Here is a 43,933-nt window from a genome sequence, read left to right as displayed (position 1 = left end):
GCGGACCGGTCCGCGCACCGGACCTCACCCGATAGCGATCGGGTGCCTGTCAGACGGTGGTCATCTCGGCGGTCGCGGTGAGGGCGATGCTGCCCCTTTGGATGGCGTTGACACGGACGGACCTGCAGCCGCTGGTTTCCCTGGGCCCGGTCTCGGCCTCGATCCAGCACGGTTCGTCGAACTCCACGTAGCGCCTGAAGGAGACATCCATCGCGGTCGGCACCGTCGCCCTGGTGGAGGGTTCCAGCGCGTGGGCGGCCTGACGCACGGCCTCGAGCAGGAGCATGCCGGGCACATGGTCGACGGGGTGGTAGAAGAGGACGGGGTGTGTGGTGTCGACACGCAGTTGCCAGCGCCAGTCCTCGGAGGTGGGGGAGAGGACCACGTCCTGGGGTCTGGTGCGCCCCGTCATCTCCTCCGCGACAGGAGGCACGGGGGCCGGGGCGCCGGCGAACACTCGGGCCGCATCACACCGGCCGGACCGGAGACGTTCGTACACGGGAGGGGAGTGCAGCCCGAAGACTATGGTGGCCACTGACAGCAGAGAGCCGTCGCGGACGGCCTCGATACGCATCGTCATCGAGGCGGCCGGAGGGCGGTGGTAGTGGATGCCGGTGCATGTGACGTACAACCCGATCTCGGCCGGTGTGTTCTCCGCGCGCAGTGCCTGCGGGTTGACCGCGTACTGCAGGCGGGACCAACTGACCTGGTGGCCGGAGGGGATCTCGTACGCGGAGTGGGCGAGCAGCAGACCGCTCTGCCGGAACGTCTCGCAGAGCAGCAGCGGGTCGTGCACGCCGTGCCCGGTGTCGTAGAAGCTGTGGATGCGTGGCCACCGGGCGGTGACCGTGAAGGCATCCTGCCCGACCTTGTCCCACTCTGTGAGGGAAACCTCGGAGAAGGCGGCTCTGTGTACGTACTTCTCGGCCACTGCGGTGGTCGGGGCAGGTCTCGCGGAAACGGAGCGTTCTTCGGCGGTAGGCATGCCTCTCCCCTGGGACGTGCGTACGTGGCGCCCCCGCGCTACCGGTTGTAGGGGCCAATCCGTAAAATAAGGGCGCTCGTTTTTTTTGTCGAGGGAGAGACCGGGGTCACCGGATGACCGAACCGAGACAGAAACGGGCGACGAAGACAGGAGAGGTGATTCTCCGCGTTGCGGCGGAAATCTCCGACGAGCGCGGATACAACGGTGCCGACATCGGCGAAATCACGGATAACACCGGGGTGGCCAAGGACGGAATGTGCTTCCACCGCAAGTCGGAGAAGCCGCTCGCCCGCGCCGTCATCACCTGTTTATCGGCAGTTCGTCCGGTTCTCCACCGAGATTCCCGTGCTGATGCGGTTGGTGGACCTGAGGTCCATATGGTCCGCGCGCCGCGGACGGATGCCGGCCTTTGGGCCGGACGGAGCAGCGCCGGAAGCCGCCTCGTCGTTCACTCCGACGAGGCGGTGTGTGCCGGACGCTGCGCCCCCACCAGAGTCCGGAGGGAGGCATCGGGAGCGCAGACGCCTTTCAGTGCCAGGTGCCATACCCGCTCCAGCCGGCCGACGGCGCTCTGGTGGCCGGTGCCCGTGCCGCATCGTTCGCGTGTGTAGACCTCGGCTCCGCTCGTCAGGTGCTCCACCAGCGTCGCGACGTCCGCCGGCAGCGCGTCCTCACAGATCTGGCCGGACCGGTGCGCCTCGTCCAGCAGTTCCCGCACGACCGGCAGCCAGCGGTCCGACCACGCCGAGGCGGTGGGCCGTTCCCGCATGAGACGGACGGCCGAACGCACAGCCACGTTCTCCTCCATCAGACGCGCGAGTTCGAGCGTGATCTCGATGGTGGCGCGCAGGGCCGGCACCTGCCTGCCGGTGACACGGTCCAGGACGGCCTGTGTGGCCATCCAGCCTTCTTCCTGGACGGCATCGGCCAGGTCGGCCTTGGTGGAGAAATGAAAGGTCAGCGCACCAACCGACATGCCTGCGGCCTTGCTGACCTGGGACAGAGAGGTACCGTCGTAACCACCGCGGTCGAACGCGTCTGCGGCGGCTTTGAGTACGACGGCGCGTGTCCGTAGGGCTCTCTGCTGCTTCACCATGCCGACTCCGGGTGAGCGCTCGCCGACAGCCACACGGGGGTCTCCTAACTGCAAGGCACCGCTCCGTTCTCCTGGTGGTCCACTTCCTATTTTAAGCGAACACCTTGCTCGGCTTAGGGACACCGGGCAATACCGACTTGCCCAAGGTGCAACGGATCCGCGGACCGGTCTTCCCTGCGTTCACCACGGTCACGTTCCCGTTGAGGAAACGCGGGAAGAAGTCTTCGTCATGTAGGGACGGCACGTGAGTGCGACGGCATACAACGTGCCCCGGGGAAGCTCCTCCCTCGCACCGTGAGGCCTCCACCCGGCCGCGAGCCGGACTCCCGGTCCGGCCCGCGGCGTGAGGCGTGAGTTGGCAAAGTCGCAGAACGTCTTTCCGGGGTCACAAAAAAAGAGAACGTTCGCTATTCTTTTGGCGCGCGCCAGCTTGCGGCCTGCCACAGGGAGGGAAGCCACGCCATGACCACGCCCGCCTTGACAAACCCTCTGGACTCGGTGTCCGCGTTCGCCGACAACATCTTCGAGTACTTGCCGCGGACCGATCAGCGCAGGTGGGCGCGGACCTACCTGTGGGGTCTGCTCACCACCCCGGGCAAGAAGTCGGTGCGGCGCCTCGCCTCCGTCTCGGGTTCGCCCACCGCGTTCCAGTCGCTGCATCAGTTCGTCAACGCCAGTCCGTGGGACTGGGCACCCGTCCGGGAAGAGCTGGTGCGCTGGGTCGAGCGCCGGGCGCGGACGCAGGCGTGGGTCGTGGATCTGGCGGTGCTGCGCAAGCGCGGGGAGCACTCATGCGGCGTGCATCGACGCTTCGTCCCCTCCACCGGACGCTCGGTCACATGCCAGGTGGGCGTCGGTGCCTTCCTGGCCACACCGAAGGAGTCCGTCCCCGTCGACTGGCGTCTGATGCTGCCCGGTTCCTGGAGCAAGGATCCGCAGCGCCGTAAACGCGCCCGCATCCCGGACGACATCCACGGTGGGTCGGCCGAGCGCCACGTCCTGGATCTGCTCGATGCCCTGACCTCGGTCAGCCGCGCGGCTCCCGTACCGGTCGTGGCGGACCTGTCAGCCTCTCCCGGCGCAGCCGATCTGGTGCGCGGGCTCGCTCTGCGCGACTGTCGTTTCGCCGTCGCCGTGCCGGACAACTTCAAGATCGTGCTCGGCCGCCACCTGAAGGTCCAGCGGCGCAACGGCCCCGGTGATCACGGTCTGGCGCTCTCCGCACGCAGCATCTTCCAATTCGACACCGGCGGGTTGTTCCAGTTGGAGAAGGTGCCCTCCGACTCCGGGCACAAGCGCGGCACGACCGTCATGTCCAGCCTCGTGCACCTGCCTACGGCACTCATGGACGACTCCCAGCCGCCACGCACCTACCAGTTGTTCGCGGTACGCTCCGCAGGGGACCGCCGCCCCCCCAAACTGTGGCTCACCAGCCTCACACACTCCAGGGTCGAGGAGAGACTCGCGCTGGTGCGGACACTGCGGCGGACGTCCGAGTCGGTTCGGCGCATGGAGGACTTCGGCCTGCTCGACTTCGAGGGACGCTCCTACCCCGGCTGGCATCATCACATGACCCTTGTGTCGGCGGCATACGCCTACAGCCGGCTCCACGGACCGGAGACGCCGGGGCGGTCGCTGCCGACCGCCGCCTGACCGGGCCGCGCCTGTCGAAGGAGCCGGGCCGGCCCGGCGCACAGCGATCCTGGAAGCTCTCGTTCCTCGTGCTCGTCTCCGCAGGCACCCCTGGAACTGATCATTTAGGGTAAGCGAATGCTCAGAACCACGTACGAGGGGCAGAACTGCAATCTGGCTCGAACCCTGGAGGTGGTCGGCGAGCGCTGGACGCTTCTGATCGTCCGCTCGGCACTGCTGGGCGTCAAGCGCTTCGACACGTTTCTGGAGCACCTGGACATCGCCCGGAACGTCCTGGCCAAACGCCTCGCCCGGCTCGTCGAGTACGGGGTCATGGAGCGGGTCCCCTACCAGGACAGGCCCATCCGGTACGAGTACCGGCTGACCCCCGCGGGACGCGACCTGACCAGGGCGGTCGTCGCGCTGATGCAGTGGGGCGACCGGAACCTGCCCCCGGATTTCGGTTCGCAGCGCAGGGTTGATCATCTCGGCTGCGACGGCACCGTCCACGTCGAGCTGAGGTGCTCCGAGTGCGGCCGCCGGGTGTACGACGAGGAGGTGGAGGTGCGACGCCCGTGTCGGGGCTGAACATGCTCACCCGTTCCTGAACACCGGCCGATCCGGCTCGAACACGCCCTCCTGCGCACTCCCGAAGATGCCCGGCGCGCCCCCGGCGCACCACGATGGGCCCTCCGCCACAGGCGGAGCGATCCGTGACAGGAGGGCGATCGTGGCATCCGTGCTGGGAGCGATGCGCAGACTGGTGATGGCTCCGTCCTTGGGGGAGGTGAGCTTCGCGGGCCGGGGGTTCCCGGTGGAGGCCACCGAGAGGACCCGACAACTGGAGGCCGTTCCGCAGGCGGTCGTCTGCGGCTTCGAGTGGGGTATCGGGGACCGCGACCTGGCCGACACCGAACGCCGCCTGTCCATGGTCGAGCCCGGAGTGAGAGGGTTCGCCTACGAGGGCGCCACGATGGCCTGTGTCATCCGCGACGCGATGGGTCCGGGCGGCCACCGGACCCGGGATCTGATGAGGGGCGGCGGCAGGCCGCACGTCTTCCTCAACTACATCGGTATCGGCTTCGCCATGGCACGTCTGCCGCGGCCGCTGTGGCGGAAGGCCGTGCCCGCGCTGACCGGACCCGAGTACTACCCGGCGATGAGCTGGCTGGCTGTGGACGGATACGGCTTCGACCGAGCCTACTTCGACACCAGCCGCTGGGTCGACGCGCAGTGGACGCCCCGGGCCTATCCCTGGGAAGGCGACCGCGGCTACTTCCCGCGCGCGGTCGACCAGGGCATCGGCCGGGCCCTGTGGTTCATCCACGGCGGACACGCCGACCGTGTCCGCGCCGCCGTAAGCGCGTTCGCCGACCGCCGCCGGGCGGACCTGTGGAGCGGTGTCGCACTGGCCGCCACCTACGCGGGCGGGAGCACCTCCGCGAGCCTCGCCGCGCTGCGCGACGCGGCCGGGGAGGCCCGCGGGCACGTGGGCCAGGGGGCCGTGTTCGCCGCGAAGGCACGCCATCATGCCGGTCATGTGCCCGAGCACACCCATACCGCCACCCGGGTGTTCGCGGACCTCGACGTCGAGGCGGCCGCCCGGCTGGCCGACGACTGCGCGGCACCCCGGTCCGGGGCGGGCGGGATACCGGAGTACGAGCTCTGGCGCCGGCACGTGCGCGGACGACTGGCCTGCGCCATGGTTTGAGCAACTACGGAGTAGACGCCCGTCCACCCTCCCTGGATAGATTCGAAATAACCCGTCATTTAAGGGATATTCCACGAGGGGCGGTTTACTGAGTTGTCCACGATCTTCGGTGCGCTGAGGCGCCGCATTCTCACTCCTTCCGTTTCCGAGACGACGCTGGAAAAGCGCGGATTCCATCGGAAGAACCGTCAGGCGCAAGAGCAGCTGGAGAGGGTCGGCCGAACCTTCCTGGAGGGATACGGCTACGCGGTACAGGCGCGGTCCGTGGCCGAGGCGGAGGAGATGCTGGAATCCGTCCCCCGCGCCTACCGCGGGTTCGCCTACGAGGGCGCCGGCATGGGAGCCGCCGTGCACGACGCGCTGCCGGGGCACAGCGGGAGGCTGGAGGGTCTTCTCGCCGGCGGGGGAGGCCGCCACATCTACATGGTCTACGTCGGCGTCGGCTGGGCCATGGCCCGCCTGCCGAGGTTCCTGTGGCCCGCCGTGGAGCGCACCGATCCGCTGCTGCGATGGCTGATCCTGGACGGCTACGGATTCCACCAGGCGTACTTCCGTACCGATTCCTACGTCCGCACCCCGCATGTGCGGCACTCCTTCAGATGGGCGGGCGGTCCGGACGACTACTCGGCCAAGGTGATCGACCAGGGTATCGGCCGGGCCCTGTGGTTCGTCGGCGGCACCGACCCCGACATCGTCACCGACCTGATCGCCTCCTACCCCGAGGACCGCCGCGGTGACCTGTACGCCGGCGCGGGGCTGGCCGCCACCTACGCCGGCGCGGCCGACGAGGAGGAGCTGCTCCGGTTCGCCGAACGGGCCGGGGAGCACCGCCTCCAACTGGCCCAGGGCGCCGCCTTCGCCGCCGAGGCCCGCGACAGGGCGGGCACCACGATCGCGCACACCCACCTGGCCACCCGTGTGCTGTGCGGCACGACACCCGAGCGGGCGGCGCGGGTGTGTGTCGACCGCAGGCCCGCGCATAGCGGCCACGACGGTGTCCCCTCCTACGAGACATGGCGCCGGGACATCGCCGCCGAGATCGCTTCTACATCGATTCCCCGGAAAGGTGCCGACCTGTGAAAGAAGCAACCGGATGGCTGCGCAAGAATTTGGCGGGAGTCGCCGCCCTCGCGCTTATGGCAGGCACGTTCTACGCGGTGCGTATCCCCGAGACATCCGCTGCCGAAACCGCGGAAATCGCGGACAGATTCTCCTTCGAACCGATGACGGTCGCCATGCCGGCCGGGTTCGAGAAGAAGACGATACGCAAGGTCAATAAAGCGTACGAGCACATCGACGCCTGGATCTCCTCGGTCGGTGCGGGCATCGCCATGAACGACGTGGACGGTGACGGGCTGGCCAACGACCTGTGCATCACCGACCCGCGCACCGACCAGGTCGTCGTGACACCCTCGCCCAACCGGGAAGTCGCCTACCGGCCCTTCGCCCTCGACCCTGCCCCGCTACCGGTCGACAAGACGATGGCGCCGATGGGGTGCGTGCCCGGCGACTTCAACGAGGACGGCGCCACCGATCTGCTCGTGTACTACTGGGGCCGCACTCCCATCGTCTTCCTCGCCGAGGACGAGGACGAGGACGAGGGCGGGGACGGCAAGGGCAAGAGCCTCGCGCCCGGCTCCTTCCGCCCCACCGAGCTCCTGCCCGGCAAAGAAGGCCCCCGGTACACCGGCCCGCTGTGGAACTCCAACGCCGCCGCCGTCGCCGACTTCGACGGCGACGGCCACGACGACATCTTCATCGGCAACTACTTCCCCGACAGTCCCGTCCTGGACCCGTCCAAGGACGGCGACGTCGTGATGAACGACTCGCTCTCCCACGCCCAGAACGGCGGCGGCGGCCACTTCTTCCGGTGGACCGAGCACGGCTACGAGAAGACCGACGGCTCCCTGCCACAGAGCATCAGCCACGGGTGGACGCTCGGTGTGTCCGCCGCCGACCTCGACGGCGACCGGCTGCCGGAGCTGTACCTGGCCCACGACTTCGGCACCTCCGCCCTGCTGCACAACACCTCCCGCCCCGGCCGCATCGAGTTCGCCCAGGTCAAGTCCGTCCATTCGGGCACCGTGCCCAAGTCCAAGGAGATCGGCCGCAGTTCCTTCAAGGGCATGGGCGTCGACTTCGGCGACCTGGACAACGACGGCCTGTACGACATGTTCGTCAGCAACATCACCACCTCGTTCGGCATCCAGGAGTCCAACTTCGCCTTCATCGGCACGGCCGGCAGCAGAGCCGAGGTGCGAGCCCGTCTGGAGGACGGCGAGGCGCCCTTCGAGGACCGGAGCACCGACCTCGGTCTCGCATGGTCCGGCTGGGGCTGGGACGTGAAGACGGCCGACTTCGACAACGACGGTGTACTGGAGATCGCCCAAGCCCTTGGCTTCGTCAAGGGCAAGAACAACCGCTGGCCGCAACTGCAGGAGCTGGCCACCGCCAACGACGCGCTGATCTCCAACCCCACCTGGTGGCCGAACGTCCAAGAGGGCGACGACCTCGCCGGAAGCCAGACCATGCGCCTGTTCGCCAAGGGCGAGGACGGCAGGTACACCGACCTGTCTCCCGCGCTCGGCCTCGCCGTCCCCGTCCCCAGCCGGGGCATCGCCACCGGCGATGTCGACGGCGACGGGCGCCTCGACCTCGCGGTCGCCCACCAGTGGGGCGATCCCGGCTTCTACCACAACGTCGGCGAGGACGCCGGCGCCTACCTCGGGCTCCGGCTCACCCGCCCCTCCGGCTCGCCCGCGGTCGGCGCGGAGGTCCGCGTCACCCTGCCCGGCGGGACCGAACGCGTCAGTCGCGTCGACGGCGGCGGCGGCCACTCCGGCAAGCGCAGCTCCGAGGTGCACATCGGCCTCGGCCACGACGTCCGGGGCCCGGTCGATGTCCGGCTGACCTGGCGGGACCGCACGGGCGACGTACACGAGCAGCGGCTGCGTCTGTCCCCCGGCCGCCACAGCATCCAGCTCGGAACCCAGGCCAAGGAGCAGTGACCCCATGTCCGCACAGCAGAAGGCGCCGGCCGCTCCGCGCCACAATCCGAAGGTCGTCACGGCCCTGCGCCGGTTCGCGATCTCGATCTCCGTGCTCAACATATTCGGCTACACCGTCCTGGGCTTCGAGCAGCCGTGGACCTGGCCGTTCATCGCCCTGGCCGCCGCCTACACGGTGGAGATCGTCCTAGAGGCGATCGGTGCCCGCTCCGAGGGCCGGGCGCCCCGGTTCCGTGGCAACGGCCCCCGCGGGCTGATGGAGTTCCTCTACCCGGCCCACATCACCGCCCTGGCGGTGAACATGCTCACCTACGTCAACGACCAGGTATGGGTCATGGTGTTCGGCGTCATTGTCGCCGTGGGCACCAAGTGGGTGCTGCGCGCGCCGGTACGCGGCCGGATGCGGCACTTCATGAACCCGTCGAACTTCGGCATCGCCGTCATCCTGCTGCTCTTCCCCTGGGGAGGCATCGCCCCGCCCTACCACTTCACCGAGTACCTCGACGGCGGCTTCGACTGGCTCGTCCCGGCCGTCATCATCGTCCTGGGCACGATGCTCAACGCCAAGCTCACCGAGCGCATGTGGCTGATCCTCGCCTGGGTGGGCGGCTACGTCCTGCAGGCCGTCGTCCGAGGCCTGCTGTTCGACACCTCCATCCCCGCGGCCCTGGCGATGACGACCGGCGTGGCGTTCGTGCTCTTCACCAACTACATGATCACCGATCCGGGGACCACCCCGTCCTCCAAATGGGGCCAGATCGCTTTCGGCGGCGGCGTCGCGGCCGCGTACGGCGTGCTCACCGCGCTCAGCGTCGCCTACGGCATCTTCTTCGCCACCGCCCTGGTCTGCCTGGTCCGCGGCGCCCACCTGTGGACGGTCGACATCCTGGAGCGCGGGCGTGCCCAGGAGCGCGAGCACAAGGACCCCGCGGCACCGGACCAGATCGGCGCCGGAGAACTGTCCCCCGAACGATTCGCCGCCGGGGAGTGCGCCGGCGGCTGCGCAGGCGAGTGCGTCTGCCCGGCCGAGCCCGCCGCGAAGTCCGCTCCGCAGAAGGTCGGGGTGGCGGCATGACCAGGATCGCCATCGTCGGCATGGCCTGCCGCTATCCCGACGCCGCCGGCCCCCGCGAGCTGTGGGACAACGCCGTCGCCGGGCGCCGGGCCTTTCGTCGGCTGCCCGAGGTGCGCATGCGCCTGGAAGACTACTGGGACGCCGATCCCGCCGCCCCCGACCGCTTCTACGCGCGCAACGCGGCGGTCCTGGAGGGGTACGAGTTCGACCGGGTCGCCCACCGGATCGCGGGCAGCACCTACCGCTCGACCGACCTCACCCACTGGCTCGCCCTGGACACCGCAGGACGAGCCCTGGCCGACGCCGGGTTCACCGGCGGCCAGGGGCTGCCTCGCGAGCGTACCGGTGTCGTGGTCGGCAACACCCTCACCGGCGAGTTCGCCCGGGCCAACGTGATGCGGCTGCGCTGGCCGTACGTGCGCCGCGTCATGGCCGAGGCGCTCAGGGGCCAGCAGGACTGGGACGACGACCGGGTCTCGGAGTTCCTGGCCGGTGTGGAGACCGCCTACAAGGAACCCTTCCCGGCCGTCGACGAGGACACGCTGGCCGGGGGGCTGGCCAACACCATCGCCGGCCGGGTCTGCAACCACTTCGACCTGGGCGGCGGCGGTTACACCGTGGACGGCGCGTGCTCCTCCTCGCTGCTGTCGGTCACCACGGCCGGCACCTCGCTACTGAGCGGTGACATCGATGTCGCCGTCGCGGGCGGGGTGGACCTGTCGATCGACCCGTTCGAGATCATCGGTTTCGCCAAGACCGGAGCCCTGGCCAAGGGCGAGATGCGTCTGTACGACCGCGGCTCCAACGGATTCTGGCCCGGTGAGGGCTGCGGCATGGTCGTGCTGATGCGGGAGGAGGACGCCCTGGCGGGCAACCACCGCATCTACGCGACGATCGCCGGCTGGGGCGTGTCCTCCGACGGCCAGGGCGGCATCACCCGCCCCGAGGTGAGCGGCTACCGGCTCGCCCTGCGCAGGGCGTACGAGCGGGCCGGGTTCGGCATCGACACCGTGCCGCTGTTCGAGGGCCACGGCACCGGCACCGCGGTCGGCGACCGTACCGAGCTGTCCGCGCTGATGAGTGCCCGGGCCGCGGTCAACCCCGAGGTCCCGGTCGCGGCCATCACCTCCATCAAGGGCATGATCGGCCACACCAAGGCAGCGGCCGGCATCGCCGGTCTGATCAAGTCGGCGATGGCCGTCGACAACCAGGTCCTGCCCCCGGCCATCGGCTGTGTCGAGCCGCACGAGCTGCTCACCGGCGAGCAGGCCAACCTGCGGGCCCTGCGCACGGCCGAGGCCTGGCCGCAGGGCACGCCGCGGCGCGCGGCCATCACCGCCATGGGATTCGGCGGGATCAACACCCACGTCGTGCTGGACGAACCCGCCGCCCGTCGGCGTACGGCGCCCGACCGACGCTCCGTCACGCTGGCGCGCTCCGCGCAGGACTGCGAACTGCTGTTGCTGGAGGGCGACTCGCCCGCGGCCCTGAGCGCCCGGATCGCCGAGGTCGCCGACTTCGTGGCCGAGGTCTCCTACGCCCAGGTCGCCGACCTGGCCGCCACGCTCCAGAACCGGCTGCGGGGCCTGCCGTACCGCGCCGCGGTCGTGACCTCCTCCCCGGAGGACGCCGAGCGCCGGCTGCGGAGCCTGGCCGACATCCTGGACGGTGGCGAGCACACGCACTTCTCCCCGGACGGCCGCGGCTTCCTGGGGCACGCCACCGGCCGCGGCCGGATCGGTTTCCTCTTTCCCGGGCAGGGCTCGGGCAGGGGCACCGGCGGCGGCGCGCTGCGCCGCCGCTTCCCCGAGGCGGCGGAGGTCTACGACATGGCCGACCTGCCCGCCACCGGCGACATGGTCGCCACCGACGTGGCCCAGCCGCGTATCGCCACCGGCTCGGCGGCCGGGCTGCGTGTCCTGGACACCCTGCGGGTGGAGGCGACCGTCGCCCTGGGCCACAGCCTGGGCGAGCTGTCCGCCCTGCACTGGGCCGGCGCGCTGGACGAGGAGACCCTGCTGGAGGCGGCCCGGGTCCGCGGCCGCGCGATGGCCGAGCACAGCGCCTCGGGCACCATGGCCTCGCTGGTGGCCGGTCCGCAGGAGGCCGAGCGGCTCACCGAGGGGCTGCCCGTCGTCGTCGCCGGGTACAACGGCCCCGAGCAGACCGTCGTGGCCGGACCGGTGGAAGCGGTCGAGGAGGTGGCCGGCCGCGCCGCCGCGGCGGGGGTCGGCTGCACCCGGCTCGCGGTTTCCCACGCCTTCCACTCCCCGCTGGTGGCGCCGGCCGCGGGCTCCTTCGGCGACTGGCTCGCCGGCGCCCGCCTCGGCGAGGTGGGTGCCCGGGTGGTCTCCACCGTCACCGGCGGGGAGCTGGCACGCGACACGGACCTGGCTGGCCTGCTGCGGCGGCAGATCACCGACCCCGTGCTGTTCACCCAGGCTGTCACCGCGGCCGCCCAGGACGTCGACCTGTTCGTCGAGGTCGGTCCGGGACGGGTGCTGAGCTCACTGGCGACGGCGGCCACCGGCGTCCCGTCCGTCGCGCTGGACACCGACGACGAGTCGCTGCGCGGACTGCTGGGTGCGGTCGGCGCCGCCTACGTCGTCGGCGCGCCCGTCGCCGGTGAGCGGCTCTTCCAGGACCGGCTGGTCCGGCCGCTGGAGGTGGGACAGGAGTTCAGCTTCCTGGCCAACCCCTGCGAACAGGCGCCGCGAGTGGATCTGCCCGCCCGACAGCCGGTCCGGGCCGAGGACACAACCGCTGCGGCCACCGACGGGACTGCCGAGGCCGCCGCCGCGACCGTGACCGTGACCGTGACCGCGGAGCATGCGGACACGGGCGGCGCGCCGGCCCTCGAGGTGCTGCGCGGTCTCGTCGCCGAGCGGGCCGAGCTGCCCGCCGACCTCGTCGCCGACGACAGCAGGCTTCTGGACGACCTGCACATGAGTTCCATCACGGTCGGCCAGATCGTCAACCAGGCCGCCTCCCGCCTGGGCATCGAGGCGGCCCGGGTACCGACCAACTTCGCCACCGCGACACTCGCCGAACTCGCTGAGGCGCTGCAGACGCTGGCCGCCACCAGCGGCCAGGACGGCGGTGGTGAGGCGGCGGCCGTCGTCGGCGCCGCCTCGTGGGCGCGCCCGTTCGCCGTGGACCTGGACGAGGTGCCGCTGCCCCGGGCCGCCGGCCCCGGGTCCGACGGGGCCTGGAAGCTGTTCGCGCCGAAGGACCATCCGGTGGCCGGGGAGCTGCGCGAGGCCCTCCAGCGCGCCGGAGTCGGTCCGGGGGTGCTGGTGTGCCTGCCCGCGAAGTGCTCCCCGGAACAGATCGAGCGGGCGCTCGCCGGAGCGAAGGAATCCCTGGCCGGTGAGCGCGACCGGCGCTTCGTCCTGGTACAGGACGGCCGGGGTGCGGCCGGACTCGCGAAGACGCTCCACCAGGAGGCACCGCAGCTGCGCACGACAGTCGTCCACACCGCCATGGAGGACGGTGCGGTCGGGCGTGTCGTGGCCGAGGTGGCCGCGACCAACCGGTTCTCCGAGGTCCACTACGGCGTGGACGGGGTGCGCCGCGTACCGACGCTGCGGGCCCTGCCCGTCCAGGCGGAGCGCTCCGACACCCCGCTCGGTGCCTCGGACGTTCTTCTGGTGACCGGTGGAGGCAAGGGCATCTCCGCCGAGTGCGCTCTGTCGCTCGCGCTGGACAGCGGTGCGCGGCTGGCCGTGCTCGGCCGCTCCGACCCCGCCTCGGACCGGGAGCTGGCCGACAACCTGGGGCGGATGGCCGACAACGGCGTGACCGTGCGCTACGCGCGCGCCGATGTCACCGAACCGGACCAGGTCCGCGCCGCCGTCACCGAACTGGAGCGGGAGCTGGGCCCGGTCACAGGCCTGCTGCACGGTGCCGGGCGCAACGAGCCGGGGCCGCTGCACACACTGGAGCCGGCCGACTTCCGCCGTACCTTCGCGCCCAAGGTGGACGGTCTGCGGACCGTGCTGGAGGCAGTCGGTCCGGGCAACCTGAAGCTGCTGGTCACCTTCGGCAGCATCATCGGCCGCGCCGGCCTGCGGGGCGAGGCCCACTACGCCACCGCCAATGAGTGGCTGGCCGACCTCACCGAGGAAGTCGCCCGTGCCCACCCGCGGCTCCGCGCCCGCTGCGTGGAGTGGTCGGTGTGGTCCGGGGTCGGCATGGGCGAGAAGCTCTCGGTCGTCGAGTCGCTCGCCCGTGAGGGCATCACACCCGTCTCCCCGGACCAGGGCGTGGAGATCCTGCGGCGGCTGGTCTGCGACCCGGACGCGCCCGTGGTGACGGTCGTCAGCGGCCGTACCGAGGGCATCGAGACGGTCCGGCGCGACCTGCCGCCCCTGCCGCTGCTGCGGTTCACCGGCAACCCCCTGATCCGCTACCACGGGGTGGAACTGGTCACCGAGGTCGAGCTGAACGCGGGTACCGACCCCTACCTCGCCGATCACCTGCTGGACGGCAACCTCCTCATGCCCGCCGTCATGGGCATGGAGGCCATGGTCCAGGTCGCGGCCGCGGCCACCGGGTGGACCGGTACGCCGGTGATCGAGGACGCCCGCTTCCTGCGGCCCATCGTGGTTCCGCCGAACGGCAGCGCCACGATCCGCGTCGCCGCGGCCGTCACCGGCGCCGATACCGTCGATGTCGCCGTCCACGCCCAGGACACCGGTTTCGCGGCGGAGCACTTCCGCGCCCGGTTGGTCTACTCCGGCGCCGCCGTACCGGACGGCCCGCCCCTGCAGACCGCCCCGGGCACTTCGCAGGTCCCGCTGGACCCGGCGGCCGACCTGTACGGCAGCATCCTCTTCCAGGGGGAGCGCTTCCAGCGGCTGCGCCGCTTCCACCGGGCCGCGGCGCGCCATGTGGACGCGACCGTGGAGGTACGGGGGCCGCAGGGCTGGTTCGCCGGTTTCCTCCCGGGCGAGCTGCTGCTGGCCGATCCCGGCATGCGCGACGCGCTGATGCACGGCAACCAGGTGTGCGTTCCCGACGCCACCTTGCTGCCCTCGGGCGTCGAGCGCATCCACCCGCTCGGCGCCGGCCCGAACGTCCCGCAGGAACTGCGCTACTGCGCGGTCGAGCGCAGCCGTGACGGTGACACCTATGTGTACGACATCGCGGTCCGGGACACCGACGGCACCGTCGTCGAGCGGTGGGAGGGCCTGACCCTCCACGCGGTGCGCAAGAACGACGGTTCCGGGCCCTGGGCCGCACCTCTGCTGGGGCCCTACCTGGAGCGGAGGCTGGAGGATGTACTCGGAGTCCGCGTCGCGGTCGCCGTCGAGCCGCACGGCGACGCCCCGGCCGGGTCCGTGGCCGAACGCCGCGCGTTCACCTCGGCCGCGGCCTCCCGGGCCCTGGAGGGCCCCGTGACCGTACGTCACCGGCCGGACGGACGACCGGAGATCGACGAGGGCCGGTACCTGTCGGCCGCACACGGCCCGGGGATCACCCTCAGCACGGTGGCGGACACGGAGGTCGCCTGCGACGTCGAGGCCGTGCGCATGCGCCCGGCGGAGGAGTGGGAAGGCCTGCTCGGCGAGCACGCGGCCGTGGCGGAACTGGTCGCCAAGGAGACCGGTGAGGCGCCCGACACCGCCGCCACCCGGGTGTGGAGCGCCGTCGAGTGCCTGCGGAAGGCCGGGGTCATGGCCGGCGCCCCGCTGACAGTGCTGCCCCCGGACAAGGACGCCTGGGTGCTCCTCACCGCGGGCGGACTGCGGATCGCGACCTTCGTAACCGCTCTCAGGGAGAGTCTGGAACCCGTCGTCTTCGCATTCCTCACGCACGAACCGGAACTCACCGAAGGGCGGTCATAGGCCATGTCGGACGACTACTTCGAGTACCGGCACACGGTCGGGTTCGAGGAAACCAACCTTGTCGGAAATGTCTACTACGTCAACTACCTGCGGTGGCAGGGACGCTGCCGCGAGCTGTTCCTCAAGCAGAAGGCCCCCGACGTCCTCGCCGATGTCCAGGAGGACCTGAAGCTGTTCACGCTGAAGGTGGACTGCGAGTTCTTCGCCGAGATCACCGCCTTCGACGAACTCTCCGTCCGTATGCGGCTGTCGGAACTGGGCGGGACGCAACTGGAGTTCACCTTCGACTACGTCAAGGTGACCGAGGACGGCACCGAGACGCTGGTTGCCCGGGGCAGGCAGCGGATCGCGTGCATGCGCGGACCGAACACCGCCACCGTCCCCTCACCCATACCCGACGCGCTGGCCCGGGCACTGGAGCCGTACACGGCCCGGGCCCGGGTGCTGGCGGGGAGGACGGCATGAGCTCACCCGCCGTATCGCCGCCGGAGCGCTCCCGGGCCGGGGATCCGGCACGGCTGAGACGAACCTTCGGGGCGTTCGCCACCGGCGTGACCGTGGTCACGGTCGGTGGTGACGCCCCGCGGGGCATGACGGCCAACTCCTTCACCTCCGTCTCGCTCGCTCCCCCGCTGGTCCTGGTCTGCGTCGGCAAGGACGCGGTCATGCACCGCACCCTCGCCCACTCACGGACCTTCTCGGTCTCGGTACTCGGCGCCGGCCAGGAGGACGTGGCCCGGCACTTCGCCGACCGGTCCCGGCCGATGGGCGCCGGCCAGTTCGAGGCGTTCGGCCGTCTGGAGGGTCTGGCCTGCGACGCTCCTCTCGTTCCGGGGGCCGCGGCGTACTTCGAGTGCGAGAAGTGGCGGGAGTACGACGGCGGTGACCACACCATCTACCTGGGGGAGGTACTCCGTGAGGAGGACCTCCCCGACCGGGGTGCGCTGCTGTTCCACCGCGGGTGCCTGCGCGGTCTGGCCACGCGGGCGCCCGAGGCGGCGGCATGAGTGTCTACCCGCCCGGGCCGCCGGCGGCGGCCCTGCCCGGGCTGCTGAGGAAGTTCGCCGTGGACCGGCTGGCGATGGTGCGGGACGCGGCCGCGCTGGGCGACGCCGTACGGGTGGTGATGGGTCCCAGGAAGCTGTACGTCTTCAACCGCCCGGAGCACGCCAAGCACGTGCTGGCCGACAACGCGGCCAACTACCGCAAGGGCATCGGCCTGGTGCAGGCCCGGAGCGTCCTGGGCGACGGACTGCTCACCAGCGAGGGTGACCTGTGGCGCGCCCAGCGCAGTAACGTGCAGCCCGCCTTCAGACCGGCCCGCATCACCGCCCAGGCCGAGGCCGTGGCCCAGGAGGCGGCCGGGCTCGTCGCATCGCTGAGGGCCCGGGGGAAGGAGGGGCCGGTCGATGTCCTGGAGGAGGTCACCGGTCTCACCCTCGGGGTCCTGGGCCGCACCCTGCTCGACACCGACCTGCACGCTTACGACTCCATCGCGCACGCCTTCGAGGCCGTGCAGGATCAGGCGATGTTCGACATGGCCACCCAGGACCTGGTGCCCTCGTGGCTGCCGCTGCCAGTCCAGCGGCGCTTCCGCCGGGCCCGCGGGGAACTGGTCCGGATCGTCGACACGCTGGTGGCCGACCGCTCCTCGCGCATGGACGACGAGGACGGCGCCGACGACGCGCTGGCACGGATGATCCTCGCCGCGCGCCGTCACACCGACCCCCGCGCGGGCCGCCGGCTGCTGCGGGAGGAGTTGGTCACTCTGCTGCTGGCCGGGCACGAGACGACGGCGAGCACCCTGGGCTGGGTCTTCCACCTGCTGGCGGTGCACCCGCACGCCCGGGACCTGGTGCGCGAGGAGGCCGGGAGCGTCCTGGGCGGCCGCGCACCCGGGGCGGACGATCTGCGGAGGCTGACGTACACCACTCAGGTGGTGCAGGAAGCCATGCGGCTGTATCCGCCGGTGTGGGTCCTGCCCCGGGTCGCACGGCGCGGCGACGAGGTCGGCGGGTACACGGTGTCGGCGGGGGCTGATGTGCTGGTGTGTCCCTATACGCTCCACCGTCACCCGGAGTTCTGGGAGGAGCCGGAGCGGTTCGACCCCGGGCGGTTCGATCCGTCGCGAAGCGCCAGCCGGCCCCGGTACGCGTACATCCCCTTCGGCGCGGGTCCCCGGTTCTGCGTCGGCAGCAGCCTGGGGATGATGGAGGCCGTCTTCGTCACGGCGCTGGTCACCCGTGACCTCGACCTGTCCGTCGTGCGGGGGCACACGGCGGTCGCGGAGCCGATGCTTTCCCTGCGGATGCGCGGAGGGCTGCCGATGACGGTCAGGGGCGCGCGGTGACGGGACGCGGGCGCACGCGGAAGGCCGGCCGCGGGGTTTCCCCCGGTCGGCCTTCCGTCCTCCGGCGGTGGAGATGTCAGCCCGCCACCGCCCGCAGTGCGCTCGTGCGCATGTCGAGAAGGGCCATCAGCACCGGCGGGTCCTGGATGTCCAGCGGGCGCAGGACGATGTCGGCCGGCATCAGCAGCGTGTCGGCGTGCACGGTGACCGGACCGTACCGCCCGACGGAGACGACGGCCTTGCGATCGGCGCCCGAGGACAGGTGCTCGTGACCGTACGGAACGGAGTGCACGAGGACATGCCAGGAGCCGGCGGGGATGTCCGCCAGCTCGAAGGCCCCGGGGCGCTCCAGGACGGTGCAGCGCACCGGTCGGCCCTGGGGTGCCGGGGTGGGGAAGAGGCCGACGAAACAATACCCCGGGGAGCGGTCCTCCGGGAGCCACACCCGGCCGCGCAGTACGGCACGTGTGGAGTCCTGCGCGGTGGTCGTCCTTCCCTCCCGAAGCTCGGGTGCGAACCCGTCCGTCGCCCGGAACATGCTCGGGGAGACACCCACACAGGACTTGAAACGCGAACTGAAGGTACCGACGCTGCTGTATCCGACCTGACTGCTGATGTCGGCCACACTGAGATCGGTTTCCAGCAGCAGGCGCTTGGCCTCCTGCAGACGCAGGGCGGAGAGGAAACGACCGGGGGATATGCCTGTTACATCCCTGAAAACGCGAGTGAAGTGGAACTTGCTGAACATCGCCGTACGTGCCATCTCGTCGATGGTCAGCTCCTGGCCGAGGTTGGCATGCATGTCGTCGATAACCCGGCGAACGGCGTGCTCGATAGCGGTGGTGGGCACCGTTTCCCCCTGTTGTTGAGTGAGACGTCTTCTCGGCTTTTCGAAAGTGCACGCGGCTATGAGGATGAGGCTCTTCCGGTCAGCCGCCCGGACAGTTCGTCGGCGAACCTTTTCCAGCTTCCGGAGCACTGGAGGGCCAGTTCCGCGACGGTGGCGGAGCAGTGAGGCGGAACGGCGTCCGCGTACTGCCGCCAGGAGTCGTCCACCACGAAGTGTGCGTGGAGCCAGCGCAGCAGGTGACGGCCGGACTCGGTGTGGCGGAGAGACGGATCGCGGGCGAGTTTGTGCAGCGTCTCCACCGCGAGACGGGCCCGGCCGGCCCGGACCGGGAAGTCGCCGCCGGGCATGTCCTGCTCGCGCAGGAGGCGTATCGTGCCCTCTACGGTGGTGTCCTCCTCATCGGCGGCCGGTTCCGGCGAGGTCTTCCCGCGTGGCTGCCTACGGCCGACGGGAACGGGCGACTCTCCTCTCAGCAGCCGCTGCCGTACATCGTGCGCGGTCCCCAAAGAGAGTCCCGTCTCCTTGACGATGGCCCGCAGCGGAAGGTCCGGACGGCTGGTCATGAGCCGCGCGGCGTGTATCCGCTCGGCTGTGCGGTCCAGGGGGTAGGTCTTTCCGTCGGAACCGACGCGGTTGTTCGACCGAGGAGAATCCCCGGCTGAACGCCTGCGTGCGGCGGCCACGGTCTTTGCGTCCAAACCGACGCAGGCGGCGACGGCACGGTCCGACAGGTCCGGATGGGTGCCGAAGATCCGGAGGGCGGCCGCCTTGCGGTCCGCGACCGACAGCGGCAGCCCGTGGGAGACGTTGGCCGTGACCGCCCGCAGGAAAACATCCTCCTCCGCTCCGTCGAAATACCGGACTTCGACGAACTCCGCCCCTTTCAGGATCGCCGCCGCTACCCGGTGCATTCCGTCTACTACCCGCATCGTCGTGCGGTGGACAAGGACGGGCGGAAGGCTTGCGTACACTTCGGCAAGTCGGTGGACATGAGTCTCGTCGACACCGTTCAGACGTGGTGAGTCGGCTGGGAGTAGCTCCCCGATCCGCACCCTGTGTGTGAATTCGTGCGGCAGAGACGGGGTTCTGTCGACGCTTTCCAACTCTCCCCCAAGATGAGAACGAATTGCCCTTCGGCATGTCGGAACGCTTCGCGGTAAACCGTGGCCGCGAACAGCAAACGCGCCCGAAGAGACCGTACTGGCCGACTGTTTTGTTCGCCTGGGCAGCGGAACGACGCTTCGACTTCGGCTAGTTGCTTCAAGAGACTCGGCGTTCTCCCGAAAGGGGACAGGCAGTTGCCCGAAAAGACTCAGCAGCTCTAACGTCTCCCTGACACCAGCAATCAGTCCCCACTCACCGACGGAGGTCGAGTTGCAGCGGGATGGATCGAATGCGCCGACGAAAAACGTGGCGGACGACGTGTCGCTCACCCTTGAGGCCTACGCGGACACGATCGTCCCGGGAGAGAAGCGATGGCCTGGAGACCGGGCCGTGGCCGGCGTCGTCACAGGCGGTGGAGCGGTGGCGGCCGGAGCCCTGGAGCTGCTGCGATGGGACGCCACCGGCATCAGCGCCAGTTTGGACGACTTGGCGCAGCTCGTCAACGGGCACGCCGAGGCCTACGCCGAGGAGACCGGCATGCGGCTCGCCCCGGACGTACCCGCCTTCGTGGCGCTGGAATACGAGCACCGCGCGGAGGTGGTCGCACGACTGACCCGTCCCGGCCACCCGGAGAAGGAGTTCTGGGTACTGCTGTCGCTCTTCTGCAACATGGCTTTCGACTCGGCCGCGCACCTGCACACCGCCGACGCGCTGCGGGACGGCCACCCGGGGCTGGAGGCCATGGGCATCACCAGCCCCGACGCGGACGGCCTGTGGCGCTTCCGTGACTTCGGGTACGGACGCGAGCTCGCACGACCGCACCCCGCCACCACACCCTCAGGGAGCCCAGCATGAGCGAGACGACCGAGCGGACCGATGTTCTGGTGATCGGCAGTGGATTCGGCGGCGCTGTCGCCGCATACCACCTGGCCGCCGGTGGCGCCAAGGTGACCGTGCTGGAACGCGGCCCGTGGCTGGAGAGCGAGGATTTCGAGCACGACTACAAACTCGGCTCCTCCTACACACGCGTCTTCGACTTCGTCGTCGGCGACGGGATGAGCGTGCTGGGCGGCAACTGCGTCGGCGGCGGCAGCGTCGTGTACTTCGCGGCCATGCCGCGGGCTCCGCGCTTCGTCTTCGAGCGCAAGGGCGCCATCGGTCGTCGGATGTGGCCCAAGTCCGTCAGCCGCGACACCCTGGAACCGTGGTACGACCGGGTCGAGGAGTCCCTGTCGGTCAGCAGACAGGGCTGGGAGGACGTCTCGTACGCGGGAGGGCTGTGGGCGGCCGCCTGTCATCGCGCCGGCCGCACCGCCAATCCGCTCGCCGTCGCGATCGACAACTCCAAGTGCGTCAACTGCAACTTCATGATGGCCGGGTGCCGCTTCGAGGCGAAACACTCCCTCACCTCCAACTACCTGCCGGCTGCCATCGCCCACGGAGCCGAGATCCGCCCCCTGCACGAGGTGCAGTACCTGGAGCGGACCACCGAGGGCGGTTATCGGATTCATTACAACATCGTCCACGACGAGGACTACCGCCTGCGGAACGGGTCCGGCACGATCGAGGCGAAGATCGTGGTGATGGCCGCCGGCGCCGCCGCGACCCCCGTCATCCTCCAGCGCAGTGAGGCGCACCTGGGCAGGATGCCGCACGCGGTGGGACGCTACTTCTCCGGCAACGGCGAGCGCCTCAACACCGCGATCCTCAACGAGGACAAGGTCGCCGAACTGCTGGGACTGTCCCGCGGCGAGGGGGAGCTGCCCTACGGCGCCAACGCGATCGGCAGGGGTCCGACCGTGGCCAGCTGGGACAGGCTCGACGGCTCGCTGCCGGAGTACTCCCGCTACTCCCTGGAACAGCTGTACTTCCCGCCGGGCCTGGGGACGATCCTCGCCCAGGCGCCGGGTGCCACCGGCCCCGCCTGGTTCGGCAGGGAGAAGAGGGAGATCCTGAGGAACTGGAAGTCCTGGCTCACCATCTTCTCCATGACCGAGGACGACAACGAGGGCGTCTTCGGTCCGCCGCCCGCGACCGGCAACGCGCACCGCATCTCGCAGCAGATGCTCGGCCGCGGCAGCCTGACGTACCGGCCGACGGACAATACCTGGCACGGCTGGCGGCAGTCCGACGCCGAGGTGAAGGAGATCCTGGAGAAGGACGGCCTGGCCAGGGTGATGCCGTGGACCAACGACCTGGTCGGCGCCTACACCGTGCACCCGCTGGCGTCATGCCGTATGGGGGACGACCAGCACACCTCCGCCCTCGACGACACCAACGAACTGCGCGGCCACCCCGGCATCTTCGTCACCGACGGCTCCGCCGTTCCCGGCGCGCTCACCGTCAACCCGGCGATGACCATCGCGGCGGTCGCCGAGCGCGCGATGCCCGGCATCGTGGCGGCCGCCCAGCGCAGGGGCGTAGCGGTCTCCTACGGTGCCCCGACTCCCAACGGCCGGCGAGGCGGCCGTGAGAACTCGCTGCCCCTGCTCCCCGCGTCCGCCTGACCTCTCGCCGGCGCGATCACACACAACCGGCCGGCAACGTCGAGGAACTCGACGGCTCCGGTGAATTGCTTGACGAAATCGACTCAGGGAGATGACAGACCGTGGACACCCCGAACGACGTGCTGAAGGCTCTGGCCACCGACATCGACGAGGTCGAGACGCTCCTGCGGGGCCTCGACGACGCCGACTGGAGGAAACCCACCCCCGCGCCCGGCTGGAACATCGCCGACCAGGTCGCCCACCTGACGTTCATCTTCCGGCTGGCCAGGACGGCGGCTGCCGACCCGGACGCTTTCAAGGACATCACAGCCCAGGCCGCGGAGAACTTCGACGGGGCCGTCAACGCCGCCCTCCGGCAGTTCAACGGCCACCCGCCGGCCGAACTCCTCGCCCGCTTCCGTACCGAGGGCGACGCCTCCGTCGAGGCACTGGCGGCCGTACCGGAGGACACGGTGGTGCCCTGGCTGGTCAACCCGCTGCCGCCGGCCGTGCTCGCCTCGGCCGGGATCATGGAACTCTTCGGCCACGGACAGGACATCGCCGACGCTCTCGGTGTACACCGCGAACCCACCGACCGGCTCCGCCACCTGGCCCGGTTCGCCTTCCTGACCCGCGACTTCGGCTACCTGGCCCGGGGCCTGACGCCTCCTGGGGAGGCGTTCCGCTTCGAACTCACCTCTCCCTCCGGCGAACTGCTCGTCTCCGGCCCGGAGGACGCCCGCCAGAAGATCACCGGCTCCGTCCACGACTTCTGTCTCCTGGTGACCCGCCGACGTCACCGCGACGACCTGGCTCTGACCGCCGTCGGCGAGGAGGCCGACCGCTGGCTGGACATCGCCCAGGCATACCGCGGCCCCGCCGGTGAAGGCCGTGCCCCCGGGCAGTTCGCGGACCGGGGCCGCGACTGACCGGACTGCCAGGACGCGCCCCGGGGACCACAGTCCGTCCCCGTCCGCCAGAAGCCCGGGAGAGGCCATGACCGGCACGCGTGTCCGTAACACCACGGTGATCGGCTGCGGTCCCGCCGGCACCTCCGTAGCCCTCGCCCTGGCCGGGGTCGGGGTCCGTGTCCTGCTCGCGGACCCCGACCCCGAAGCGTTGCGGCGGGCCGTCCGCGCAGGTGCCGGAACCCCGCTCACACCGAACACCCCGCCCGCCGACGCCGTCGTCATCGCGACCTGGCCGTCCGCGGCCGCCCAGGTGTTGTACACGGCACAGCTCCTCGGCCTGGGCAGCGCCTACACCGATGTGGCCGACGGTCCCGGGGCCGGGGCCCCGGTCCATGAGGAGGCACTGCTGCGCGGCTGCGACCTGAACGGTTACGTCCCCGGTCGTCTCCTGGCCGAGGACGGGGTGCGGACTCAGCGGGGTGCGGATTCAGCGGGGCCCGGCGTGCTCACCGGCCGGCCGTGGATCCTGACCCCCTGGCACACCACCCCGCCAGACGCCGTGGACACCGTGCGCGCGCTCGTCACACTCTGCGGGGCGCTCCTGCTGGAGCCGGGCCCGGTCCGGCCCGGGGAGGTCACCGCCCTGCCGGCGGCCCGCAATCCAGGAGATGCCCTGCCCACAACCGGGTGTGAAGCTGCCATCACGTGCCCGGTGGGACTCGACCGGAGAGGAAGGACCGCACATGAGCGCGGATGTGACGACGGTGACGGCGAAGCTGGAGAGGATCTGGGCGGAGACACTCGGGGTGCTTCCCGGTGATCTCAAGGACACCACGTTCTTCGAGGCGGGGGGCGAGTCCATATCCGCCACCCGCCTGGTGTCGCGCATCGAGGACGAGCTCGGCGTACAGATCGAGGTCGGCGACATCTTCGAGGAGGACCCGGACCTGGACGCCCTCGGCCGCCTCGTCACGGCCGGCGGCTCCCACAAGGGCTGAGCCGCCGCGGTCGGCACGGGCTCGACGACGGCGCGGAGGAAGGTGAGGTGCTATGAAGGGGTTGCAGCGGTTCGGTCCCGGGGCGGGCCTCGACGAGGTCGTGGAAGCCCTCGAGCGGGACGGGGCGGTGGTCATCGAGGACCTCGCCGAGGCCGCCACAGTGGAGGGGCTGTGGGAGGATCTGGGGCCCTGTCTGGAAGCCCGCGACTACAGCGGTGACTGGTACAACGGCAAGCGTACCCGGCGGGTCTCCTCGCTCTTCGCCCGCACCACCGGGCTCACCCCGGTGGTGACGCATCCCCTGTACCTCGGCGCCGCGCGCCGGATCATGCAGAAACCGGTCCATGTCTGGATCGGCCGGTCCCGGACCGAACTGACACCGACCATCCAGATCAGCGGCACCCAGGCCATTCAGATACACAAGGGGCAGGGCAGGCAGCCCCTGCACCGTGACGACGCGCTGCACCTGCGCCGCCATCCCGGTCCGACCAGCCGGGTGCAGCTGATGCTGGCCATGAGCGACTTCACCGCGGACAACGGCGGCACCATGGTCATCCCGGGCAGCCACCACTGGGACGACGAGCGGGCCCCGCTCGCCGAGGAGGCCGTCCCCACCGAGATGAGGGCCGGTTCGGCCCTCATCTGGCTCGGCGGGGTCTACCACGGCGGCGGCGGCAACACCACCGACGCCCCGCGCACGGGACTGACCATCGCCCTGGACCTGGGCAACCTCCGCCAGGAGGAGAACCAGTACCTCGCGGTGCCCAGAGAGGCCGTGCTCGCCTACCCGGAGGAGGTGCGGCGGCTGCTCGGCTACGACCGCTGCCCGCCGGGCCTGGGCTGGTACGAGATGGAGGACCCCTACACCGTCCTGGAGGGCGACGGTCCGGCGCCCCACCGGGCCGCTCCCGGCAGCCATCGGTAGAGCCCGCCGAGCGATACCCCAGACACACCACCCCAGGAGAAACCCATGCCGCAGCGCTGCCCCGTCGCCCACACACTCGACACCACCGGGCGGGACATCCACGCCGAAGCCGCCGCCCTACGGGCCCGCGGGACCGCCGTCCGGGTGGAACTCCCCGGAGGGGTCCTCGCGTGGTCGATCAACGACTACGCCACCGTGCGCAAGGTGCTGAGTGACCCCAGGGTCACCAAGAGCGCCCGCAACCACTGGCCGGACTTCATCGAGGGGCGGATACGCCCCGACTGGGAGATGATCAGCTGGGTCGCCATGGACAACATGGTCACCGCGTACGGCAAGGACCACGTCCGGCTGCGCCGGATCGTCGGCAAGGCGTTCACCCCGCGCCGCACCGAGACCTACCGGCCGCTCGTCCAACGGCTCACCGGCGGCCTGCTGGCCTCCCTGGAGACCGTGGAGCCGGGCGAGGTGGTGGACCTCAGGGAACGCTTCGCCTACCCCCTGCCCGCCATGCTCGTCGCCGAGCTGATCGGCATGTCCGAACAGGCGCGCGTGGCGACGGCCGAGGTCATCGACATGATGGTGGACACCACCGTCACCCCCGAGCAGGCCCGGGCCGTGCTGCTCAACTGGCGCGGAGCCATGGAGCAGCTGGTGGCCGAGAAGCGGGCGCACCCGGGCGAGGACATCACCAGCGACCTGATCGCCGCCCGCGACGAGGACGGCTCACGGCTGTCCGAGGCGGAGCTGTGCGACACCATCTTCGCGATCCTTGGCGCCGGGTCCGAGACGACCATCAACTTCTTCGACAACGCCATCACCGCGCTGCTGACCCACCCCGGGCAGCTGGAGCTGGTCCGTTCCGGGCGGGCCTCGTGGGACGACGTGATCGACGAGACGCTCCGCGTGGAGTCGCCCCTCGCCCACCTCCCGCTGCGCTACGCGGCCGAGGACATCGAGCTGGAGGGCGTGACGATCCCCAGGGGCGACCCGATCCTGGTCAACTACAGCGCCGTCGGACGCGACCCGCGGCTGCACGGGGAGACCGCCGACCGCTTCGACCTCACCCGGCAGGACAAGGAGCACCTGTCCTTCGGCCACGGTCCCCACTACTGCATGGGCGCCGGCATCGCCCGCCTGGTGGCGACTGTGGGCCTGTCCTCCCTGTTCGAGCGCTTCCCGGACCTCTCCCTCGCGGTACCGGCGCAGGAGCTCCAGCCGCTGCCGACCTTCATCATGAACGGCCACCGCGCCCTGCCGGTGCGTCTGGCCGCCGAGGTGCCGGCCGCGGTCGGCTGACCGCCGATGCGCGGCGAAGCGGCGCCCCCGGTCCCCGTGCGGGGACCGGGGGCGCCGCTTCGCCGCGCCGGGAAAGGATCAGGCGCTGTCGCGCGGGCTGTTCTGGTAGGCGGCGAGGTACCACCGGCCGTCCTCCTGCTTGGCGGCCACCCAGGTGGCGCGCACCGCGCGCACGTCGGAGACGGTGGTCTCACCCGGCCCCAGGATCCCGCCCTGGGTGACGACAATGGCCGCGTCGGGGCGGAAGAACTTGAGCGTCAGAGGTGTGCCGACGACCCGGGTGCCCTTGTACGGTCCCTGGAACGCCGCGGTCATGAAGGCCTCGATCTGCTCGCGTCCGTCCCGGTAGACGCCGGGGAGGACCATCGTGCCCTCCTGCGTGAAGACCTGCGCGAAGGCGGCCGCGTCGTGCGCCGCCCAGGCGGCCACGATACGGCCGGGGAGGGCGGCGACGGCCTCCTTGTCGGCCTCGGGGACGGCTGCGTCGGCGGCCGGCGATTCGACGGTCATGTCGTTGCCTTTCTCTCTGCTTGGTGTGGTCCGGTCCTGCCGGTTCCCCCGGCCGGGTCAGACGTAGAGCGTGTTGGGCGCCAGGCCGCACAGGACGCGCCCGTACAGCTCGGCGTTGGTGTTCGGGTGCATCAACGCGTGCAGGTTGACGGCCTGGACGTCCCGGGCGATGCGCTGGATCGCCATATCGCTGTAGATTGAGGAACCTCCGCTGGCCGAGGCGAGGATGTCCACGGCCTCCTTCGCCAGACGGCAGACCATGCCCATGTCGGCACGCGCGCGCACCCGCTCGTCGACGGTCCACTCCCCGGCCTGCTCGTTCCTGGCGTCCAGGAGTCCGGCCAGGCGGTGGGCGTGGAACTCCGCCTGATCGATCTTCATGGCGGCCTCGGCGACCTGGTGGTGGGTCAGAGGTGCCTCGGCCTGGTTCTCGTAGTCCGTGTAGGTGATCTTGCGCTGGGGCATCCGCTCCATGAAGACGTCGAAGGCGGCGCGCGCCATACCGAGCACCGCGCCGACCGAGGAGGCGGAGGCGACCGGCAGCAGCGGAGCGCGGTACATGGCCGACTCCGCGTTCGCGCCCGACACCCCGCCCTGTCCCTGCACGACGACGCCGAGCGGCAGGACGCGGTCGGCGGGGACGAAGACGTTCTCGGCGACGGTGGTGACGCTGCCCGTGCCCTTGAGACCTGAGGTGTGCCAGTCGTCCACGACCGTGAGGTCCGAGAGCGGGACCAGGGCCATGACGGGCATGGGTTCGCTGTCCGGCGCCGTCCGTATGGCGACGATGACCTGCCAGTGGGCGTGCAGGGCGCCGCTGATGAAGCCCCACTTGCCGTTGACCACGATGCCGCCGTCGGCGGGGGCGGCCATCGCGCTCGGGCTCAGGGTGCCGCAGACGCGGACGTCGGGGGTGGAGAACACCTCGTCCTGGACATGGTCCGGGAACAGTCCGGCCATCCAGGTGGGGATCCAGTACACCGAGGCGGTCCAGCCCGCGGAACCGTCGGCGCGGCCCAGCTCCGCCGCGACGTCGACCAGGGTGCGGGCGTCGCTCTCGTACCCCCCGAAACGGGCCGGCGCCCGCATACGGAAGATCCCGGCCTCGGCCAGGGCCTCGATCGAGTCGTCGTGAATACGCCGGTTCTCCTCCGACCATGCCGCGTTCTCCCGCAGGGCCGGCACCAGTTCGGACGCTCGACGAACAAGTTGCTCCCGAGTGGGAACATCGGTCGTCAGCACCATATCCTCCAGGAAAATAAGTCCCGTTGCGAAGGCCGGAAAACGGCCGTCCGTGATATTCACGAAGAACGTTGGCATTCAGCGGCGGCGCACGCATCTCCTGGATTGCGCAGCAACCGGTACGACTGTTCTCCGGCTTTCGATGCCGCACCCTGGGAGAAGATATTTTCCGTGCCTTCCTGCGACCATGGTGGCCCCCAGTACGTCGCCGAGCGTTCCTCGCGGAAGAGGGAAAGGGAAGAGAACTGATGACCGAGTGTCATGAAGTCCCTGCCGGCGATGCCGGCCCCGCCCGGGACCGGCGCAGGACCCGTCCCCTGACAGGGGACGAGTATGTGGAGAGCCTGCGCGACGGCCGGGAGATATACATATACGGCGAACGGGTCAAGGACGTCACATCCCACCCGGCCTTCCGCAATCCCGTCCGCATGACGGCACGGTTGTACGACGCACTGCACGACCCCGCGCGGCGAGGTGTCCTCACCAAACCGACGGACACCGGCGGGGACGGGTACACCCACAGTTTCTTCACCACCCCGCGCAGCACCGAGGATCTGGTTGCCGACCAGCGGGCCATCGCCGAGTGGGCGCGCCTCAGCTACGGGTGGATGGGGCGCAGTCCCGACTACAAGGCGTCCTTTCTGGGGACTCTCGGTGCCAATGCCGACTACTACGCCCCGTATCAGGACAACGCCCGTCGTTGGTACCGGGAGTCGCAGGAGAAGGTCCTCTTCTGGAACCACGCCATCGTCCACCCGCCCGTCGACCGGGACCGGGCCCCGGACGAGGTCGAGGACGTCTTCGTCCACGTGGAGAAGGAGACCGACGCGGGACTGGTGGTCAGTGGCGCCAAGGTGGTGGCCACCGGCTCCGCGCTGGCCCACTACAACTTCATCGCCCACTTCGGGCTACCGGTCAAGAAGCGTGAGTTCGCGCTGGTGGCCACCGTGCCCATGGACGCGCCGGGGCTGAAGCTGATCTGCCGCCCCTCCTACACCGCCGCCGCCGCCGCCATGGGAAGTCCCTTCGACTACCCGCTGTCGTCCCGGCTGGACGAGAACGACACGATCCTCGTCATGGACAAGGTCCTCGTCCCCTGGGAGAACGTCTTCGTCTACGGCCACCTGGGCAAGGTGCGGATGTTTCCCGGACGCTCCGGTTTCGTGGAGCGCTTCACCTTCCACGGCTGCACCCGTCTCGCGGTGAAACTCGAGTTCATCGCCGGGCTCCTGATCAAGGCGCTGGAGATCACCGGGACCAAGGATTTCCGGGGTGTGCAGGCCCGGATCGGCGAGGTGCTCGCCTGGCGGAACCTGTTCTGGGGACTTTCGGACGCCGCCGCGCGCAACCCCGTCGAGTGGAGGAACGGCGCGCTGCTGCCCAATCCCCAGTACAGCATGGCCTACCGATGGTTCATGCAGATCGGTTACCCGCGTGTCAGGGAGATCGTTCAGCAGGACGTCGCCAGCGGCCTGATATACGTCAACTCCTCCGCCGAGGACTTCGGCAACCCGGATCTGCGCCCGTACCTCGACAAGTTCCTGCGCGGGTCAGGGGGGACGGAAGCAGCCGACCGCGTGAAAGTGATGAAGCTGCTCTGGGACGCGGTCGGCACCGAGTTCGGCGGCCGGCACGAGCTGTACGAACGCAACTACGCCGGCAACCACGAGAACACCCGCACGGAACTGCTGCTCTCCCAGACGCTCTCGGGGCAAGTGGACGCCTACAAGGCGTTCGCCGATCAGTGTCTGTCCGAGTACGACCTGGACGGGTGGACCGTGCCCGACCTCTCCTCGTTCGACGAACTGCGCGCCTCGACCAGGGCAGCCCTGTCGGACGGCTGAGGCCCGGCAGGACATTCGGGCCCGTGTCCCCTATCCGGGGGACACGGGCCCGAACGGGTCAGACCAGGGACAGGGGCGCGTCGGGGGCCATCACGGTCCGGTCAAGGACCCGGACGAACCCGGCGGCGAACTCCCGCATGGTCTCCTCGCGGAACAGGTTGGTGTTGTACCCCAGGTGGCCGAGCATCTCGCCGGAGGCGGGGTCGATGTCCAGCTGGAACAGCACACCGTCGGGGACATCGGTGCTCACGGGCTGGGAGAGCAGGCGGCGGCGTATCTCGGAGATCCTCACGTCGCCCGCCTCCATGCCCTCCCGCGCGGGGAACTGGAACACCTGGAACGCGACGACGCCCAGGTCGTCCGCACCGAAGGAGGCGGCCAGCTCCGGCGCCTCGGCAGCGACCTGGCTGAACGGCAGGGGGTTCCCGTACGCCTTCAGGCACGTCGCGCGGGTGCGCTCCACCACCTCGCGGAAGGTGGCCGCGCCGGCGAGGTCCGTGCGCAGCGGGACGAAGTTGAAGAAGGCCCCGACGGTGTCCTGGAACCTGGCGGGGCCGCGGCCGGAGGCCATCGTCGGCACGACGACGTCGGTGGCGCCGGCCAGGCCGTTGAGGAAGACCTTGTACGCGGCGAGCAGCACCATGAACGCGGAGCCGCGCGTCTGCCGGGCGAGCGCGCGGGCCGCAGAGGTCTGCTCGGATCCCACCAGGAAACGGTGCACCGCGGTCGTCTTCTCCAGGCCCGCGGACTTCGGGTGGTCGGTGGGAACACCGGTGATCCTCGCCCCGGCCAGCCGCTCGCGCCAGTAGGCCCGCGCCCCGACCTCGGCCGTGGGGGCGTAACGCTCCCGCTCCCAGGCGGCGAACTCCCGGAACTGCACGGCCTCCGGCAGCTCGGAGAGGTCGTGACCGCACCGCTTGGCGTACAGGATGCCCAGATCGCGGATGATCACCTGCAGGGAGACCTCGTCGACCGCGGTGTGGTGCGCGATGAGGACCAGCACGGTGTCGTCCTCGTCGAACCGGCCCAGCACCGCGTGCAGCAGCGGCAGCCGGTCCACACCGTAGTGCCCGCCCTCCAGTTCGATCAGCAGCTCCTCCGCGCGGCGGTCACGCGCGGCACGGTCCGGCTCGGGCATCTCCCGCACCGTCAGGGAGACGGGGGAGGGCGGGAGGATCTCCTGGCGCCGGTCCTCCGGGTCGCGCACGACGATCGTGCGCAGGGCCTCGTGGCGCGCCACGACATCGTCCAGCGCGTCCTGCAGGGCGGCCGGGTCCACCTTCCCGGCCAGTCGCCAGCCGCCGACGATGTTGTACAGCGGTCCGAAGGGGCCCTCCCGGTCCCCTTGGTCGAACAGGCACAGGAACTCTTGGTTGAAGGAGAGCGGAATACGCATGGGTCCGTCCCAAATCTCGTCGGGGTCAGGCCAGCACGGTGCCGGTCCGGCCGGCGGCTTCGAGGAACTCCCCGCGCGCGAGGGCGGCGGCCACCAGCTCGATGTCGTCCGACATGTAGCGGTCGCGGTCGAGCGTGGGCACCAGGGAGCGGATCTTGTCGTACGCGGCCCTGCCGGCCGGGCCGAGCCGGTCGTAGCGGCCGGACAGGTCGATCGCCTGGGCGGCGGCGAGGAACTCCACCGCCAGGATGTGGTTGTTGTTCGACAGCACACGGCGCGCGTTGCGGGCCGCGATCAGGCCCATGCTGACCACGTCCTGGTTGTCCCCGTTGGACGGGACGCTCTGGGTGCTGGCGGGGCCGATGGTGCGGTTCTCGGCGACCAGGGCGGTCGCCGGGTACTGGGCGCCGGCGAATCCGCTGTTGAGCCCGGGGTCGCCGGCGACGAGGAACTCCGGGAGGCCCTCGCTGAGGTGCCGGTTGAGCAGGCGGTTGGTGCGGCGCTCGGAGAAGACGCCCAGCTGGGTGAGGGCCACGGTGACGAAGTCCATGGCGAAGGCGATCGGCTGGCCGTGGAAGTTGGCGCCGTGGAACACCTCCTTGCCCTCGAAGAACAGCGGGTTGTCGTTGGAGGAGTTCAGCTCGGTCTCCAGTTTCTCCGCCGCGTGGTAAAGGGTGTCGCGCACGGCCCCCACCACCTGCGGGATGGCACGCAGTGTGTACGCCTTCTGCAGGTACACCTCGGTGCGCGAGACACTGTCGCCGGTGCGCTGCTCCTCCGCCTGCCTGCGCAGGTCGGAGTGCCGCAGGACCAGGCCGCTGCCGCTCAGCAGGGCGCGCATGTTGGCGGCGGTGTCGATCTGTCCCCGGTGCGGTCGGGCGATGTCGTGGCCCTCGGCCTGGAAGGGGCTCAGTGAGCCGCTCAGCGCCTCCAGGACCAGCGCGGTGACGATCTCGGCCTGGCGCACCTGGTCCATGGCTCGGCCGACGACCAGGGAGCCGAGTCCCGTCATCGCCGAGGTGCCGTTGATGAGCGCGAGCCCCTCCTTGAAGCGCAGCTGCAGCGGCTCGATGCCCTTCTCGCGCAGCACCGGGCCCGTCGGGACCCGCTCGCCGTCGCGCAGGAGGTAGCCCTCGCCGATCAGCGTGCTCGCGATGTGGGAGAGGGGGGCGAGATCGCCGCTGGCGCCGAGCGACCCGATCTCCGGGATGGCCGGTGTGATGCCGAGGTTGAGGTAGAGGGCCAGACGTTCGAGCAGCTCGGGGCGGACCGCCGAGTAGCCCTTGGAGAGTGCGTTCAGCCGGGCGGCCACGATGGCGCGCGCCTCGTCCCGGGTGAACAGCGGGCCGACTCCGGCGCTGTGGCTGCGCACCAGGTTGGTCTGGAGCTCCACTTCCTTGGACTGGTCGACCAGCATGTAGATCATCTCGCCGTAACCGGTCGTGACGCCGTAGACGGGAGCGCCGTCGCGGACGATCTTCTCGAACTGCTCGCGGCTCCTCGCCGCCCTGGACAGCGAGTGCGGGGACACGAAAACCGGAGCCAGGTCCTCCGCCACTCGGCGCACGGCCGGGATGTCCAGGGTCTCGCCGTCGACTTCGACGTCCAGGCCGTCGGAGTCGGTCGGGACGTCGGTCTCCAGAATGGTCACGGCATTCATCCCATCGTCAGTTCGCGGTCAGGTATCGTTCGGTAGCCGAATCGGTCATATCGCCTTCGCGGCCCGGGCACCCGGTGCGGGGCCGGCGCCGGCCGCCAGCGCGTGCCGGTCGACCTTCCCCCCGGGGCCGCGGGGCAGTTCCTCCACCGCCACGAACGACACCGGGGGGAGCGCCTGCCCGAACCACCGGCGCAGGCCCGACCTCCAGGCCCGGGCGGGCAGCGCCGCGCCGCCCTCCGCCGGGCGGCGCGGTACCACGTAGGCGGTCAGGTGCCTCACCAGCCCGTCCTCCCCGGTACGTGCGACGACGGCGCAGTCGGCCACCGTCTCGTCGGCGACGAGCCTCGCCTCGACATCGGTGAGTTCCAGGCGGGTGCCGAGGATCTTGACCCTGCTGTCGCCGCGTCCCGCGTACTCCAGCAGTCCGTCCCAGCGCCTGCGGCCGAGATCCCCGGTGCGGTGGCAGGGGCCGCCGGCGATGCCGGTACCCGGCGCTCCGGCCAGGGGGCGAAAGGCGTCGCCCGGGGCCGCTCCCACGTAGCCGGGGGTCACGTGCGGGCCGCACACGACGACGCGGCCTGTGACTCCGGCCGGGCAGGGCCTGCCGTGCTCGTCGAGCACGAGCACCTGTCGTCCGGGTATGGGCCGGCCGATCGGCACGGTGCCGCGGACCGGTCCGTCCACCTCGTGCCAGGTCGCCAGGACCGTCTCGGTGGCTCCGTAGAGGTTGACCAGCCGGACACCGGGGAGAACCTCGCGCAGGCCATCGGCCAGCTCACCGGGGAACGCCTCGCCCGCCAGCAGCAGATGACTCAGCGAGACGGGCCGCAGCGGGGCCGCCTCACGGATCGCCGCGAGCAGCCGCCGGGCGAAGCTGGGGACGGTCTGGAGGTGTGTGATCCGCTCCGTGCGGAGCCAGTCGGCCAGTTTCTCGGGGTTCGCCCGGTACCTGTCCGGGACCGGACACAGAGTCGCTCCGGTGGTCAGGGCGGCGAACAGCTCCACGAGGCCGGCGTCATAGCCGGGAGCGGACCACTGCGCCACACGGGAGCCGGGGCCGATCCCGAACTCCGTGGTGAACCACTCGACGAACTGGGCGAGGGTGCGGTGGCTCTGCGGAATGCCCTTGGGCAGCCCGGTGGAGCCCGAAGTGTAGGCGATGTAGGCCCAGCGCCCGGCCGGACCGGCCCCCTCCGGCGCAGGCGGGCAAACATCGCCCTCCGCGGGGGCCGCCCGGACGGGGAGCCCCGGGCTCGCGGGAGTCTCCCGCGGGGGGGCCAGGCCGATGACATCGACAACGTGGCCACCTGCCTCCTCACCGAACCAGGAGACCAGTGGAGAGTCCTCGGCCCGCGACTCCACCAGCAGACAGTGCGGCCGCAGCTCCGAGAGGACGGCTCTGCCCCGTTCCCCCGACAGGCCCGTTCCCAGACACACCGCATGGGTGCCGGCCCCGAACACGCCGAGCAGCGCGGCGGCCCTGTGAGGGCCGTTCGGCAGCCGCAGCGCCACAGGCGAGCCCTCTTCGGTGTCAAGCGCACGCAGCGCGCGCTCGACGGCCTCCGCCTCCTCCCACAGTTCCCGGTAGGTGACACCCTCCCCGCCGTCGTCCAGCGCGAGGGAGTCCGGACGCGAGCGGGCGACCGCGCGCACCTGTGTGTGGACCGGTCGTCCGCTCCACACACCGGCCGCGATCCGGTCCGCCTCACGGGCCGCGGCGCGCAGTTGCCCGGGGGTCTCCAGGGGCAGCGTGTCCGCAGGCGTGCCCGGAGCGTCCAGCGCGGCGCGCAGCAGCGTACGGAGCTGGCCGAGCAGACCTGAGGCCGCCGCCGCATCGAAAGGGACCGTGCGGTATTCCAGGCGGCCCGACACGTGGGAAGGGGAGCACCTCACCGTGAGCGCGAGGTCCGTGTCGGGCACGCCGTCGTCGGACCGCAGCCGGTGCACCCGGGCACCGGGGAGGCCGAGCAGGGGCTCGGCGGGGTTCTCCGCGCGGAACAGCGCGTCGTACCGCGCCGGCCGGTTCGCGGGCGAACCGGCTGTCCGCCGGGACCCGGCCATACGGGCGACCAGCTCACGGAACGACGGCTGCCCGGTCAGATCGGCGAGGACAGTCCGATGGCCGCCGTCCGGCTCCAGTACCCCTATGACCGGCCGTTCCTCGCCGGTGTGTCTGTTCAGCAGACAGCTGTACGCGGCCAGCAGGACGTCCAAGGGCGTCGTGCCCTCCCGCGAGCACAGCGCGGCCAGGGGAGGGGACAGAGCGGCCGACCAGTCGAAACCCGCTCCGCAGAAGTCCCCCGCACGGCCGCCGGGTGCGGCCCGGCAGGCCGCACCCAGGTCGCTGATCAGATCGGCCGGGGAGTGCCGGTCCGCGAAGTCCTGATTCACCCAGACCATCACCAGGTGCGTGTCCTCGGCCGTCCGCGCGACGACGAGCCGGGCAGCCGGTCCGGGTGCCGCGGCGGGGGGGAGGAGATCCGGATCGGCCCGCAGGCGTGTGGCGGCCCTCCACGGCCCGGGGTCCGGGATCTCGCCGAGGTTCGTGAAACCGAAGGGGTCACGGCCCGGCACCGCGTACCGGGCCGTGGTCCCGCGCCAGGCGGTGTGCAGCGCCCGCTCGTCGAGGCCGCCGGTCACCGCGTACGCCCGGTACAGGTGGGCCGTCTCCGCCACGTCCGCTCCCTTCGTCTCGTCTCCGGCAGCGCGGGTCAGCCCGCCGACACCAGGTCTTCTCCGCGGGAGTCCGCGGAGGAACGGGGCCCGGCGCCGGAGCGAGGACGGAGCCTGTCCCCGATCGCGCCCATCACCACGTTCCACAGCACGCGCGCGACGAAGGCCGGGCGCTTCATGGCGTCGGGTGTGTCCACCAGACCGGCGCCGCGCATGTAGGCGGCGGTGACGGTGCCGTCACGGGTCGCCGCCTTCTGCACCAGCTTCAGGAAGGTCTGGGCCGCCTTCACCTGCGCGGTGCGCTCGCCCTGCACACCGGGGAAGGTGAGGTCGACGGTGTTGGTCATCTCCCAGGCGGGGTCGATCACGTCCCGGGCCAGGTCCTGGAAGTACTGCGCCGGGATCGGCGCCGCACCGGTGTGCAGGTGGTCGCGGATGGTGAGGGCGCCGAGTGCGGCGACCGTCATCCCCTGGGCGTAGACCGGGTTGAAGGTGGTGACCGCGTCCCCGGTGACCAGCAGGCCCGAAGGGAGCCGGTCCAGCTCCTCGTAGCGGCGCCGGAGGGTGGTCGGGAAGCGGAAGGCGACCGGCTCGTCCAGGGGGACGGCCTTCTGCAGCGCGTCGTGGATGTCGGGGACGGCCAGCGACTTCACCCAGGAGTACAGGCCCTCCTGGTCGGTCGGGGGATGGTCCCCGAGCAGCCCGTAGGTGGTCAGTTCCACCCGGTCGCCGTCGGTCTTGGTGAAGATGGCGCCTCGGGGCACCCCGGGAAAGGCAACCGGGTTGATGGACAGGTCGCCGTCGTAGGGGTCCTCCAGCAGCCTGTAGTGCTGGGTGACGTAGCCGAGGCCGATCTTCTTGCGCTCCTCGGGGACACGCTGGTAGCCGAGTTCCTCCAGCCAGACGGGGGTGCGCGAGCCGCGGCCCGTGGCGTCGACCACCAGGTCCGCCTCCAGGATCTCCTCGGACCCGCCGTCCGCGAGCGGCTGGACGCGCACCCCGGTGACCCGGCCGCGGTCCGCGGTGGTGACCAGTCCCAGGATGTCGTGCTGCTCGCGGAAGGCGATGTTCGGCAGGGCCGCGGTGCGGCGGCGTATGTGCTTCTCCAGCATCGGACGGCTGGCGGCCACGCAGGTCAGTCCGGCGACCTGCTGCTTGAGCCGCCTGCCGTTGAAGTACCAGCGCACATGGCCGGCCAGGTCGCCGGTGGGGACGCCGTCGTCGAAGATCTCCTGGGTGATGCCGGGGTACAGCTCCTCCATGGCCAGCTGCCCCCGGGCCAGCAGACCGTTGATGTGCCGGCCCTGTGGGCAGTGCTTCCGCGGCCCCTCCACCCCGGTCAGCACATCACGGTCCACGACGAGCACGGCGTCGTAGGCGTCGGCGAGCACCCTCGCGGCGAACAGGCCGGCGATGCTTCCGCCGAGTACCACCGCCCGAGTACCGGTCTTGTCACCCGACACGGGTACCTCCTCGGATCTCCCGGTATGGGATGGGAATCTGGGACTGGGACGGGAACCGGTGACCGGTTCCAGGTGCGCCGATCGTTGCGCCGGTGTGCGGTACGGCGCATCTCCTGGAGTGCTGCCCGGTCCCCGGCGTGCGGCCCGGGCCGGGTCGGGGAGGCCGCGCGGGGGCTTTCAGGGGGCGCGGACGCCGAAGCGCGCGCGCGACAGTTCCCGGTTCGCCGCGGTGAACAGGAACACGGCGATGCCCGCGTGGCTCTGCTGCATGGACATGTCGCGCCAGACGCGCTCCATGCGCTCGCCGTTGCGCACCGCGCTGGAGCCGGCTGTGGGGAAGAGGTAGCCCTCGACCGCGCGCCAGCTCATCCGCACCACCTCGCGGCAGACCGAGGCGATCTGCAGTTCGCGTTCGGGCGTGACGTGCTCCGGTCCTGTGGAGGAGACCTCCTCCCACTGCCGGACAGCCCCCAGCAGGCCCGTCTCCGCCGCGTGGACGAGCCCGGCGGCCTCGCCGTACCAGTACTGGAAGTCGGGGTCGTGGGTGCGGGGGACCACGGGCGGGAACAGCGTTCGGCGCGACCGCATCAGCTCCTCGTAGGCGTCGAGGGCCCCCTTGGCCATGCCCACCGCCAGCGCCGCGTCCTCCAGGATCATGAAGCTCAGGGGGCCGCCGCCGTACATCGGGTTGCCGTGCAGGTCCCGCCCCGGTGTGCCGCCCGTGACGTTCACCTGGCTGAGGTGGGTGTCGAGGGTGAAGTGATCCGGGACGCTGCCGTCCTCGATCCGGATGCCGTGCGAGCCGCTGCCCCGCAGGCCCAGCTGCTCGCCCCAGTCGTCGAGCCGGGTGAACTCGCTGCGCGGTGCCACGAACAGCAGCGGCCGCCTTTCCCCGTCCCCGTCGTCGACGAGGGTGTGGCCCATGAAGTGGGTGGCGTAGGGCGAGCCGGAGCAGTAGCGCCAGGTACCGCTGATCGCCCACCGGCCGTCGGGGGCGCGCTCGCCGGTGCCGCTCGGCGCGACCGTGGCCGGGCAGACGAAGTCGCCGCCCGCGAAGATCTCCGCCTGCGCCCGTTCGCCGAACAGTGTGGCCACCGCGTGCGCGTGGGCCGCGCCCAGGCAGTACATCCAGCCCGTCGACGGGCATCCCCTGGAGAGCTCGACGACCACGCGCATGAAGGTTCCCACGCCGAACTCGTAGCCCCCGTATCGCCGGGGGACCAGGATGCGGTAGAAACCCGACCGGCGGAACAGCTCATGCGTGTCCTCGGCGTAGAAGCCGCGCCGCTCCGTCTCGGCCTGACGGCCCACCAGGTCGCGTGCGACGGCCTCGGCCCGGGCCACGACCTCGTCCGGCGTCAGGCCGGGTTCGGGGGGCGGGGAGAGGGTCGTTTCGAGAGCGTTCGCGGTGAGCTTCATCGGCGCGGATTCCTTTGCCTCGGATGACACCACGCCGCGGGGACACGCCGTCCGTGCTCCGCCGCGCCGCGGCCCTGGCCCACGGCCATCGTCCGCAGCGTGGCACCCGCCTCCCACGTGGGCATCTCCTCGATTGCGAAGGCAGCCGGTTCCCGGAGCGCGGCGGCAGGCACAGCACACGGGAAGATGCCGCCGGAAGGCGTGCCGTGGGACCGTCGTGGGGGGGGGGGGGGGGGGGGGGGGGGGGGGGGGGGGGGGGGGGGGCCGGCCCGGCCGCACGGATTCCGCCCTCCTACGCTCCTGGAGTTCCGTTGAGAACCGCGCACCGCACCTGCCCCATCTGCGACGCCGTCTGCGGCCTGCGGATCGAACTCGGCGACGACGGCCGGGTCCACACCGTCCGGGGCGATGCAGAGGATCCCTTCTCCAGGGGTTATGTCTGCCCCAAGGGGGCGAGCCTGGGCCGGATCGACGAGGATCCCGACCGGCTGCGGACGCCGATGATCCGCACCGGCGACCAGTGGCGCGAGGCGAGCTGGGACGAGGCATTCCGGGTGGTGGAGAAGGGACTGACCGACGTTATCGACCGGCACGGACGCCAGGCCGTCGCCGCCTACTTCGGCAACCCCACCTTTCACACCATGGCCGGCATCTTCTACAGGGGTCCGCTCTCCCAGGCTCTGGGCACCACCAACCTCTACAGCGCCGGCACCATCGACCAGATGCCCAAGCAGGTGGCCTGCGGGCTGATGTTCGGCAACGCGATGGCCATTCCCGTGCCGGACCTGGACCGCACCGATCATCTGCTGGTGATCGGCGCCAACCCGGCCGAGTCGCACGGCTCGCTGTGCGCGGCCCCGGACTTCCCCGGACGGCTCAGGGCGCTGCGCGGGCGCGGCGGCAGGATCGTGGTCGTCGACCCGCGGCGCACCCGTACGGCCGACCTCGCCGACGAGCACGTCTTCGTACGGCCCGGCACCGACGCCCTGCTGCTGTTCGCGGTCGTGCACACGCTGCTGGCCGAGGACCTCGTCACGCCGCGCGTGGGAACCGAGGGCCTGGAACGACTGCGGGAGCACGCCGTGCCGTTCGGCCCGGAGGCGGTGGCCGAGGCGTGCGGGGTGCCGGCCGAAACGATCGTCCGGATGGCCCGTGAGCTGGCTGCCGCGCCCACCGCTGCCGTCTACAGCCGGGTGGGCACCTGCACCGCCGACTTCGGCACCCTGACCCAGTACCTCGTCGACGTGCTCAACGTGCTGACCGGCAACCTCGACCGCCCCGGCGGCGTCATGTTCACCCGGCCCGCCACCGTGGAGGTGCCCTGGGGACCGCGGCCCTTCACCTCCGGCCGCTGGCGCAGCCGCGTCCGGCAGCTTCCCGAATCGCTCGGGGAACTGCCCGTGGCGACCCTCGCCGACGAGATCGAGACCCCGGGCGAGGGGCAGGTCAGGGCGCTGGTCTCGGTGGCCGGCAACCTCGCCCTGTCGGCGCCCAACGGCCCGCGGCTGGCACGCTCCCTGCGGGGCCTGGACTTCATGGTCTGTGTCGATCCCTATCTGAACGAGACGACCCGCTGCGCCGATGTCATCCTGCCTCCGCCGCGCATGATGCAGATGCCCCACTACGACCTGCTGCTGCTGACGGTCACCGTGCGCAACTACACCCGGTTCTCCCCGCCGGCCCTGCCACTGGAGCCGGGACAGCTCTCCGAGGCGGAGATCATGGCCCGTCTCGCCCTGATCGCCTCCGGCCGGGGCGCCGACGCCGACCCCCGCGAGCTGGACGAGGCGATCGTCGGCGAGCTGCTCGAGGCCGGGGTGCGGGCTCCCGGCTCTCCCTTCGAGGGCATGGAGGTCGCCCAGGCGCGCGCCCTGCTCGACGGCGACAGCGGTCCGGAGCTCATGCTCGACGCGATGCTGCGACTGGGCCCGTACGGGCTGTCGCTCGCCCGGCTGCGCGAGCACCCCAGCGGCATCGACCTGGGGCCGCTGGAGCCGCGTCTGGCGGAGGTGCTCGGCACCGAGTCCGGCCTGGTCCGGCTGGCCCCGCCCGAGCTGGAGGAGGAGGTCGCCCGCCTGCGCGGGCGGATGGCCGCCCCTGTGCCGCCGATGCTCCTGATCGGGCGCCGCCAGCTGCGCTCCAACAACAGCTGGCTGCACAACGTCCCCGCGCTCGTCGGCGGCAGCAACCGGTGCACGCTCCACATCCATCCGGACGACGTGGCCCGGCTGGGCCTGGGCTCCCACGCACGCGTCACCTCGGCCACGGGCGACCTCGTCGTCCCCGTCGAACCGAACGACCGCATCATGCCGGGCGTGGTCAGCCTGCCCCACGGCTGGGGACACGCCGGCTCGCCCCAGCGCACCGCCGCCCGTAACCCGGGGGTGAACGCCAACGCCCTGACCGACGACTCCGTCGTCGATCCGGTCTCGGGCAACGCGGTCTTCAACGGTGCTCCGGTCACGGTGACCCCTGCTCCCGGCCCCGGCGGCACAGGGTCGGGTTCCGACGCCTCCGCCCCGCGGGGGACCACGTTCCCCTCCGCCGCCTGAGGGACGGGCCTCCCCGCCCGCCACCGACCCCGCCGCCACACTCCGTTCCCACCACTGGAGGACCCATGCGACCCGGCATCCGGGACGGAGAGGCAGTCATCGATGTCTGGCTCTCCGAATTCCCGTTCCCCGGCTTCCTGGAGCCGATCCGCGAGCGCGCCAGGGAGTTCGAGAAGGCGCACCCGGGCTACCGGGTCGACATCCGCGGGTTCTCCTACGAGGAGCTTCCGCGTGCGGTCGCCGCGGCGGCGGCCCGGGGCACCGCTCCGGCAGTCGCCACCTACTACGCCGGGGCGTCCCAGCTGGCCCGGGACGTCCGCGCCCGTGACGGCAGGCCGCTGTTCACCTCCGTGGAGAAGGCCGTCGCCGGTCGTACGGAGATCCTGGGCGAGCCCGTCGTGCTCGGCGACTTCCTGCCGGGCGTACGCGAGTACCACACCGTGGACGGCGAGTTCGCGACGATGCCGCTGACCTTGTCGACGATGCTGCTGTACGCCAACACGACCGTCCTGCGCGCGGCGGGGGTCGCGTCGGTACCGCGGACCTGGCAGGAGACCACGGCCGCGTGCGAGGCCGTCGCCCGGCTCGCGAACGGTCCGCGCAGAGCCATCGCCTGGCCGGTGGACGGCAAGTTCATGCAGCACGCGCTGGCCCAGCAGGGCGCGCCGCTCACCGACTCCGGCAACGGGCGGCACGGCAGGGCCACCAGGGTCGACCTGACCTCCGCCGCACTCCTGGACTACGTCACCTGGTGGCGGGACCTGCACCGGGACGGCCACTACCTGCACACGGGCGTTCCGGAGGACTGGGCGGGCACCTTCAGGGCCTTCGCCGACCAGGAGGTGGCCCTGCGGTTCAGCTCGTCCTTCGACGCCAACTACATGGTGCGGGCCGCCGCCGAGGCCGGTTTCGACATCGAGGTCGGCGTCCTGCCCCGCAACGGCGCCCTGCCCTGCGCCGGCAACTGGATCGGCGGGGACTCGCTGTGGCTGGCCGACGGTCTCGACGAAGCCATCCGCGACGGCGCGCTGGCCTTCATGCAGTACCTCAACAGCCCCCGTGCCGCCGCCCAGTGGCACAAGGCCAGCGGCTCGGCTCCCGCCACCCACGGAGCGGTCGCCCTGCTGGAGGAGGAGGGCTGGTTCGACCTGCATCCGCACCACCGGGCGACCGGCGAGCAGCTCGGCCTGCGCACCGGCCCGCCGGAGGTGCACGGAGCGGTGCTCGGCGGGTTCCACGCCATCCAGATCGTGATGATGGAGGCCATGGAGGACGTCCTGGCCCGGGGTGCCGACCCCCGGGAGCGGTTCGCTCGCGCCCAGGCCCGGGCCCAGGCGCTGCTGGAGGACTACAACGCCTACGCGCTGGGCACGGGGCCCGAGACGCCCAGTTGCCTAGCGGTGCGCATCTGAGGCGGCCGGGTTCAGGAGCGCTCCAGCCCTGGTACGCCGGGCATGCGACCAGCACGGCGGAGGAAGACATCCGCGGACGGACTTCCCGGACGGACTTCCCGGCCCTCGGGGCCCCACGATCACCGCCGACGGGCCGCGGTATCCGGACACGGTCCTCGGGGGCGAACCACCGCTTCCCCGGCCGGCCCGACCACGTCCTCGGTCACCACGGCCGGGGAGGCCGTGGTGACCGAGGACGTCGCGGCCGGAGAACGGACCACCGTCCGCGGCGGCCGGGTCCGGCCACCGGGAACGCCGCACGCCGCAGCTGACCCTCATCGGGTACGGCGGCAGGGTGAACACCGTCAGCGCGGCGTCCCTCGGGACGGACGGGGGCGGGCGCCCGCCGGCGGCGGAAGGCGCTCGGGAACCGGCCGCGGGCGGGGCGTCGGCAGGCGCTGCCGCGCCCGGTCAGGAGGGGACGGAGCCGGTCAGGCCGCCGTCGACGACGAACTCCTGGCCGGTGACGTACGCCGACCGCGGCGACAACAGGAACAGCACCGTCTCGGCGATGTCCCGGGGGGTGCCGAGAGCGCCCAGCGCGACCTGGCCGCGGAAGAACTCCCGAACCTCCTCGACCGGCGCGACGGTGTCGAACATCTCGGTGCGGATGTGGCCGGGAGTCACAGCGTTGACCCGGACGCCGTGCTCGGCCAGATCCGGGGCAAGGGTACGGGGAAGGTTGAGCACCGCGGCCTTGCTGGCCGCGTACACCGACCCCGGGCCCATGCCCCGGTGCACCAGCCAGGAGGAGTTGAGTACCACGGAGGAGCCCTCGGCCAGCAGGGGCAGGGCTTTCTGGACGGTGAAGAACGTCCCCTTGAAGTTGGTGCCGACCACCTGGTCGAAGTCCGCCTCGGTCACGTCGGCCGTGCGCGCGTTGAGGCTGACGCCCGCGTTGGCGAACACCCCGTGCAGAGCGCCGAAACGCTCACGCGTCCGCTCGAACGCGGCCTCCAGCTCGGCCGGGCGCGACACGTCCACAGTCACGGTCAGCACGCGGTCGCCACAGCCGAGTTCCTTGGCCGCGGTGGCGAGCCGCTCGGCGCCGCGGCCGGCGATCACCACATTCGCGCCCTCGTCGAGGAGGCGGCGGGCCGTGGCGAGGCCGATTCCGCTGCCGCCGCCGGTGATGAAGTACGTCCTGTTCGTGAAGTCGCTCATACGGCCAGCGTCGCGGCGACGCCGGGTTCGGCGCATCTTTGGAATTGCGCTCCGGCCCCGGTGCACACAGCCGCAGGCGGGGAGACCCGAGAAGAGCAATCCGGAAGACGGGAAGGGCGGGTGGGGCGGGACCGTACGGACACGGCCCGTCCGCCGGGGACGAGCACTGCCCGGGTGGCGCCTTCGTGCCGTGAGCCGTCAAGGGCAGCAGCCGGCCTGGTGGGGGGGGGGGGGGGGGGGGGGGGGGGGGGGGGGGGGGGGGGGGGGGGGGGGGGGGGGGGGG

General features: G+C 71.0%; 32 protein-coding genes. 20 read left to right on the top strand and 12 right to left on the bottom strand.

Features of this window, described 5'->3' with window-relative positions; genetic code table 11:
• Positions 1 to 49: 49 nt before the first annotated feature.
• Both LJ221_RS01950 and LJ221_RS01945 read right to left on the bottom strand, forming a co-directional pair.
• On the bottom strand, positions 50 to 985 hold the full coding sequence (locus tag LJ221_RS01950) for a ScbA/BarX family gamma-butyrolactone biosynthesis protein (protein WP_241713153.1): 936 nt from the start codon (positions 983 to 985) through the stop codon (positions 50 to 52).
• Between the two features lie 448 nt (positions 986 to 1,433).
• Positions 1,434 to 2,114 carry a TetR/AcrR family transcriptional regulator gene (locus tag LJ221_RS01945; protein ID WP_308314698.1) on the bottom strand — a complete coding sequence of 227 codons (681 nt, stop codon included), beginning with the start codon at positions 2,112 to 2,114 and terminating at the stop codon, positions 1,434 to 1,436.
• A gap of 429 nt (positions 2,115 to 2,543) precedes the next feature.
• Here LJ221_RS01945 and LJ221_RS01940 point away from each other — a divergent pair, with 429 nt between their 5' ends.
• From LJ221_RS01940 to LJ221_RS01895, 10 genes are all read left to right on the top strand, one after another.
• Entirely contained in the window at positions 2,544 to 3,734 is a 1,191-nt protein-coding gene (locus LJ221_RS01940; RefSeq protein ID WP_241713151.1) for a transposase, read from the top strand.
• A gap of 117 nt (positions 3,735 to 3,851) precedes the next feature.
• Positions 3,852 to 4,301: a helix-turn-helix domain-containing protein gene (locus LJ221_RS01935; RefSeq protein WP_241713149.1), complete on the top strand. Its 450-nt coding sequence runs from the start codon at positions 3,852 to 3,854 to the stop codon at positions 4,299 to 4,301.
• A 142-nt stretch (positions 4,302 to 4,443) separates the two neighbouring features.
• A complete protein-coding gene (locus tag LJ221_RS01930; protein ID WP_241713147.1) occupies positions 4,444 to 5,424 on the top strand; it encodes a DUF1702 family protein in 981 nt (326 codons plus the stop codon).
• A gap of 93 nt (positions 5,425 to 5,517) precedes the next feature.
• Complete coding sequence (locus LJ221_RS01925) at positions 5,518 to 6,504, top strand: DUF1702 family protein (protein WP_241713145.1); 987 nt, start codon at positions 5,518 to 5,520, stop codon at positions 6,502 to 6,504.
• A gap of 56 nt (positions 6,505 to 6,560) precedes the next feature.
• Entirely contained in the window at positions 6,561 to 8,432 is a 1,872-nt protein-coding gene (locus tag LJ221_RS01920) for a CRTAC1 family protein (protein ID WP_241713158.1), read from the top strand.
• A 4-nt stretch (positions 8,433 to 8,436) separates the two neighbouring features.
• Positions 8,437 to 9,507 (top strand): enediyne biosynthesis protein, encoded by a 1,071-nt coding sequence (locus LJ221_RS01915; RefSeq protein WP_241713142.1) that lies wholly within the window; start codon positions 8,437 to 8,439, stop codon positions 9,505 to 9,507.
• Positions 9,504 to 15,356, top strand: coding sequence for a type I polyketide synthase (locus tag LJ221_RS01910; protein ID WP_241713141.1), 5,853 nt, complete (start codon positions 9,504 to 9,506; stop codon positions 15,354 to 15,356). The genes LJ221_RS01915 and LJ221_RS01910 overlap by 4 nt, the downstream gene beginning before the upstream one ends.
• Before the next feature lie 3 nt (positions 15,357 to 15,359).
• Positions 15,360 to 15,821 carry a thioesterase family protein gene (locus tag LJ221_RS01905; protein WP_241713140.1) on the top strand — a complete coding sequence of 154 codons (462 nt, stop codon included), beginning with the start codon at positions 15,360 to 15,362 and terminating at the stop codon, positions 15,819 to 15,821.
• Positions 15,818 to 16,363: a flavin reductase family protein gene (locus LJ221_RS01900; protein ID WP_241713139.1), complete on the top strand. Its 546-nt coding sequence runs from the start codon at positions 15,818 to 15,820 to the stop codon at positions 16,361 to 16,363. The genes LJ221_RS01905 and LJ221_RS01900 overlap by 4 nt, the downstream gene beginning before the upstream one ends.
• Entirely contained in the window at positions 16,360 to 17,706 is a 1,347-nt protein-coding gene (locus tag LJ221_RS01895) for a cytochrome P450 (RefSeq protein ID WP_241713138.1), read from the top strand. The genes LJ221_RS01900 and LJ221_RS01895 overlap by 4 nt, the downstream gene beginning before the upstream one ends.
• 76 nt (positions 17,707 to 17,782) lie before the next feature.
• On the opposite strand, the gene LJ221_RS01890 is transcribed toward LJ221_RS01895, so the two are convergent.
• Positions 17,783 to 18,556 (bottom strand): helix-turn-helix domain-containing protein, encoded by a 774-nt coding sequence (locus tag LJ221_RS01890; RefSeq protein WP_241713137.1) that lies wholly within the window; start codon positions 18,554 to 18,556, stop codon positions 17,783 to 17,785.
• 56 nt (positions 18,557 to 18,612) lie between these two features.
• On the bottom strand, positions 18,613 to 19,632 hold the full coding sequence (locus LJ221_RS01885) for a ParB/RepB/Spo0J family partition protein (RefSeq protein ID WP_374228349.1): 1,020 nt from the start codon (positions 19,630 to 19,632) through the stop codon (positions 18,613 to 18,615).
• Between the two features lie 334 nt (positions 19,633 to 19,966).
• Here LJ221_RS01885 and LJ221_RS01880 point away from each other — a divergent pair, with 334 nt between their 5' ends.
• The 7 genes from LJ221_RS01880 (at position 19,967) to LJ221_RS01855 (ending at position 26,276) form a co-directional block, all read left to right on the top strand.
• Complete coding sequence (locus tag LJ221_RS01880) at positions 19,967 to 20,515, top strand: DUF5987 family protein (protein WP_241713135.1); 549 nt, start codon at positions 19,967 to 19,969, stop codon at positions 20,513 to 20,515.
• Complete coding sequence (locus LJ221_RS01875) at positions 20,512 to 22,167, top strand: FAD-dependent oxidoreductase (protein ID WP_241713133.1); 1,656 nt, start codon at positions 20,512 to 20,514, stop codon at positions 22,165 to 22,167. Before LJ221_RS01880 ends, LJ221_RS01875 begins: the two co-directional genes overlap by 4 nt.
• Before the next feature lie 101 nt (positions 22,168 to 22,268).
• Complete coding sequence (locus tag LJ221_RS01870; protein WP_241713132.1) at positions 22,269 to 23,075, top strand: TIGR03084 family metal-binding protein; 807 nt, start codon at positions 22,269 to 22,271, stop codon at positions 23,073 to 23,075.
• A 67-nt stretch (positions 23,076 to 23,142) separates the two neighbouring features.
• Positions 23,143 to 23,877, top strand: a complete 735-nt coding sequence (locus LJ221_RS23855) for a prephenate dehydrogenase/arogenate dehydrogenase family protein (protein ID WP_374228348.1) — start codon at positions 23,143 to 23,145, stop codon at positions 23,875 to 23,877.
• Positions 23,801 to 24,055, top strand: coding sequence for an acyl carrier protein (locus LJ221_RS01865; RefSeq protein WP_241713130.1), 255 nt, complete (start codon positions 23,801 to 23,803; stop codon positions 24,053 to 24,055). Before LJ221_RS23855 ends, LJ221_RS01865 begins: the two co-directional genes overlap by 77 nt.
• 52 nt (positions 24,056 to 24,107) lie before the next feature.
• On the top strand, positions 24,108 to 24,980 hold the full coding sequence (locus LJ221_RS01860) for a phytanoyl-CoA dioxygenase family protein (RefSeq protein ID WP_241713128.1): 873 nt from the start codon (positions 24,108 to 24,110) through the stop codon (positions 24,978 to 24,980).
• Between the two features lie 45 nt (positions 24,981 to 25,025).
• A complete protein-coding gene (locus tag LJ221_RS01855; protein ID WP_241713126.1) occupies positions 25,026 to 26,276 on the top strand; it encodes a cytochrome P450 in 1,251 nt (416 codons plus the stop codon).
• Between the two features lie 78 nt (positions 26,277 to 26,354).
• On the opposite strand, the gene LJ221_RS01850 is transcribed toward LJ221_RS01855, so the two are convergent.
• Both LJ221_RS01850 and LJ221_RS01845 read right to left on the bottom strand, forming a co-directional pair.
• Positions 26,355 to 26,786, bottom strand: a complete 432-nt coding sequence (locus LJ221_RS01850; protein ID WP_241713124.1) for an SgcJ/EcaC family oxidoreductase — start codon at positions 26,784 to 26,786, stop codon at positions 26,355 to 26,357.
• Between the two features lie 57 nt (positions 26,787 to 26,843).
• Positions 26,844 to 28,028, bottom strand: a complete 1,185-nt coding sequence (locus tag LJ221_RS01845) for an acyl-CoA dehydrogenase family protein (protein ID WP_308314699.1) — start codon at positions 28,026 to 28,028, stop codon at positions 26,844 to 26,846.
• Between the two features lie 248 nt (positions 28,029 to 28,276).
• Here LJ221_RS01845 and LJ221_RS01840 point away from each other — a divergent pair, with 248 nt between their 5' ends.
• Entirely contained in the window at positions 28,277 to 29,872 is a 1,596-nt protein-coding gene (locus tag LJ221_RS01840; protein WP_241713122.1) for a 4-hydroxyphenylacetate 3-hydroxylase family protein, read from the top strand.
• 58 nt (positions 29,873 to 29,930) lie between these two features.
• Here the strand turns inward: LJ221_RS01840 and LJ221_RS01835 are convergent, their stop codons facing one another.
• From LJ221_RS01835 to LJ221_RS01815, 5 genes are all read right to left on the bottom strand, one after another.
• Positions 29,931 to 31,268: a condensation domain-containing protein gene (locus tag LJ221_RS01835; RefSeq protein WP_241713121.1), complete on the bottom strand. Its 1,338-nt coding sequence runs from the start codon at positions 31,266 to 31,268 to the stop codon at positions 29,931 to 29,933.
• Between the two features lie 25 nt (positions 31,269 to 31,293).
• The gene (gene cmdF / locus LJ221_RS01830; RefSeq protein WP_241713120.1) at positions 31,294 to 32,919 is read right to left on the bottom strand and encodes a tyrosine 2,3-aminomutase; all 1,626 of its coding nucleotides are present in this window, start codon (positions 32,917 to 32,919) and stop codon (positions 31,294 to 31,296) included.
• Positions 32,920 to 32,973: 54 nt separating this feature from the next.
• A complete protein-coding gene (locus tag LJ221_RS01825; protein ID WP_241713119.1) occupies positions 32,974 to 35,604 on the bottom strand; it encodes an AMP-binding protein in 2,631 nt (876 codons plus the stop codon).
• A gap of 35 nt (positions 35,605 to 35,639) precedes the next feature.
• On the bottom strand, positions 35,640 to 37,064 hold the full coding sequence (locus LJ221_RS01820) for an NAD(P)/FAD-dependent oxidoreductase (protein ID WP_241713118.1): 1,425 nt from the start codon (positions 37,062 to 37,064) through the stop codon (positions 35,640 to 35,642).
• Between the two features lie 177 nt (positions 37,065 to 37,241).
• Positions 37,242 to 38,483 (bottom strand): acyl-CoA dehydrogenase family protein, encoded by a 1,242-nt coding sequence (locus LJ221_RS01815; protein ID WP_241713117.1) that lies wholly within the window; start codon positions 38,481 to 38,483, stop codon positions 37,242 to 37,244.
• A gap of 311 nt (positions 38,484 to 38,794) precedes the next feature.
• Between LJ221_RS01815 and LJ221_RS01810 the strand changes: the two genes are divergently transcribed.
• Entirely contained in the window at positions 38,795 to 41,035 is a 2,241-nt protein-coding gene (locus LJ221_RS01810) for a molybdopterin-dependent oxidoreductase (RefSeq protein WP_241713116.1), read from the top strand.
• 65 nt (positions 41,036 to 41,100) lie between these two features.
• Positions 41,101 to 42,447 carry an extracellular solute-binding protein gene (locus tag LJ221_RS01805; RefSeq protein WP_241713114.1) on the top strand — a complete coding sequence of 449 codons (1,347 nt, stop codon included), beginning with the start codon at positions 41,101 to 41,103 and terminating at the stop codon, positions 42,445 to 42,447.
• A 450-nt stretch (positions 42,448 to 42,897) separates the two neighbouring features.
• Here the strand turns inward: LJ221_RS01805 and LJ221_RS01800 are convergent, their stop codons facing one another.
• Positions 42,898 to 43,650, bottom strand: a complete 753-nt coding sequence (locus tag LJ221_RS01800; protein WP_241713111.1) for an SDR family NAD(P)-dependent oxidoreductase — start codon at positions 43,648 to 43,650, stop codon at positions 42,898 to 42,900.
• Between the last annotated feature and the right edge of the window lie 283 nt (positions 43,651 to 43,933).

The organism is Streptomyces sp. CNQ085 (assembly GCF_022614595.1).
In the GTDB taxonomy this organism is placed as follows: domain Bacteria; phylum Actinomycetota; class Actinomycetes; order Streptomycetales; family Streptomycetaceae; genus Streptomyces.
This window is presented reverse-complemented; position numbering and strand designations above follow the sequence as displayed.

What these genes read in the sequence shown, in the direction of transcription:
- LJ221_RS01950 (WP_241713153.1), bottom strand. Translation starts at nt 985, where the DNA reads ATGCCTACCGCCGAAGAACGCTCCGTTTCCGCGAGACCTGCCCCGACC.
- LJ221_RS01940 (WP_241713151.1), top strand. Translation starts at nt 2,544, where the DNA reads ATGACCACGCCCGCCTTGACAAACCCTCTGGACTCGGTGTCCGCGTTC.
- LJ221_RS01935 (WP_241713149.1), top strand. Translation starts at nt 3,852, where the DNA reads ATGCTCAGAACCACGTACGAGGGGCAGAACTGCAATCTGGCTCGAACC.
- LJ221_RS01920 (WP_241713158.1), top strand. Translation starts at nt 6,561, where the DNA reads ATGGCAGGCACGTTCTACGCGGTGCGTATCCCCGAGACATCCGCTGCC.
- LJ221_RS01915 (WP_241713142.1), top strand. Translation starts at nt 8,437, where the DNA reads ATGTCCGCACAGCAGAAGGCGCCGGCCGCTCCGCGCCACAATCCGAAG.
- LJ221_RS01910 (WP_241713141.1), top strand. Translation starts at nt 9,504, where the DNA reads ATGACCAGGATCGCCATCGTCGGCATGGCCTGCCGCTATCCCGACGCC.
- LJ221_RS01905 (WP_241713140.1), top strand. Translation starts at nt 15,360, where the DNA reads ATGTCGGACGACTACTTCGAGTACCGGCACACGGTCGGGTTCGAGGAA.
- LJ221_RS01900 (WP_241713139.1), top strand. Translation starts at nt 15,818, where the DNA reads ATGAGCTCACCCGCCGTATCGCCGCCGGAGCGCTCCCGGGCCGGGGAT.
- LJ221_RS01895 (WP_241713138.1), top strand. Translation starts at nt 16,360, where the DNA reads ATGAGTGTCTACCCGCCCGGGCCGCCGGCGGCGGCCCTGCCCGGGCTG.
- LJ221_RS01875 (WP_241713133.1), top strand. Translation starts at nt 20,512, where the DNA reads ATGAGCGAGACGACCGAGCGGACCGATGTTCTGGTGATCGGCAGTGGA.
- LJ221_RS23855 (WP_374228348.1), top strand. Translation starts at nt 23,143, where the DNA reads ATGACCGGCACGCGTGTCCGTAACACCACGGTGATCGGCTGCGGTCCC.
- LJ221_RS01865 (WP_241713130.1), top strand. Translation starts at nt 23,801, where the DNA reads ATGAGCGCGGATGTGACGACGGTGACGGCGAAGCTGGAGAGGATCTGG.
- LJ221_RS01860 (WP_241713128.1), top strand. Translation starts at nt 24,108, where the DNA reads ATGAAGGGGTTGCAGCGGTTCGGTCCCGGGGCGGGCCTCGACGAGGTC.
- LJ221_RS01855 (WP_241713126.1), top strand. Translation starts at nt 25,026, where the DNA reads ATGCCGCAGCGCTGCCCCGTCGCCCACACACTCGACACCACCGGGCGG.
- LJ221_RS01850 (WP_241713124.1), bottom strand. Translation starts at nt 26,786, where the DNA reads ATGACCGTCGAATCGCCGGCCGCCGACGCAGCCGTCCCCGAGGCCGAC.
- LJ221_RS01840 (WP_241713122.1), top strand. Translation starts at nt 28,277, where the DNA reads ATGACCGAGTGTCATGAAGTCCCTGCCGGCGATGCCGGCCCCGCCCGG.
- LJ221_RS01835 (WP_241713121.1), bottom strand. Translation starts at nt 31,268, where the DNA reads ATGCGTATTCCGCTCTCCTTCAACCAAGAGTTCCTGTGCCTGTTCGAC.
- LJ221_RS01815 (WP_241713117.1), bottom strand. Translation starts at nt 38,483, where the DNA reads ATGAAGCTCACCGCGAACGCTCTCGAAACGACCCTCTCCCCGCCCCCC.
- LJ221_RS01805 (WP_241713114.1), top strand. Translation starts at nt 41,101, where the DNA reads ATGCGACCCGGCATCCGGGACGGAGAGGCAGTCATCGATGTCTGGCTC.
- LJ221_RS01800 (WP_241713111.1), bottom strand. Translation starts at nt 43,650, where the DNA reads ATGAGCGACTTCACGAACAGGACGTACTTCATCACCGGCGGCGGCAGC.